Raw genomic sequence first — 57,671 nt, 5'->3', positions numbered from 1 at the left:
AGCAAAAAAAATTACAAAAGCATTTGTGCGTATTTTAAATCGTACGAATGTTTCATTTGCAGTTTTAGGTACTGAAGAGAGTTGTACCGGTGATCCTGCAAAAAGAGCTGGAAATGAATTTTTGTTTCAGATGCAAGCCATGATGAATATCGAGGTTTTAAATGCATACGAAGCAAAAAAAATCGTAACGGCTTGTCCGCATTGTTTTAATACTTTAAAAAATGAATATCCTGAATTAGGTGGAAACTATGAAGTTATTCATCATACTGAATTTTTAAAGTCATTAATTGATGATGGAAGATTGACTGTTGAAGGCGGTCAGTTTAAAGGAAAGAAAATTACTTTTCACGATCCTTGTTATTTAGGAAGAGCGAATAAAGTTTATGAGGCGCCGAGAGAATTAATTCAGAAGTTAGATGTTGAATTAGTCGAAATGAAACGCTCAAAAGCAAACGGTTTGTGCTGTGGCGCTGGTGGAGCACAGATGTTTAAAGATGCTGAGCCAGGAAATAAAGAAGTAAATGTACTGCGTACAGAAGATGCTTTAGAAACGAAACCAGACATTATTGCAGCTGGATGCCCTTTCTGTAATACAATGTTGACAGACGGTATCAAACATCAAGAGAAAGAAGGACAAGTAAAAGTGCTTGATATTGCGGAGTTAATTGCAAATGCGCAAGATCTTTAATAAAGTTGCTAAGGTTCTAAGATTCTAAGTTTTTAGCTTGAAACTTGAAACTTGAAACAAAACAAACAAAATAAACAAAAAGTAAAAATGTATATACCTTTTGAAAATTTACCTGGTGAATCTAGAATTTGGATTTACCAATCGAACAGAAAATTTTCTGAGGAAGAGTTTTCTGAAATCGAAACCGATTTAAAAGCTTTTGTTGAAGAATGGGCAGCACACGGAACAAGCCTAGAGGCTTCGTTTTTGCTGAAATACAACCGTTTTATAATATTAGCTGTAAATCAAGATGTTCAGGCTGCGACGGGTTGTTCTATCGATAGTTCTGTTGAATTTATTCAGAGCTTAGAGAAAAAGTACAATGTTGATTTGCTTGATAAAATGAATGTTACTTTTAAAAATGGTGAACATATTGCTCACAAACCTCTAATTGATTTTAAAAAGATGGTTAAAGATAAATCGGTTTCTGAGAATACGATTGTGTTTAATAATCTTGTAAATAATATAGAAGAATTTAATGAATCGTGGGAAGTTCCTGCTGCTGACAGCTGGCATAGCAGATTCTTCTAGGAGAAAATTATAATAATATTTGAAAGGCATAAAATTTAGATTTTGTGCCTTTTTTTTTTATTGTTTCAGGTTTAAAGTTTCAGGTTTCAGGTTTCGCCAAACTTTGTCAAAGTTTTAAACTTTGACAAAGTTGTCGTAAAGTGTGACTTATGAAAACAAAAACGTCTAGTCTAGCCCCGATGGGAGCGGTATCCTTTTATGGCGGGGTTCGCTATAAAAGATATAGCGGACAGCGGGACGAGTGGTCTTTTGATCGAAGTTGTTCTGCTTCAAGAAAATAGCATATTAATTAGAATTAATCTTATTTTGTCAAAAATCTAACAATTTAAAAGCTTAATTAAACGTGATTTTTGAGTATTTTCGTAGAATTAAATTTAATACATGAAAATAGCAATAGTTTGTTATCCGACGTTTGGCGGTAGTGGGGTAGTAGCCACTGAGTTAGGTCTTGAATTAGCCAGACGAGGACACGAAATACATTTTATAACTTATAGTCAGCCCGTGAGGTTGGCACTTTTGAATGCGAATGTTCATTATCACGAAGTAAACGTTCCTGAATATCCTCTTTTTCATTATCAGCCTTATGAGTTGGCTTTGTCAAGCAAACTGGTTGATATGGTGAAATTGTATAAAATTGAAGTTCTTCACGTGCATTATGCTATTCCACACGCTTATGCGGGGTATATGGCAAAACAAATGCTAAAAAACGAGGGTATTAATCTGCCAATGATTACAACGCTTCACGGAACAGATATTACGCTTGTTGGAAACCACCCTTTTTATAAACCTGCGGTAACTTTTAGTATTAATAAATCAGATTATGTGACTTCGGTTTCGCAGAGTTTGAAAGATGATACTTTGAAATTATTCAAAATCAAGAATAAAATTAGGGTTATTCCGAATTTTATTGAATTGGATAAAGTGGTAAAAGATCCAGATGCGCCTTGTCATCGTTATGTGATGGCGAAGGAAAATGAGCGTATTGTGACGCATATCAGTAACTTTAGAAAGGTGAAAAGAATTCCGGATATTATTAAGATTTTCTATAATATTCAGAAAGAAATGCCTGCTAAATTGATGATGGTGGGTGACGGTCCTGAAAAAGAAAAAGCAGAAGTTTTGTGCATGGAATTGGGAATTTATGACAAAGTAATTTTCTTTGGAAACAGTAATGAGATTGATAAAATCTTATGTATGACCGATTTGTTTTTGCTTCCTTCAGAAACAGAAAGTTTTGGTTTGGCTGCGTTGGAAGCAATGGCGCTTGGAGTTCCTGTGATTTCTAGTAATTCAGGAGGTTTGCCTGAAGTTAATTTTGATGGTGTTTCAGGTTATTTGAGCAATGTTGGGGATGTTGAAGAAATGGCTGCAAATGCAATCAAAATTCTGAAAGATGATGCTACTTTGAACGAATTTAAAAAGAATGCTCTGGAAGTAGCAAAGAAATTTGACATCAAAAACATCCTTCCTAAGTACGAAGCTTTGTACCAAAAGGCTATTGACGATTATAAAGAGTAAAACATTAATTTAAAGTTTAAATGCATGAAAAAAATAATTTCAGTTTTAGCAGTTTTTGTTTTGATCTCTTGTGGGGCAAAAAAAACTTCAAATTCAACAGCACTCTATGAAGTTTTGACCGAGCAGTCGGATGGTGGCGGCAATATCAAATTTTTTGAAATTTTAACCGAACCTAACGAAATTAAAATGCTTGAAAATGATCCGCTTTTAGCCGATAAAATGAAACAGGCTGACATTAGCAATTCGAATTACATAATATTGAATATGGGTGAAAAAAACACCAGCGGTTATTCGATTGGAGTTGAAAAAGTAGAGGAAACGGACAAGAATATTATTATTACTGTAAAAGAAAATAATCCGGCGCCAGATGCAATGGTTATGCAGGTTATTTCATATCCTTATACAGTGGTTAAAGTGCATTCTAAAAAAGAGATTGTTATTAAGTAATTAGTAGTTAGTAATTAGTGAAAAGTTTTGGGCAAATGCCAGGCTGAACGAAGTCGAAGCCTTTACGTGTTCTAAGTCTTTGACTGCGCTCAGGATGACACTCATGTGCCGATTTTAAACATAAAAAAAACCTGTCGCAATAAAACGACAGGTTTTCTTTTACAATTATTTTTTATTTTAATTTAGAATTTGAATTTGATACCTAAACCAACATCAAATCCAAAGTTATCATCATCATAATACCCTGAACCAATTTCAGGTCTTGCGTCTAATGATAAAAGAATTGGCACTTCTTTAAATCCGTATTCAATTCCTATGTCTCCTGCAGCAAAAACGTATGTTCCGCTGTCGTTGTATTTTGTATTGTTGTTGTAATAATCGTGGTCCCAGGCAGCGATTCCGCCGCCAACACCAGCGTACCAGTTAAAACCTCCGTCTATATTCCAAACCCATTGGTAAAGTGCTACTGCTTTAATAGCGTCAACATCACTGCTGTTTCTCCAGCCTAAATCAAATTCAAGTCTGTTTTTTTGATTTAATCCTCTTTGGTAAGATACTTCTCCTCCAAAACCGTTATTGTCTCCTAAACGTAATCCTAAGGCGTTTTTTGCAATTTCTTGTGATTGAGCCGTAAATGCTAATCCGAATAGCATGATGGCAGATAAAATGATTTTTTTCATAAAAATGGTTAAATTTATTTTTCAAATGTATTACGACACTTGAATAGAGAACGTATAAAATTCTTAGAAATTGTTATATAATTCACATTTTAAAACTAAGAGAATATAAGTGCTGCCACTAAAAATGAAACCAAAGAGTAAGTTTTTGGAAATTAGAGCGTTATTTCTTTGTAAGCACTGAGGTCATTAATTGAGTGGTCAGATTATCCTCCATCTCAAATAGATTTTCTTCCTGTTCAGAAAATTTGCTTTTGTCGTACGTATATAATTTCCAGCGTTTTTTATGATATTCTAAAGCAGTTAGATTTTCAACCCAATCACCTGAATTTAAGTACAAAGTAGAACCGTGTTTGTTTTCTATTGTTGCTATTTTTGGTTCATGAATATGACCGCAGATAACGTAGTCATATTTTTTTTCAATAGCCAGATCGGTTGCCGTGGTTTCGAAGTCTGAAATGAATTTCACTGCTTTTTTTACGCTAGCTTTTATTTTTTTTGAGAATGAGTAGGGTTCTCGGCCTAATTTGGTCAGACACCAGTTTGCAAATCGATTAGAAAGGATTAAATAATCGTAACCTAATCCGCCCAGTTTTGCAATCCATTTAGAATGCTGAACCGAAGCATCAAAAACGTCTCCGTGAAAAATCCAGGCTTTTTTATCGTCTAATTCTAAAACTAATTTATCAAGCAAAGAAAAATTTCCCATATTCATATCAGTGAATTTACGGAGAATTTCGTCGTGATTTCCCGTAATGTAATACACTTTAGTTCCTTTTGAAGCCATTCCGATGATGCGCTGAATAACGCGTAAATGTGCTTTTGGGAAATATGATTTTCGAAATTGCCAAGCGTCTATAATATCACCGTTTAAGACTAAAGTTTTTGGTTTAATACTTGATAAATAGTTGTTTAGTTCTTTGGCGTGGCTTCCATAAGTTCCTAAATGGACATCTGAAAGAACTACCAATTCGACGTTTCTCTTTTTCAATTTTTCTTGATTTGAAGTTTAACAAATAAAAGAAACTCATAAGAGAATTATTTTATCAAAAGGTTATCAATTTGTCTTCAATTTTAATAAATTATGATTTTTAAACCGCTTAACGTTTAATTAATAATCACAATTTTATATTTTTTAATTTAATTCATAAAACTTACATTTGCTAAAACAAATAACATGGCAGGAAATAGCTACGGCACATTATATAGAGTTACTACATTTGGCGAATCACACGGCGAGGCTTTAGGTGGGATTATTGATGGCTGTCCATCAGGAATTGCGCTTGATTTTGAAGCAATCGAAGTTGAAATGTCTCGAAGAAAACCGGGACAATCGGCAATTGTAACACAACGAAAAGAACCAGATGCAGTTCAATTTTTATCTGGAATTTTTGAAGGAAAAACAACCGGAACTCCAATAGGTTTTATTATTCCGAATACCAATCAAAAATCAGATGATTATTCACATATAAAAGATAATTACAGACCAAGTCATGCTGATTATGTATATGATCAAAAGTATGGTTTTCGCGATTACCGTGGAGGAGGAAGAAGCTCTGCACGTGAAACGGCAAGCAGAGTAGTTGCTGGTGCAATTGCAAAACAAATGCTTCCGGAAATTAAAATTAATGCTTACGTTTCTTCTGTTGGTCCAATTCATTTAGAGACTCCTTATCAAGATTTAGATTTTTCGAAAACAGAAAGCAATCCTGTTCGTTGTCCAGATGAAAAATCGGCTGCGATTATGGAAGAATATATTCGTGATATCCGCAAACAGGGCGATACTGTTGGAGGTGTTGTTTCGTGTGTAATTCAAAATGTACCAGTTGGTCTTGGCGAACCGGTTTTTGATAAACTGCATGCTGAATTAGGAAAAGCAATGCTTTCTATCAATGCTGTAAAAGGTTTTGAATACGGAAGCGGTTTTGCAGGTTCTGAAATGAAAGGAAGCGAACACAACGATTTATACAATCCAGACGGAACTACAAAAACAAATCTTTCTGGAGGAATTCAGGGCGGCATCAGCAACGGAATGGATATTTACTTTAAAGTAGCTTTCAAACCGGTTGCAACAATTATGCAGACTCAGGATTCATTAGATAATAAAGGAAATATTACACCAATGACAGGAAAAGGCCGTCATGATCCGTGTGTAGTACCTCGTGCAGTGCCAATTGTTGAGGCAATGGCTGCAATTGTTTTGGCTGATTTTTATTTAATCAACAAAACATATTAATAAAAGTTAAGACAGTGAGGGTCTTAATATTTTAACTTAACACAAACAAATTAATGCAAATTACAGAAACTAAAAAAAAATCATTTCTTTCAGGATTAACAGGGCAAATTATTATTGCAATGGTTCTAGGGGCAACTTTAGGAATTATATTGCACAACACAATTTCTCCTGAAGCAGCACAATCTTTCAGCGCTAAAATTAAAATGCTGGCCACTGTTTTTATTCGATTAGTGCAAATGATTATTTCACCTTTGGTATTTACAACTTTAGTTGTGGGAATTGCCAAACTTGGAGACATTAAAACGGTTGGAAGAATTGGAGGTAAAGCTCTAGGATGGTTTTTTACGGCTTCATTCATATCGTTGTTAATTGGTTTATTTTATGTAAATATTCTTGAGCCAGGCGTAGGTTTAAAATTAGACCACGTTGATATGGCTGCTGCGACGGAAGTAACAGCAAAAACTAAAACGCTTTCTGTTGAAAATTTTGTGGAGCATATTGTGCCTAAAAGTATTTTTGAAGCAATGGCAACCAATGAAATCCTTCAGATTGTTATCTTTTCAATCTTTTTTGGATTAGCTGCAGCGTCATTAGGAAGCACTGTAAAACCTGTAATTAATGCTTTAGATAAAGCTTCGCATATTGTTTTAAAGATGGTAAACTATGTAATGAACTTTGCTCCAATTGGAGTTTTTGGTGCCATTGCTGGAGTATTTGCCATTAGAGATGCAGAGGAATTAGTAATTACTTATTTTAAATTTTTCGGCTCATTTTTAGTAGGTATAGGTACTTTATGGGTTGTTTTAATTGCGGTAGGTTATATTTTCTTAAAAGGAAGAATGACCGAGTTGCTGAGACGTATAATCGGACCATTAGCAATTGCATTTGGTACAACAAGCAGTGAAGCTGTTTTTCCAAAACTGACTGAAGAGTTGGAAGATTTTGGTGTAAAAGATAAAATTGTTTCTTTCATGCTGCCGCTGGGCTATTCGTTTAACTTAGACGGAAGTATGATGTATATGACATTTGCCAGTATATTTATTGCCCAATTTTATGGAGTTCATTTAGATATTGGAACACAAATGGTGATGCTTTTAGTTTTAATGCTTACAAGCAAAGGAATTGCAGGTGTGCCAAGAGCAAGTTTAGTTGTTGTAGCGGCAACTTGTGGTATGTTTGATATTCCGGTTGAAGGAATCGCATTAATCTTGCCTATCGATCATTTTTGTGATATGTTTAGAAGTGCAACAAATGTTCTAGGAAACGCTTTGGCTACTTCTGTTGTTGGACAATGGGAAAGTAATAAAGAAGAAAGTTTAAATATCGAGTAAGTGTAAAATTTGCTTCTTATAAAGATAAAAGCCGTGAAAAATAATTTTTTCACGGCTTTCTTTTTAGTAGTAACTGATCTTTTTTTATGCAACAAGAAGCAGTTTCTTGGAATAAATAGTTATGCTACTTTTCCTTTTCTGCCTTCTTCTGGATCTGGTTCTGCTGGAGCATCTCCGCCTTGAATAGTTCTTAATTGTGCTTGAGTCAATTTTTCAGACTCTTCTGATTTTAAAAATTTTTCTAACATTACTTTAAAGTTTAATGCTCCAATCTTATTAATTAAACACTTGGGGCTTGTGTCCGTAAATATTTACTAAAAGTATATATTTATTCCAATAAATCACAATTTCTCATACTTTTTTTGTTATATTTTTATTTGTTTCTTTTGGTATTTTGTTAAATGTGTTTGTTTTGTGTAAAGAAATGATTTGGAATATTTTATATACGACACACTGAATGCACTGTTTTTGCTAAAATAAATTTTGTAAAATATTAGCCCTTTTTTTATGAGGTAATAATGTATATTTGAGGACAATATATATAACTATGCTTAGAGTGCGGATATTTTTAGCGTTTGCTTTATTATTGAATATTCTTTCATTTAATTTAACGGCACAGAATGGTAAAAAAGAAACCTCTTTAAAAGCAGATCAGCTTGTTAAAGAAGCATTAGTTAACTTTAGAGAATCAAACTTCGAGAAATCATTAATTATTTCTAGGGTTGCCCTGAATGCTGCTACAGCAGCAAAAAACAACACCTTAATTTCTCGTTCCTATAATATTATTGCCGCCAATTATAATGAATTGTCAGAGGTAGATAAAGCTATCTTTTTTTATAAGAAAAGCTTGATTTATGCGAATAGAACAGATAATGATTCCATAAAATATAATCTGTATAATAATTTAGGCAATATGTATTGTTTTGAAAAAAAACAATTTGACATAGGAATTTACTATTATAAAAAATCTATTGCATACGGATTAAAAATAAACGACTTAAGTCAGGTGTATTTTACAAATGTAAATATTGCCTGGGCATACTTTGATGTTGGTAAATTTAAGGAAGGATATCCTTATCTGAAATTTGTTTCTAATAATACTGAAAAGTATAGTGATAAATCAACAGAGATTATTGCCAATATGCTTAATGGTATGTATTTAAATTATAAAAATGAAAATGATGCTGCCAATGCTTATTTTTTAAATGCAATTGCTGCAGGAAAAACCAGTGATGAAAGATCTGATTTGTCATATGCGCATTTGGAGTATTCTAAGTTTTTAATGAAAATTAAAAAGTATAAGGAAGCCTATGAAAACCTTAGTTTGTATAATAAGATTACAGAAGAATTATACAATCAGCAAAAGCTGAAAAAAGCTTCAATTGCAGGTTTTAATCTTGAATTAGATGAATACAAAAGACAGATTGATAAAATTGAAAATGAAAAAATTTCTCAGTATCAAAGTCTTAAAAAATCGCGAATTATTGTAATTCTGTTTGTACTGATTTCTCTTATTCTGCTCTTTTTGATTATTACATTAATTAAAAATATCAGGTTTAAAAAGAAACACAATTTAGAGCTTTTAAAAGCTAAAGAAATTGCAGAAGAAGCTTCTTTACTCAAAACCCAATTTATTTCGACTATAAGTCACGAATTGCGTACGCCTCTTTATGGAGTGGTTGGGATTACTAATATGCTTTTGGAAGAACATAAAGAATTATCAAGAAGCCAGCATTTAAGTTCGCTGAAATTCTCTGCCAGATATCTATTGTCATTAGTAAATGACATTTTGCAGATTAATAAAATTGAAGAAAATAAAGTAGTACTGGAAAATCTGACATTCAATATTTCTGATGAAATTATGATGATCAAAAACTCACTTTCTTTTTTATCTCAAAAAAATAACAACAAAATTAATATTTACATCGATCCTTATATTCCGGAATATTTGATTGGAGATAAGCTGAGACTCGCTCAAATTTTGATGAACTTAGTCAGTAATGCCTTGAAATTCACGAAAAATGGAGAAGTTGAAGTGAAAGTTGATCTTTTGAAGACAGAAGGGAAAAATCATTTCTTAGCTTTTCTAATTAAAGATAATGGTATCGGAATTGCAACTGTTGACCAAAATAAGATTTTTGAAAAATTTGTTCAAGTTGGACGAAAAGATGAGGATTATCAAGGAACTGGTTTAGGTTTGAGTATTGTAAAGCGATTATTAGGTTTGTTTGGCAGTACAATTACGCTAGAAAGTGATTTGGGTCAGGGAACTTCTTTTTCGTTTATCATTCCGTTTGAACATGATCCCGAGAAAACTAAAAAAATAATAGCTGAAATTGAAGTTGATTTGACATCAAATGAAGTTCATAAAATTTTAATTGTTGAAGATAATCGGATCAATCAGCTGGTAACCAAGAAAATTATTGAGAAAAATAATTACATCTGCAAAGTTGTTGATGATGGTTTTGGTGCTTTGGAAATTTTAGAAAAAGAAACTTTTGATCTTATTTTAATGGATATCAATATGCCATTAATGAACGGATTTGAAACCAGTAAAAGGATTCGTTTGCAGGATATCAAGACACCAATTGTGGCGCTGACCGCTTTTGATAAAGACGAAATAACTGATGAGGCGATTTCATCTGGGATAAATGATATTATCATTAAGCCGTTTGAGCCTGTAAAACTCTTTAAAATTATTAGTTACTTAATAGAAGAAGCGAAAAACGCTGGTTAATACCAGCGTTTTTTATTTTGTTTAGAAGCATTTGATTTTCTTGATTTGTGAGCACCTCCGCTTCGATTAGAGCTTTTTGGTTTTTCTCCCGCTTCAGGACTTCCAGAATGCCATTGATAAGGATGTTCAGTAATTATTTTGACATCAACTTTTATCAGTTTTTTAATGTCTTTCCAGTACGGTTCTTCATCTTTCCCGCAAAATGAAATTGCAATTCCGCCATTTCCAGCACGTCCTGTACGGCCAATACGATGCACATAGGTTTCAGGAATATTAGGCAAATCAAAATTAATTACATAAGGCAATTGTTCAATGTCAATTCCTCTGGCAGCGATGTCTGTAGCAACCAGAACACCAACTTCTTTGTTTTTAAAAGCATCTAAAACGCGCTGTCTTGCATTTTGCGATTTATCTCCATGAATGGCTTCAGCAGGAATATCTTTTTTGCGAAGTGCTTTTACAACATTATCAGCGCCATGTTTTGTTCTTGAAAAAACAAGCACGTTTGATAAATTTTCTTCTTTAATTAAATGGTAAAGCAAGTTTCTTTTTTCTGTTTTATCAACAAAATAAATACGCTGTTCTACATTTTCGGCAGTTGAAGAAACCGGAGAAACTTCTACTTGTTCTGGATCTTTTAGAAACATTTCGGCCAATTCGCGAATAGCAATCGGCATCGTTGCTGAAAACAATAATGTCTGACGGTTTTTAGGCGTTAATTTTACGATCTTTTTTACATCGTTGATAAAACCCATATCCAGCATCTGATCTGCTTCGTCTAAAACCAAAGTGTGCAAATGATCAAAATCAAGAAAACCTTGTTTGTGCAAATCCAGTAATCTTCCTGGAGTTGCCACCAAAATATCGACACCTTTTTTTAAGGTTTCAACTTGTGGATTTTGCGAAACACCTCCAAAAATGGTTAATTGTGTTAGATTGGTGTATTTGCCATAGGTATCAAAACTTTCTCCAATTTGTACAGCAAGTTCGCGTGTTGGTGTAACTATTAATGCACGAATTTGTTTGGCTTTTTTTGATGAACCTACAATTCGGTGTAATTGATGTATGATTGGGATGGCAAATGCTGCTGTTTTTCCTGTTCCTGTCTGTGCGCACCCAATTAAGTCTCTTCCTGATAAAACGATCGGGATAGATTGTTCCTGAATTGGAGTGGGGTTTAGGTAGCCTTCTTCAAATACGGCTTTTTGTATACTTTTTGAGAGTGATAAATCTTCGAATAACATATCTTAGGTATTAAGAATTTAGTTTTAAACACTAAAATTCTGTGCAAAGATAGGTTTAATCGATCAATCCTTTATTTGAATCTTGTATTATTTGAAAAATGTGTGGTTTTAAGCCCGTTGACCTTCAGTTAGATTTTTCTTTTTCGTTATTTGCTTTTATAAAATCGGTGATCAGATAACCAATCAATTTTCCAATTAAATTATTATTTGGAGAATCAGCTAAATCTGGTGCTCCTTCGCAAATATGCAGATAAGCAGCGTTTTTATTTTGGCCAAAAAAGGAAACAAACTGGCGAAGTTCTTCTACTGAAAATCCGCTTATTGTCATGGCGCTGCTGGCAATATTAGGAATTGCATCTAAATCAATTTCAATTCCAAAAGAGTCCGTTTTAATAAACTCTAAAGCCAAAGCCATTTCTCGGTTAAAATCTTTTTCCTTTCGAATGTTTACACTGTCGTATGTATTATAGCGTACGCGGTCTTCCAATTTTTTGATAATATCCAAAACGCTTTTTGAAGTGTAATTTTCGTGTAATCCGAAGATGAAATATTTTTTAAGGAAACCCTCTTCATAGGCATATGAAAAACCATTTCCACTGTGACGTCCTTCCAAAATTCTGAAATCAGAATGCGCATCAAAGTTGATGGCATTTATAGGTTTTCCTTTGGCAAGAGCCGAACCTTTAATATTTCCGTATGCATTATTATGACCTCCGCCAATGATGATTGGAGTTTTTCCGGCTTTTATAATAGTAAAGATAATATGAGAAACTTCTTTGTCTATTTTTTCAACCAGCTGACTCAATTTTGAGCGGTCATCAATATCGTTAAAATCAAGATTTTCGACATCACGCATTTCCTGCGAAACATTTATTTGCCCTAAAACTATTATCTGACTGCCTTTTGAAAAACGATTGTGCTGAATATTGGCAATGCTTTTTATAGCGCTTTCCCATGCCGATGCAGCACCGGGACGCCCATAATTTGCGCGCACGCCAATATCTTCAGGAATTCCTAAAAGTACATATTTAGCTTCGCTTTCGGTCAAGAATTTTACTTTGTCAGCTTCTTTTGGAATGACAATCATCTTCTCGCCAAATTTTATTTCACCACTTCTGTGATTCGTAACTTTTGCTAAATCATTAATAGTAAAAGGAATTAACTTCTCCATATAAAAAAAATATTGCTCAAAAATAATATAATTGTGTCAACTTACGTTATTACGATATATTAATTCTTAAATTTGTTAATAAAGAAAATTATTAAATATGGAAAACCCAAAGAACAACAACTCAAGTCTAAAGGCAGTAATCGCCGTTTTAGCAGTCCTACTGATTGGTAGTTTAGTGTACATTTTTAAATTGTCTTCTGATACAGAAGTAGTTAAAACTGAGCTTACCACTACAATGACAGAAAAAGAATCTGTTATGAAAGATTTACAAGAATTGAAAGCAACTTATGATGCTGCAATTGCTGAAAATACTTCAATGTCTGATGAATTAATTCAAGAGAGAGATAAAGTAGTAGCTCTTATGGATGATTTGAATAAATCAAAAGGAGACGTTTCTAAATACAGATCTCAAGTTCAGGCGATGCAGGGCAAAATGAAAACTTTAGTTGCTGAAAATGATGAGCTTAAAAAACAAAATGGTGTTTTAACAAATCAGAGAGACAGTACAATTGTAGTTTTAGGTGAATCTAAAAAATACAATGAAGTATTAGTAGGTCAAAACGAAGAATTGGCTAAAACTGTTGAAAAAGGTTCAAAATTATCTGTTTTAAATACTAAAACAATTGCTTACAAAGTGAAAGGTTCTGGTAAACAAGTTGAAACTGATAAAGCAAGCCGTGCTGATGTTTTGAAAGTTAGTTTTACAATTGCTGAAAATTCAATTGCTAAATCTGGTGACAAAACGTATTATGTACAAGTTATTGACAGCAAGAATAACGTTTTAGGCGAGAAAAAAACTGAAAGTTTTGGTGATAACTCTTTGACTTACAGTTTTAAAACTACAGTAAAATACGAAAATAAAACAGTTCAAGTTTCTGAAGATTTAATTGGTAAAGATTTTGAAAAAGGTGCTTATTTTATTAATGTATTTGATAATGATGAATTAGTTTCTAAAACTAGTTTTAACTTAAGATAATATCGTCCAAAGGGATAATAATACCACTAAAATATTAAAGGTCTGTGAGTTTTCACAGACCTTTTCTGTTTTTCCATGTTCCCAAGGTTGAAACCGCGGGCTATATTTTATAGAATTCAATAATTACAAAGGCAACCTTTGCATTCAAGTGTGTCAGTTTTTATTCTAAAAGTCTTCCTTCCAGAAAAACACTTTCTATTAAATTACTGCCGAAAGCGTAAGGAATTTGATAGTAAGAAGAAATTGGTTTTGTAAGGATCAAATTAGCCTTTTTGCCTACAGTGATACTTCCGTGAGTTTCTGAAAGTCCCATTGCGTATGCTCCATTTATTGTAGCAGCATTTATTGCTTCTTCGGGAGTCATTTTCATTTTGATGCAGGCAGTTGCCACCACAAAATTCATATTTCCTGATGGAGTAGAGCCCGGATTGAAATCTGTGGCTAACGCTATAGGTAATCCAGCTTTTATCATTTCGCGTGCAGGTGTGTACGGAATACTTAAAAAATAGGAGCAGGACGGCAGTGCAACAGGCATTGTTTCAGTATTTTTTAAAGCCTCAATATCTTCTGGATTCATAACTTCAAGATGATCGACAGAAAGAGCGTTAAATTTAACGCCAGACTGAATTCCCCCGATAGAATTAAATTGATTTACGTGGATTTTTGGCTTTAAGCCAAATTGAATTCCGGCTTCCATAATTTTTTCCGTTTCTTCAACAGAAAAATAACCAGTTTCACAGAAAACATCGATATAATCGGCTAGTTTGTTTTTTGCAATTTCGGGAAGCATTTTAGCTATAATTTCATCAATATAAGCTGATTTATTTTCTTTGTAATGTGTTGGAAACGCATGTGCACCTAAAAAAGTTGCTTTTATTGCAATTGGATAATTTTCTGCCAGTTTTTTAATGACACGAAGCATTTTTAATTCACCTTCAACGGTTAATCCGTAACCCGATTTAATTTCGACAGCTCCGGTTCCTAACTGCATAACTTCTTCTAAGCGAATTTTAGATTGTTCGTAAATTTCTTCTTCAGAAGTTTCATTAAGTTTTTTAGCCGAATTTAAAATCCCGCCACCGCGATTGGCAATTTCTTCATAAGATAATCCGTTGATTCTGTCGACAAATTCCTGCTCGCGATTTCCTGCATATACAATATGTGTGTGGCTGTCGCACCAAGTTGGCAGAACTACTTTTCCGGTCGCATCTATAATTTTATCTGCTTTGATTTCTGGAAGATTTTCCATCGTTCCAAAATCAGCAATAAGATCATCTTTTATAATTAAGAAAGCGTTTTTTATTGTTGGAAGTACTGCCATTTCTGAACCTGAAACTTTATAAATTGAAGTTTCGCGAACCTGCAATAACTCTTGTATGTTTTTGATTAAAGTGATCATATTTGGTTTGTTATTAAAACACAAATTTCACAAATTTCCACTTAATAAAATGTGAAAACTTGTGAAATTCGTACAATTGTTTTGCGTTTGATTTATTCTGAAACTGTAATTTCAAACATTTTGCTCCAGTTTTTACCGGTAACAAAAATAGTCTTAGTTTTAGGATTGTAAGCAATTCCGTTTAAAACATCGTCTTTAGTGATATCTGGCATAAATTTGCGTAATCCCGACATGTCTAAAATCCCTTCAACTGCTCCAGAAGTTGGATTTACAACGGCAATAGCGTCTTTCAACCAAACATTGGTGTAAATTTTTCCGTTAATCCATTCTAATTCATTAATTGCCTTAATTTTTGAAGCACCAGAATAAACATTGATATAATCAATCATTTTTTGAGTTGCCGGATCCATTTTCCAAATTTTTTCTGTTTTATCTGTTTGGTAAATGTATTTTCCGTCATTTGTCATTCCCCAGCCTTCAATATCTTTGTCGTAGGCAAAAGTTTTTTCAAGTTTTAAAGTATTGGCATCATAAATAAAACCTGTTTTTTCCTGCCAGGTTAATTGGTATAATTTACCATTAAGAAAAGTGATTCCTTCTCCAAAATATTTTTTATCAAGATCAATTTGTTTAAAAACTTTTCCTGTTTTATAATCGTATTTTCTTAAATATGAAGTTCCGTTTTGTCCCGTGCTTTCATATAAAGTATCTTTGTAAAACTCTAAACCTTCTGTAAAAGACTTTTTATCATGTGGGTAAGTATTTACCACTTTATACTTTAATAATTTAGGTTCAACATCCGAAATTAATTCAATTCTTTTGGTTGCATCAGAAGAATCAGATCCAAAATGTACAACAGCTTTTAAGTATTGATAGCCCAGTTTTTGATCTTTTAATTCAAATTTAAATTTTTCAGCACCTTTTGTACTTCCCACTTTTTTGTCATTAATTAAGTAGGTAATACTGTCGATTTCTTTCGATTTTGGGTTTAAAATTCCAATTGAAACAGCTTCTTTTTGCGTAAAATGCGCCGGAAAAGCGGTATCATCAATATTAAATAAAGAATTTTCACCTTTATTTTTATCTCCACATCCAATTAATGTGATTCCTAATAAAATGACAGTTAGGAAGTTATATTTTTTCATAGTTTAAATTTTGAATAAGCCAATATACGACGATATTTTTATAGCAACAAAGCTCTTGCAAAAATATAAAAAGATTGTATATTTGCACCGGCAAGTCCTACACGACCAGCTCCTGCAGACTCCCCCAGGATGGGAACATAGCAAGGGTACGTGGTTGAGCGGTGCGATGTAGGTCGCTTGCCATTTTTTTTTATCCCGATGTTCGGGATTTTTTTTTGGAATTAATTCAAATGTAGTCTTCCTTCGGGAGGATTTTTTTTATTTTGGACGTTTTGGACGCGAAAGGTAATTAGCTATAATTCGATTTCTATATTCTTGTTGTATTTTCAGGCAAAACGTATTGCTATATCGTATTGTGGTTGCATTGCGGTCCAATAGTGAAACGTTGGCTATGTTTTTAATATAGCGGATCAAAAGAAAATCAATTTAAGGCTAATTATATTATTCATTTATAACTGAAATATTTTACATAATGAAGGAGAAATTTTCGAAATTATTTTGGGTTTTTGTCTTTTTTGGATTGATTTATCTTGTTTTTAGAGAAATAAAATACAAAGAGGAAATTAAGGAACATCCTGGGGTAACGATATGTAAATATACCTTATGTGAACCAAATGGTAGAACTAGTACAGCATATGTAAAATATTATGTGGATGATAAATTGTACAGAAATAGTATAGGAGGTTGTCCCGATAGTTCTGAATTCAAATGGAATAAATTTTTTGTGTTAAATTATTCGACTATCGATCCCAATAAAATTTCAGTTGATTTTTCTAAAGAAGTTACAGATTCAATTCAGATAAAAGAATTGCAATCAAAACTTGAATTCAAATATTGGCTTGACCATTAATCATACTACAGATTGTCAAGTATAAAAATAAGCTTTGTTTTGTATATTTGGCTGCTATAAAAAGTGTATAAATTTAAAAACCATAACTAACCTACAAATGAATAAAGTCGTTTTAATTACCGGAGGATCCTCAGGGATTGGAAAATCAATTGGAGAATTTTTGCATAAAAAAGGTTTTGTGGTTTATGGAACCAGCAGAAATCCTGAGAAGGTGCTAAACTCTATTTTCCCCTTAGTGGCTTTAGATGTTCGAAATGCCGATTCTATTAAAACTGCTGTGTCAAAAGTTATTGAGATTTCAGGAAGATTAGATATTGTAATCAATAATGCTGGGGTTGGAATTACTGGACCTTTGGAAGAAATTCCGATGGAAGAAATCAAAAATAATTTTGAAACCAATTTTTTTGGTCCAATTGAAGTAATGAAAGCGGTTTTGCCACAAATGCGCGAGCAAAAATCGGGGTTGATTATCAATATTACTTCAATCGCAGCTTATATGGGATTGCCTTACAGAAGTGTTTATTCGGCTTCAAAAGGAGCTTTGGAGTTGATTACGGAGGCTTTGCGAATGGAAGTAAAGCAATTCGGAATTGAAATTACCAATGTTGCGCCAGGAGATTTTGCTACCAATATCGCATCAGGACGTTATCATGCGCCAGTTTTAAAAGGTTCAGCTTATGAAAAAGTTTACGGTGATACGCTTGCTACAATGAATGAACATGTTGATGCAGGAAGCAATCCAAATGAAATGGCTGAAGCAATTTATAAAATCATTCAAAAAGACAAGCCAAAAGTGCATTATAAAGTTGGCGTTTTCATGCAGAAATTTTCTATTGTTTTGAAACGTACGCTTCCAGATAAAGTTTACGAGAAAATGTTAATGAATCATTATAAATTGTAATAATTACTTAATTAATTTTGTTTTGTAACATATAATTTCAAATTGGTTTTGATTTTGAAATCTTTATTGATATTGATTTTGTAATTTTGCACCAGATTTTTAGACACACAATTATAAATATATAAATTATGAAATTTTTTATTGATACAGCTAATTTAGCTCAAATTAAAGAAGCACAAGCTTTAGGCGTTTTGGATGGTGTAACTACTAATCCATCATTGATGGCAAAAGAGGGAATTACTGGAAAAGATAATATTCTAAAGCATTATGTTGACATTTGTAACCTTGTAGAAGGTGATGTGAGTGCTGAGGTAAATGCATTGGATTTTGATGGAATGATCAAAGAAGGTGAAGAACTAGCTGATTTACATGATCAAATCGTTGTAAAATTGCCAATGACCAAAGAAGGTGTAATGGCTGCAAAATATTTTTCTGATAAAGGAATTAAAACAAATGTAACACTTGTTTTTTCTGCAGGACAAGCTTTATTGGCTGCAAAAGCTGGTGCAACTTATGTTTCTCCGTTTATTGGTCGTTTAGATGATGTTTCAACTGATGGTTTGAATTTGATTCAGGAAATTAGAGAAATCTATGATAACTACGGTTATGAGACTCAAATCTTGGCAGCTTCTGTACGTCACACTATGCATATTGTAAACTGTGCTAAAATTGGTGCTGACGTTATGACTGGACCACTTTCTGCTATATATGGTTTATTAAAACATCCTTTAACTGATATCGGATTAGCTCAGTTTGTAGCTGATTTTCAAAAAGGAAATAAGTAATAATCAGATTCTTATAAATATTAAATCGTCTTTTTTAGTTAAAAAAGACGATTTTTTTTTACTTTTATGTGAACGTAAAAAAGAAATACTTATGAAAATCATCTTAGTTTTAATTTCGTTTTTTGCTGCAACTTTATCGATAAATGCCCAAGCAGCCAAAGTTTTGACAAGTATTAACGAGGCTGGTGATGTTGCTACTTATGAGCTGGATTGCACGACGAAATTCCAGACGCTGGCAAAAGGTCTGCGATACAATATAACGAGGCATGAGTTCAAAGGTCCAGAACTTAAAAATTCATATCGTTTGTTACTGGTAATGGATGGTTTTTATTCGAAAACGCTGAATAAAGAAATGACGATTTCGGCAGTATTGACTGATGGTACTGTGATTGAAGCCAGAAAAATAATTGAAGATGACGGCTTTTTTGACGGAGCCTGCACTTTAAAAATAAAAGATCCAAATGCGCTTTTAAATGCAGATATTGACAGAGTTGTTATACATGCTGATAAAGATGTTGTTTACAAGTTAACAGCACAGAATAAAGCAATTTTCAAAAAGAACTTGAATAATATTATTAATGCTAAATAAGGTTCTAAGGTTTTTCTTGTAGGGATAAAAAAAATCCAAATTCCAGTTTATAATTGGAATTTGGATTTTTTTTTATTTTGTAATTCTAAGTTTCTTAGTGTCCGCCACCTTCGCTTTGTACGTGACTGATTCCTTGTCTTTTTAATATTTTAGGGCAATAGAAGCCGTAAAATCCTAAGTAAGCAAAACCTAATAAAGGAACGATATAAGAGAAGTGTGTCCAAGTCATTCCGAATATTCCGTCTGGACTTGTTGAATCGATATCACAGATGCTTCCTTGAATTAAAGGAATAACTCCTCCTCCAAGAATCATCATAATTAAGAAAGATGAAGCTTTTCCTGTATTTTTTCCTAAACCTGCAATTGCTAAATCGAAAATTGAAGGCCACATGATAGATAAGAATAAACCTCCAGAGATGAAGAAGAATTTAGCAATTTCTGGATTTGGATAAACTAGTCCGGCTACCATCATCAATAAACCTGAGATTCCGAAAAGCATCAAAGTTTTTCCGGCGTTTTTACCTCCTACAAAACTTACTGCAATGAATAATAAAATCCAGATTGGGTAAATGTAGAATGATGAAACGTCATGAGCAGCAAAAATATTAGCTCCAATGATTACTCCAAATGCCAAAGCAGGAACAATGAATTTTAAAGCTGTATTTAATAAGTTAGATGTATTGAAAACATTTACACCGCCATTCCATCTTCCAATCATTAAACTTCCCCAATAAAGAGCGATAAATGGAGCTATAGAATCTTCAAGGATGCTTCCAAATTCACTTGTTTTTAATAAAGCAGGAAGATTACTGATGATGGTAACCTCAGTTCCAACATAAATAAAGATTGCTAACATTCCAAGGTATAATTGAGGATAGTCAAAAATACTGAATTTGCTTTCTTTGCTTTCAAGTATTTCATCTTCTTCTATTTTTGCAGGATCTTCAATTTTAGAAAAATACATAAAAATTGCAACCAAGATAAAGGCAAATCCTAAAACCGTAAAAGGAAATTTTACTAAATGCAATTTAGATTTAACAACCTCAAGTGGCAGTTTAATTTTAGCTACGTCTTTTTCAATAACCTCATATTGAGAAACAAAAGGTTTTACAGGAAGAGAAGGGTTTTTTGAAATTTCAGCCAATTGAGCATCAATTTTGTTAACTTGTTCCGTTAATGCAACAGTTGCAGCTTGAGTTTCTTCTTTTGCATCTATATTGTCAACTGAAATTTCTTTTATGTTTTCGGTAATTTCATTTTTTAGTTTAATGAAATCTTTTTGTACAATTTCAATTGGTTGGAAGTCTTTTTTCTTGTCTTCACTTTTTCCCATTCCAAACAAAGCGATTCCCAGTAAAATAGCACCAATAGTAGTTCCAAAAGAGTTAATTCCTCCTGCTAAGGTTAAACGGTGCGCTCCTGTTGATGGAGCTCCCATTTTAATAGCTAGCGGGTTGGCAACAATTTGCTGAATTGAAAAACCAAGTCCTACGATAAACAATGCTGTTAAAAAGAAAGGGAAGCTGCCTAAAGAAGCAGCAGGTATGAATAAAAATGAACCAACAGCAGAAAGAAGTAATCCCGCAGATAGTGTTTTTTTGTATCCAAATTGTTGTAAAACATCTCTTTTTAGAGATACTAAGAAAAAGATTATTGCACCCACAAAATAGGCAGCATAAAATGCCCATGCTACTAATTGTGACTGTACTTGTGATAAAGTAAATACTTTTTTGAACACTGGTATCAGGATGTCATTGGCAGAACCAACAAAACCCCAAAAGAAGAAGACGATTATCAATGAGATAAACTGCCCCCATTTGGTTTGAACATTTTCTGAACTCATAATGTAATAAGGTTAATTTTTTATTATATTGTTTTTTGAAGACCGTAAATATATTTGTTACGAATAGCAAAAAAAAATAAAAAGACACAAATAATGTTAAATTTAAACAAACAGCATCATTTTTTCAACAATGTGTTAGTTTTAACTTAGTTAGAAAATGGAATATGAGGTAGGAATTATTCTAATATTTTATTTTTTACATCCTTACTGTAGTTTCTGCCAATAGGAATAGTGTAGGATTGTATCTGAATACGGTTTCCTTCGATTGATTTTACCTTATTTAAGGCGATAACGTAGGATTTATGAATGCGTAAAAAGCGTTCAGCGGGTAATTCTTCAGATAAAGAAGTTAAAGATTTATGCGTAATATAGGTCTTGTCTGGAGTGACTACTTTTATGTATTCCTTCATTCCTTCGACAAATAATATTTCTTCAATATTAATTTTCATCATCTTCTTATCGACTTTAATGAAAATATGCGAATCACCTTTTGTGGTTTCAACTTTAATATTGTTTTTAAGGTTGTATTCGGTGGTGATTTTATTGATGCATTTTATAAATCTTGGAAGCGGAATAGGTTTTACTAAATAATCTAAAACATCAAGATCATAACTTTCGGCAGCAAATTCTCTAAAAGCGGTTGTGATAATTACTTTGGTTTTGTTTTCGATAAGGCTAATTAATTCAAATCCTGTCATCATTGGCATATTGATGTCTAAAAACACAGCATCAACAGGTGTGCTGTTTATGAAATCAAGTGCCTCTAAAGAATTATTGAATGTAGCAACAACCTCAAAATCTGTAAAATTAGTAAAGTAATTTTGCAGGACTTTGATAGCTAATGGTTCATCGTCGATCAAAACACATTTAATCTTCATTTTGAATAGGTATTTGCAAACGGATTATATAGTAGTTTAGTTTTGTTAACTGTTTTAAGCTGAAATTATTCTTGTAAATTAACTTTAATCTTTTTTTAGTATTAATCAATCCAATTCCTCCTTTTTGATTTAGATTTTGTGAAATTACAAAATTATTTAGGATTTCAAAATCTAACAATTTATTGTCGATAACTTTACAATTGATTTTGATTTTTAAGTTTCGATTGTTTAAACCGCCGTGTTTAAAGGCGTTTTCTACCAATGAAATGAATATCAACGGGGGTACAACAGTATCTTCAATATTTGATTCTAAATTTATGGTAACTTCTACATTTTCAAAGCGAAGCTTTTCGATTTCGATGTAGTTTTGAATATAATCTATTTCTTTTATGAGTGGAACAAATTTGGTTCCTTTTACATCATATAAAACATACTCCATCAAATTTGACAATTTAATGATAACGTCTGGTACTCTATCTGAAGATTCTAAAGATAAGGCGTATAAATTATTTAAGGTATTAAAAAAGAAATGCGGCTGAATTTGATTTTCAAGATACTTTAGTTTGATTTTGAATTGGTTTTCTCTCAACGATCTGTTTCTTTCACGTTCTCTCAACCAAGTTAGCGTAAGATAAACTGATGAAGCCATAGCCAGTACATAAAGCTCTCCAATACAAACGGCTACAATGTGATTAAGTTCAAAAGGATGATATTCTCGATTCGCTTCTGGCCAGATATTTTCAGATATGATATAATAGGTAAGGGCGGTTTTGCATAAATACATTACAAATAAGCTTGTTAAAAGCAAAAGTGTGTATATAATATATTTTTGTTTGAGGACAAATCTCGGAACTAAAACAAACAAATTGAAATATACTAAAGGTATAACTAATGAAAACTCAATAAGGTTTGATTTGAAGGAATATGGGTAATCATTAAAATACGCACCCCATCTTAAAAAATTTAAAGTAAAATAGATACCCCAAAACCAAATGTGATTTTGAAGCTTGATGTCAAATTTTAATTTTTGAATTTCTTTCAACTTAGTTTTTTGGAGTTTAGCTTTTCGTGGGTATTTATGTAATTATTGTGCAACTTTAAACAATTAGAAGTTAAAACGCAATTCTTTTGAAGAAAAAAATGTAAAAAAAGTGAAATGATGCTTTATTTCTATAGTATAACGTTTTCGTATAACATAATGTTGAATGTTTTATGTCGTTTGTTTAAAGTTTAATGCTGTTTGTATAATTTATTTTTTTTAACAATATCTTAAGAATAATTTTACCTTATAACTAACAAAATAAATAAACATGAAAAAAATTTTCTTAATCTTTATGATTGTTTTTACGGCGCAGGTTTCGCTTGCTCAAGTAAAAAATGTCAAAGGTGTGATTACAGATTCTAATGGAATGCCGTTGCCAGGGGCATCCGTTTTAGTGCAGGGAAGTCAAAAAGGAGCTAGTTCCGATTTTGACGGATTGTACACAATCGAAGCACAAAAAGGGCAGACATTAGTTTTTAGCTATGTAGGTCTTGAAACGCAAACTATAGTTGTAGGAGATGCTACTACAATTAATGTAAAAATGGAGAATGCATCTTCAAATGCTTTAAGCGAAGTTGTTGTAACTTCTTTAGGTATTAAGAAAACTAGAAAATCATTGACTTATGCGGCACAAGAGCTTAAAGGAGATGAATTAGTTCGTGTAAAAGATGCTAACGTTATCAATACAATTGCTGGTAAAATTGCTGGTGTTGCTGTAACTAAAAGTGCTGGTGGTACTGGTGGTTCTACAAAAGTAGTAATTCGTGGTAACTCTTCTGTTTCTAATAGCCAGCCTTTATATGTTATTGATGGTATCCCAATGTTAAATTCTGGTTCTGGACAACCTAATGATACATTTGGTAGTTTAGCTGGAGGTAACCGTGATGGAGGAGATGTTATTTCATTAGTGAATCCTGATGATTACGAAGGAATGACAGTTCTTAAAGGTGCTGCAGCTTCTGTTTTATATGGTTCTCAAGGAGCAAATGGTGTAATTTTACTTTCTTCTAAAAAATCTAAAGAAGGAAAAGCAAATATCGCAGCTTCTTCTGTAACTACTTTTGAAAGTGCTGCTTATCTTCCTAAATTCCAAACAGATTACATTGCTGCAACAGGAGCAGATGAATCTTGGGGAGCAAAACAAACTTCTCCTGATCACGTAAAAGATTTTTTCAATACAGGAGTAACACAAATTACTTCAATAGGATATTCACTTGGTTCTGAAAATTCTACTACTGCATTTTCATATGCTAATACATCTGCTAGTGGTATTACTCCAGGAAATAGCTTAAAGAAAAATAACTTTGGAATTCGTCAAACTGCTAAATTTTTTAATGATAAATTGACTTTTGGTGCTAATGCAAACTATACAAGTCAAACTATTGCAAACAAACCAGTTAACGGATTTTATTTTAACCCATTAACAGGTGTTTATTTAATGCCAAGAGGTTATGACTTTAACGAATACAAAGAAACTTATGAAGTTTTTGATCCAACAAGAAATTTAATGGCGCAAAACTGGATGACTAATAGAGATATTATGCAAAATCCATATTGGGCAATCAACAGAAATAAATCTGAGGACAAAAATGATTACTTCAACGGATCATTATCTTTATCATACAAAGCTAATAACTGGTTAACTCTTGCTTCAAGATACAGTTATAACAGAATTACAAGTCTTTTTGATAAAAGAATATTTGCTACAACTCAAGGGACTCTTTCTAATGTAAATGGTAGATATTATTCTGAGAATTCATTGAGTACACAACGTTATGGTGATTTAATTGCTACAATTAATACAAAAATTGGAGAAGATTTTACTTTCACAGCAAACGTTGGTACAAGTATCACAAATACATTAACAAATCAAAAAACAATTTTAGATTCAGGAATTAGTGCAGGTTTAGTTTATGCTAACTGGTTTACATTAGCTAATTTTGTAAATAATGCAAATAACTATCAGACAATAGATTCTAGAAGAGAAGTACAGTCAGTTTTTGCTGCTACTACTTTTGGTTATAAAGATATGTTGTTCTTAGATCTTTCTGGAAGAAACGATTGGTCTTCAACATTAGCAAATACAGGAACATCAAGCTATTTTTATCCATCTGTAGGGGTTACAGCTCTTATTAGTGAAATGACAACATTGCCAGAGTGGATTAATTATGGAAAAGTACGTGGTACTTATGCACAAGTTGGTAATGATATTTTCCCTTTTATCTCAACTCCAACATACTACTACAGACCTGGTTTTACAGATCCAAAACCAAGTGCAGGACCAAAAAATGGAACTACTTTGAAACCTGAGTTAAAATCAGAATTTGAGTTTGGTACAGAATGGAGAATGTTTAATAACAGATTCAGTTTTGAGGTTTCATATTACAATTCTGAAACTAAAAACCAATATTTACAAGTTGTTGCACCAGTTGGAAACCAAGAAGGTGTTGACTTTTACGGATTTAATGCAGGAAGTATTGAAAATAAAGGTATCGAGCTTGTGTTAAATGCAGGTATTATCAGAGGAGATAAATTCTCTTGGGATACATCTGTTAACTTCTCACAAAACAAAAACAAAGTTAAAGAGCTTCCAGACAATATTGGAAACAGAGTTAATTTAACTGAAGCTGGAGTAAATAGCTACAGATATGCTTTAATCGAAGGAAGACCTTATGGTGTTATTGAAGGTATTAACTTCAAGAAAGATGCACAAGGAAGAATTTTATTAAATGATGACGGAACTTTCCAAAAAACTGATTTTGAAGAAGTAGGTAACTCTAACCCTGATTTCATGTTAGGTTTCTCTAACTCATTCAAATATGGTCCATTCTTCGCAAATGTATTGCTTGATGGTCGTTTTGGAGGTGATGTAATGAGTTTGACTCAAGCTCAAAATGACTCTTTTGGAGTTTCAAAAGCAACTGGAGATGCTAGAAATGCAGGTGGTGTTGCTATTAATGCAGTTAAACCTGACGGAACAGCAGTTACAACAATGGATGCTAAATCTTACTATACACAAGTTGGTGGTAGAGCAGGTATTACTGGCGAATATGTTTATTCAGCAACTAACGTAAGTGTTAGAGAAGTTTCTATAGGGTATAACTTTAATCGTAAAGCATTGCCTTTCCTAAATTCAGCTAGTATTTCATTAATCGCTAGAAACTTATTCTTTATCTACAAAGATGCTCCTTTTGATCCAAATATTGCATTAAGTACAGGTCAAGGTCTTCAAGGAGTTGATATTTATGGTTTGCCATCTACTAGAAGTATCGGTCTTAATTTAAATGTAACTTTCTAAATTTAAAAAAAATGAAACTAAATAAAATAGCAAAAGCAGCTATCTGTATCTCATTACTTACCGCAGTAGGTTGTACAGGTGATTTTGAAGATATAAATACTAATCCAAATGGTTTTACACCAAAGGAGTTAGAGCAGGATTTTAATAGCATTAAAGGAGGTTTCGCTCCAATGTTCAACAATATACAAGTATTAACTCCAGAATGGGTTTATCAATTACAGCAAGGGTTAAGCTGTGATATCTGGTCTGGATATATGGCTACACCAACTGGATTTGCAGGAGGTATTAACAATACTACTTATTCATTAGTTGATGGTTGGAATGTTTACAATTGGGATTATGCTTATAAATATGTAATGTTTAATGCATATGATATTGCTAATAAATCAAAAGGTAAATACGATCAGTTTTATGCACTTTCATTGATTTTGAAAGTTGAAGGAATGCATAGAGTTACAGATACTTGGGGACCAATCATCTATTCTAAATTTGGTTCGCCAGAAACTACTATTCCTTACGATTCTCAAGAAGAGGTTTACAATCAAATGTTTGCAGAATTAGATACAGCTGTTGCTGAATTAACAAAAAGAGTAGATGCTGGAGAGGCTTCAACGTTTGTTAGTACAGACTTGTCAGCTTACGGTGGAGATTACAAAGCTTGGGTAAAATTTGCAAATACTTTACGTTTAAGACTTGCAATGCGCATTGTTAAAGTTAATCCAACTTTAGCTAAAACACAGGCTGAAAAAGCGGTAGCTCAAAAATTCGGAGTATTTACTACAAATGCAGATTTATTTAAAATTGTATCTCCAGTTTATACAAACCCAATTAATACAATCAGTGGTTCTTGGTTAGATATTCGTATGTCAGCTGATATGGAGTCTATTTTAGGTGGTTACCAAGACCCTAGAACGGCTACTTATTTCGATACATCAACTCAATTTCCTGGTCAATACAAAGGTGTACGTACAGGTATTGCAATTAATGGTAAAGGAGATCACCAAGATTTTTCTGGAGTAGGTGCTGTTGTTAGATCTAAAGAAATTGTTTTATTCACAACTGCTGAAGCTTATTTTTTAAGAGCTGAAGGTGCATTAAGAGGATGGAACATGAATGGAACGGCACAAGCACTGTATGAAGCAGGAATTAAAGCTTCATTTGATCAGAGAGGTGCTTCTGGTGCAGCAGCTTATACTGCTGATAATACAAAAACAGCTATTGCTTATGTAGATCCAAACTTCCCAGAAAATAATTCAGCTGCATTGAATAATGTGACTGTTGCTTGGGATGCTGCTGCAACAAATGAAGTTAAATTACAAAAAATCATTACTCAAAAATGGATTGCTGGTTTCCCAGAAGGACAAGAAGCTTGGTCTGACTACAGAAGAACAGGTTATCCTAAACTTTTCCCAGTACTTAAAAACTATAGTGGAGGAACAATTACTACTCAATTTGGTGTTCGAAGAATTAATTATGTTACATCTGAGAAAGCGGCCAATGCAGGTGGAGTTGCTAGCGGAATTGCAAAATTAAATGGACCAGATACTGGAGGAACAAGACTTTGGTGGGATACTACAGGTCCTAATTTCTAAAAATAATTTGTGTTTAAAAGGATTTAAGTTTGGTTAGTAATTGCAAATGGTATAAGTAATGAGAGTTACTTATACCATTTCAATAACCAAAATTTGTACATACCAAAAAAAGAAAAAAAATGAAAAGTGCTTTAGAAATAAAACCTGATATCAGCTATAAAAGCGCCGGTAAATTTGAAGAAACTAGATTTGAGAAAATTCACAATGAAATCTTCAAAAATTCAGCCGAAGCATCAGTAATTGTAGCGCAGGAAATCGCTCAGTTAATCAGATCTAAGCAAGAAAAAAACAAATCTTGTGTATTGGGTTTGGCAACAGGTTCTTCTCCTATTAAAGTATATGAGGAACTAGTGAGAATGCACAAAGAAGAAGGATTAAGTTTTAGCAACGTGATCACTTTTAACTTGGATGAATATTATCCAATGTCAAAAGAAAACAATCAGAGCTATCACTATTTTATGCATCAGCATCTTTTTAATCACATTGATATTAAGCCTGAAAATGTTAATATTCCTGACGGCACAGTTGCAATAGATGAACTAAATCAATACTGCATCGATTACGAAATGAATATTAAACAAGCTGGAGGCCTAGATTTTCAGTTATTAGGAATCGGACGTACAGGACACGTTGGTTTCAATGAGCCTGGATCACACATTAATTCAGGAACAAGAATTATCACATTAGACCATATTACAAGAGTCGATGCTTCATCAGACTTTAATGGAATTGACAATGTACCAAAACGTGCGATCACAATGGGAGTTTCGACCATTATGAGATCAAAGCGAATTGTATTAATGGCATGGGGGCAAAACAAAGCCGATATCATCAAAAGAACTATTCAAGGCGATATCAGTTCTGAGGTTCCCGCTACATTTTTACAGAATCATGCTAATGCAACTTTCGTTTTAGATCAGTCTGCAGCTTCAGAATTGACGCGTTTCAAAACGCCTTGGCTGGTTGGAGAATGCATCTGGACACAGGAATTAAAAAGTAAAGCGATTGTTTGGTTATGCCAAAAAACAAAACAATCGATATTAAAATTGACTGACCGTGATTACAATAATAACGGAATGTCGGATCTTTTGGCGCAGGAAGGTTCTGCTTACGATTTGAATATTAATATGTTCAACGTTTTGCAGCACACTATTACAGGCTGGCCGGGTGGAAAGCCAAATACAGACGATTCACATCGTCCGGAAAGAGCCAATCCTGCTAAAAAAAGAGTAATCCTTTTCAGTCCGCATCCAGATGATGACGTGATTTCGATGGGGGGAACTTTCTCAAAATTGATTAAACAAGGACATGATGTACATGTAGTATATCAAACCTCAGGAAATATTGCCGTTACAGATGACGAAGCATTGAAATTTGCTGAAGTATGTAACGATTTTGTAGGTGCCGATTTACCAAAAGATATCAATTTTAAATCGGTAATTAAATTTCTAAACAGCAAATCTGAAAATCAGATTGATTCTTTAGAAGTTCGAAAATTAAAAGGATTAATTAGAAGAAGGGAATCTTACGCAGCAACAAGATACATTGGACTTAAAGATGAAAACACACACTTTTTAGATCTTCCGTTTTATGAAACCGGACAAGTTAAAAAGAATCCATTAGGCCCAGAAGATATTGAAATTGTTAAAGATATTATTGCCAAAATAAAACCGCATCAAGTATTTGCAGCAGGAGATTTAGCAGATCCGCACGGAACGCATGAAGTGTGTCTAAATGCGATTTTTGCAGCCTTGAAAGCCCTGAAACCTGAAAAATATATGGATGACTGCTGGTTATGGCTTTACAGAGGAGCTTGGCAAGAATGGGATATTAACGAAATTGATATGGCAGTGCCGCTTTCTCCATCAGAAGTATTGTTGAAACGTCATGCAATCTTGTATCATCAGTCTCAAAAAGACCGAGTTATGTTCCAAGGAAATGATTCTCGTGAATTTTGGGTTAGAGCCGAAGACCGAAATAAAAATACCGCAATTCTGTATGATGAATTAGGTTTGGCAGAATATGAAGCAATCGAAGCCTTTAAGCGTTTTGATTACTAAAATAAAAATTTAAGATTCGTATTTAAAGCGAGTCAAATTACAAAATTCAGATTGGTTTCATAGCGATTAGTGAGGTTCAATAGCAATCATTCTGAGTTTTGTTTCTTTTATACATTATTAATGTTTCCTCAGGGTAACATCATTTCAAAAAAATTAAAATGAAGTATTTATTAGTCCTACTATTTGCGGGTTTAACATCTAATGCTCAAATTCAAAAAGAGCAGCTAAATCTTATGCCTTGGCCTCAAAGTGTTGTTTTAAACGACGGGAATTTTGCCTTAACTAAAAATTTTAAAGTAAACATTACCGGAAATCCAAATCCAAGAGTTTTTGGCGGAGTAACTCGTTTTTTGCGTCGCTTAGATGGCAGGACTGGTTTATTTTTTCAACAAGGTTTTATTACAAAATTAAATGAAGTTCCAACAGCTGAACTTCAGATAAACTGTACCAAAAGCGGAAAAATTGGTTTGTATGAAGATGAAAGTTATCACTTAGATGTCAAACAAAATAAGATTACAATAAATGCAACAAGTGATTTAGGCGCACTTCATGGTCTTGAAACTTTATTGCAGTTATTGCAAAACAATAATAATTCATTTTATTTTCCGAACACTCAAATTTCAGATTTTCCGAGATTCACTTGGAGAGGCTTAATGATTGATGCCTCAAGACATTTTCAGCCGGTTGACGTTATCAAAAGAAATATCGACGGATTGGCAGCAATGAAAATGAACGTTTTTCACTGGCATTTAGTTGATGATCAAGGCTGGAGAATCGAAATGAAAAAACATCCAAAACTTATTGAAGTTGCTTCGGATGGATTGTATTATACACAAGAGGAAATTAAAAATATCGTAAAATATGCTGATGAGCGCGGTATTTTGATAGTTCCAGAAATAGATGTTCCAGGTCACGGATCTGCGATTTTAACGGCTTATCCAGAAATTGGAAGCAAAGTGATTACGCTGACAGGAGGAACTTCTGAAAAAAATATTCAGGGAACAGCAATTGCGACCTATGGAATTGAAAGAAATGCGGGTATTTTTTCACCAACATTAGATCCTTCAAATCCTAAAACATATCAAATTTTAAGTGAACTTTTTGATGAGGTTTGCCCATTATTTCCCGGAGCTTATTTTCATATTGGGGGAGATGAAAATGAGGGGAAAGACTGGGATGCAAATCCAAAAATTCAAGAGTTTAAGAAGAAACATAATTTAAAAACGAATCACGAATTACAAACGTATTTCACTATGCAATTGGCTCCAATGCTTAAAAAACATGGAAAACAATTAATGGGATGGGAAGAAATCTTGACTAAAGACCTTTCAAAAGAAGCAATTGTTCATTCTTGGAGAGGTACAAATGAAGGAATGGCAGCAGGACAATCTTTAGTTGATGCTGTAAAAAAAGGATACAAAACAGTATTGTCAAATGGTTATTATATTGATTTAATGTATCCGGTAGAAAGTCATTATTTAAATGACCCAATGCCAAAAGGTGCCGTATTGACTGCAGAAGAAAAAGCAAGAATTTTAGGTGGTGAAGCTACAATGTGGACAGAACTTGCTTCTGAAACTACTATAGATTCAAGAGTTTGGCCAAGAACTGCTGCAATTGCAGAAAGACTTTGGTCAGCAGAAGATATTACAGATGTTTCAAATATGCGTAAACGTCTCGATGTTGTTTCCTTCAGACTTGAAGAATTAGGATTGACTCATATTCGCAACAAAGCGGTAATCTTAAGAAATATTGCAAACAATCAAAATATCAGTTTGTTAGATGAGTTTTCAAATGTTTGTGAGCCGTTAAAGGGATATACGCGTAATAAAGGCGGAACGGAATATCAAATGTATTCACCGCTGACACTTTTTGCAGATGCATGTACACCTGATGCTAAAGATGCTTTAAGTTTTAATGAAGCTGTAACGCAATACCTAGCAAATAAAACGCCTGAAAATAAAGCTAAAGTAGCGTCATTTTTAACCAAATGGATTGCTGTTAACAAAGGATTAAATGAATTAAGTGCCAATGCACCATTAGTACAGCCATTTCTTCCTTTAGCAAAAAAATTGAGTGATGCATCAGAACAAGTTTTACTGGTTTTAGACAATAAATCGACTTTAAAATCAGAAGATTTGAAGAAATTAATCGAAGACTGTAATACAAAAGATTACGCAGATGTTGAGCTGGCAGTTTATGCAGGCTTAAAGAAATTAATATAAAAATTTGGTTTGAATTAGTAGTGTTTAGTAAAGTTTGTTACCATGATTATGTAGTAATTTAATTTATCTCTGCTGGAGATTTTCAGCAGAGATATTTTTCAAACAACAGCTATTAATTCCTTAAAATCAAAACAAAAAAATAACCACTAAAGGAGTATTAACATTTAAAAACCAAATAAAAAGAGTAAAATTTAAAACATGACAAAACGAGTTAAAATTGATGAGTAGTCCCAAGTTTATCAGTTGTATTTAATAGTAATTTTTAAAAAATTATAAATAAATATCAATCACTACTATTTGCTAATGATTATCAAGAATCAGTAATAGTAATATTTATCTATAGAATTTAATTTGAGTTTATTTCCAATCGATGCAGCCTTCCAAACTGCGTTGAGCGAAACCCAGCAGTAAAACTGCTTCGGCCCAATTACTTATTTTCTATTAACCAATATTAATAACTATGAAACATTATTACAGATTGCTTTTTTTGTTTTTGTTGTTTCCCTTACTTGCGTTAGCCCAACCAGCTCACGGTAAAAAAGTAGTAGGGTATTATGCGCAATGGTCTATTTATGCCCGGGATTTTAATGTCCCGCAGATAGACGGAAGCAAATTGACGCATTTAAATTATTCTTTTTATGGAACAACGTATGATCCGGCACATCCGGAGAATACAAAGTTGTTATGTTTAGACTCTTATGCTGATTTTGAACATATGGAAGGAGGAATTCCTTGGGACGCTCCTGTAAAAGGGAATTTTTATGATTTAATGAAGCTTAAGCAAAAGTATCCCCATCTAAAAATCTTAATTTCAGTTGGAGGATGGACTAAAGGCCAGGATCTTTCTCCAATTGCTGCAAGTCCAGTGGCAAGAGCTGCTTTGGCTGCAGATATGGCCAACTTTATTACTACTTATCCATTTATTGACGGATTTGATATTGACTGGGAATACCCTCTTTCTGGAGGAACAGATGGTACCGAAGTAATTAATGGAGCTCCAATTCCTGCACAAAAGTACAGTCCGGACGACAACAAAAATTTAGTTTATTTATTAAAAGCAATGCGTCAGGCAATGCCAAATAAATTAATTTCAATTGCTGCCGGAAATAATGTTCGAAATGTTGCCAAACAATATCTGGGACCACTTAACCGAGCACAGTACGGAATGTCAGAAGATATTTCTACTTACTGTGATTATATCACTTATTTTGGATATGATTTTGGTGGAAACTGGTACGATAAAACCTGCTACAATGCTCCTTTATATGCAAGTGGAAACACAAATGATCCATTATACGGCGCAACTCAATCAGAATCGCTTGACGAATTAACGAACCAATATTTGAATGTAGTTGGTTTTCCTGCGAATAAATTAATCATGGGATTGCCTTTTTACGGCAAAAAATTCGATCATGTTGCTAATAACGGAACGAACCCAAATTTACCTGGATTATTCGTTTCGGCTCCAAGAGATATCGTTTCAGGATGTACAAATCCTCAAAATCCAACGGGAACTTGGGATGGACCTGCAGCTTGCGAAAAATCAGGAAGTATTGAAATTTGTGATTTAGTCGGAAATCCAGTTACAAATTCACATGCGTGTTTAGATCCAAATACAATGTTGGTGACATCAGCTGCAGCTTCGGCCGGATGGGTACGTTATTTTGATAATACAACAAAAGTTCCTTATTTATATAATGCTACTTTAAAACAGTTTATTTCTTATGAAGATAAACAATCAATGGATTTAAAAGTACAATATATTAAATCGAAAAATCTTGCAGGAGGTATGGTTTGGGAATTATCTCAAGATACTAGAGGCGCTGTCCCAAATGCATTGTTAAAACAAGTTGATACTTCATTTGGAAGCATCGTTGCAGGAACAGTAAGTATTGCAGGTTCTGTAAAAAATGGTTCTGCTTTAGTACCCGATGTTACAGTTGAATTACGTGATGCAAGCAATGTGGTATTGCAAACGGTAGTTTCTACTGCAGGTAATTTTATATTTAATAATTTGGCTTCAGGACAAAATTATACGCTTACCGCTTTAAAAGCAACTTATACTTTTACACCCGTAACGCTAACAAATGTTACTGTAAATCAAACGGGTGTTGTTATTAATGGAACACAGCCTACCTATACAGTTAGCGGAACAGTTTTAGACGGATCGACTCCAGTATCTGGAGTTACGGTTACAGCTACTTCTGGTGCCACAGTGTTGACTGCCGTTTCGAATGCAAGCGGCGTTTACAATATTGCAGGATTAACTGCTGGTCTTAATTTTACAGTTACAGCTGCAAAAACCGGATTTTCCTATACGCCAGCTTCAACAGTTTACAATGCTATTGATGCAAATAAAACGTTGAATTTTACACAAAGCGCCCCAATTGTTTATTATACCGTAAGTGGTACTATTTTAAACAATACAACTCCGGTTTCAGGTGTAACAGTTACAGCAACTTCGTCAGGTGGAAATTTTACAGCAGTTACAAATGCCAGCGGTGTGTATTCACTTAGTTTGCCTTCTGCAGGAAATTATACCGTTACAGCTGCTTTAGCTGGACAAACGTATACGCCAGCTTCAACGGTTTATACTAATTTAACAGCCAACAAAACATTGAATTTTTCTCAAGATGTTATTGTTGTTGGTGCAAGTAAAATTAGCGGAACAGTTAAAAATGGAACAATTCCGGTGTCAGGTGCAAAAGTAGAATTGATTTTGCCTTGGACAGATAACACACATCCTTATTTAAGCAAACTTGCGGTTACAGATGCACAAGGAAAATACAGTTTTGATAATGCGATATTGACTGGGTACACTACTATTTCAAGTTTAAAATTAAATACTTGGGAAAACGGAGAAGTAGTTTATTTACCAAACAATTTGACAAACTTTGCTGTTCCTGCAAATCCAACAGTTTACGATTTTAATACAGGTGCTGTGACGACAACTTATACGGTTAGCGGAACGGTTCTTAACGGAGCAACTCCAGTTTCAGGCGCAACAATTTCAGCAGTTACAGGAACTACAACTTTAACCGCAACTTCTGATGCTTCTGGAAATTACAGCATTGCTAATTTGGTTTCTGGATCAAATTATACAGTAACAATTGCTAAAACAGGATTAACTTTTACGCCGGCTTCAACGGTTTATAATGCTATTAATTCAAATAAAACATTGAATTTTACGCAAGTGGTAACTCCTGTTTATTATACAGTAAGCGGAAGCATTCTTAACGGAGCAACTCCAGTTTCAGGTGCAACAATTTCAGCAGTTACAGGAACTACAACTTTAACAGCAACATCTGATGCTTCAGGAAATTATAGTGTTGCCAATTTGGTAGCGGGTTCAGATTATACCGTAACGATTGCTAAAACAGGATTGACTTTCACGCCTGCTTCAACGGTTTATGCAGCTATTAATGCAAATAAAACATTGAATTTCACGCAAGTGGTAACTCCGGTTTATTATACAGTAAGCGGAACTGTGAAAAACGGAACAACAGCTGTTTCAGGTGCTACAGTTTCTGCTATTTCTGGAACTACAACTTTAACAGCAACTTCTGATGCTTCAGGAAATTATAGCGTTGCCAATTTAGTTGCAGGTTCAGATTACACAGTAACCGCTGCAAAAACAGGTTTAAGTTTTAGTCCGGCTTCAACAATTTATACCGCTATTAATGCCAATAAAACGCTGAATTTTACTCAAAATGTAACAAGTGGCAACTTAATCAGCGGAACAGTTAAAAATGGTTCAACTCCTGTTTCTGGTGCCAAAGTAGAATTAATTTTGCCTTGGACAGATAGTACTCATGGTTATGTAAGTATTATTGCAATTACAGATGGTTCAGGAAATTTCAGCTATAACAATTCGGTTTTAGCAGGATATTCAATCATCACAAGTTTAAAATTGAATTCATGGGAAAATGGTGAAGTAGCTTATTTTCCAAATAATTTGACAAACTTCGCAGTGCCAACAACGCCTCAGGTTTATAACTTCAATACAAACACAGTTACACCACCACAGGTTACTATTACGGCTCCTTCAGCTGCAACGGTAGCGATCGCTCCGGGAACAGCTATTCAGCTTAAAGCAACTGCAAGTGTTGATGCCAGCTTAACTATTTCGTCAGTAGTATTCAATATCAACGGACAAAATATTGCAGCAGCACTTTCAGGAACAGAATATGTAGCAAACTGGACACCAGCTGCAGCAGATTTCAACAAAAATTATACGTTGAAAGCAACAGTAACGGCTTCAAGCGGTACAACTGCCGAAAACACAAAAACGTTCGCTTTACAATGCTCAGGAACAACTTGTCCTAATGCATTGCCGGCAATTACTTGGAATTCACCATCGAATACTACTGTATACCAAAATTCTTTCCAGGTTGTGCCAATTTCGGTTACAGCTCTTGACAGTGACGGATCGGTTTCAGGTGTTAGTATTACAATAAATGGAGGCACATTTAATATGACAGCGGGTACAAACAATACCTATACATATAATTTTACACCAACTGCTTATCAGGATTATCCAGTTGTAATCAAAGCAACCGATAATCAATCGGGTATAACGACATTAAACAATACCATTAAAATTGCTACAGTGATCGGTAATAGATTCATTCCGCTTCCTTCTAAAATTATTTTAGGATATGCACATTCTTGGGAAAATACTTCTGCACCATTTTTATATTTTTCTCAAATGGTGGGAAGTAAGTTTAACGTAGTTGATTATTCTTTCGTAGAAACAGTTAATCGTGATGGTTATACACCAATATTAACTACAAATGACACTAGATATTTGACCAATGGTGTTTTCAATAAGCAATTGTTGAAAAATGATATAAAATCCTTAAGAGACAGCGGCGTTCCTGTTATTGTTTCTATTGGAGGTCAAAATGGGCATGTTGTTTTGGACAATGTAACGCAAAAAAATATTTTTGTTAATGCTCTAAAAGCAATCATCGATGAGTATCAATTTGATGGAGTTGATTTGGATTTTGAAGGCGGATCGATGAATTTTAATGCAGGAGGTTTAAGAGATATTTCTTATGCGGGTATTTCTGCTTATCCAAGATTAAAAAATATAGTAGATGCCTGTAAAGAACTAAAAGCTTACTATGGCCCTGGATTTTTATTAACTGCCGCTCCGGAAACACAATACGTTCAAGGAGGATATTCTACCTATACGGATACTTTTGGTTCCTTCCTGCCAATCATTCAAAACTTGCGTAATGAATTGGATTTGTTAGCGGTACAATTGTATAATACAGGAGGAGAAAACGGATTAGATGGTCAATATTATGGTACAGCTAAGAAAGCAAACATGGTAACAGCCCTAACAGATATGGTGATAAAAGGCTATAACATTGGTACAACAGGAATGCATTTCGATGGTTTACCGGCCTCAAAAGTTCTTATTGCATTACCAGCTTGCCCAAGTGCAGCAGGCAGCGGTTATTTAACGCCGGCAGAAGGAATTAGTGCTATGAATTATTTAAGAACGGGAACCACTTTTTCGGGAAGAACGTACACTATGCAGCCAGGCGGACCATATCCTTCTTTAAGAGGTTTAATGACTTGGTCTGTAAACTGGGACGCATCTTCTTGTGGAAATTCATCTGAATTATCTAATGCTTATGCTGCTTATTTTGCTTCGCAATCAGCCGCAAAAACATTGGCACTTGGTGATATTTCGGTAAAAAATAATGTTACGACAGCGTACTTTAAAAATGATGCCTTATCAGTTTCCAATGAAACAGAAGATATTGCTCAGGTTGATGTTTTCAACTTGATTGGACAAAATGTAGCAAGCCGAAAAAATGTTCAAAATAATAAAGAAGTGTTGCTGCAAAGCCAGAGTTTCTCGACAAAACAATTGTTTTTGGTAATAGTGACAGACAAAGCAGGAAATAAAAAATCATTCAAAGTAATGAATTTTTTAAACTAGAATAAAGAATTGAAAATTTCGAAATAAAAAATTGGGACGGTTAAAATTGAGTTTGGTTATTTATTTTTTAATCTAATTTTTATTTCAAATAAATGCTGTGAATTGAGGAGATTTGTTATTTGGTTTTCTCCTTGACGAGCGCATTATGAACCTGGCAAATCTCTATTGCCAGGTTTTTTATTTTAGGTAAAAAAAAACAGAATTTTAGGAGTTGCATTTCTTTTAATAGTATTTTGCATTAAAATTAATTATTAGAGTAAAAATGAAAAGTAGCATTTCTATTATGAAGTATATTTTCTGTATAATTGGTTTGGTGCTATTGGCACTAGCCTTTTCTAACTACCAAGAAAAAATGGCTTTTATAGAAAAAGCAACTGTTGGACAAGGTAAAATTGAAGTAATAGTGTCAGATGATACGTCTATAGTGTCGTTCACGACAAAAAAAGGTAAGAAGATCCAATTTACTTCTTATAATAGTATTAATCCGCTAAGTAGTGACGAAGACAAGAATGTTGAAGTTTTGTATGACCCAGTAAATCCCAATAAAGCTAAAGTTAATAATTTTGGTTCTTTGTATCTTGCATCATCAGTTTTAGCACTCGCAGGAACTGTTTTCTTTTTGACAGGTTTCTCATTTTTTAGGTCAGACTATTTCAAACAAAAAAAGATTTATTCTTTGCAGCAAAACGGTAAGCGTATTGCAACAAAGTTTAAAGGATTACAGCTTAATATGCATGTAACAGTAAATGGTTCTCATCCTTATTTTATATGCAGTAAGTGGTTGGATTTAACGACTAATAAAACTTATTTGTTTGAAAGTGACGATATTTGGCTAGATCCTACAGAATTTTCGATAACAGATGAAATTATAGTTTTGATTGATCCAAAAGATCCCAATAGATATCATATGGATATTTCATTTTTAAAGAAATAAAACTTTTAAGTACTTTTGAAGTCAAATACAATGTTTCAGAATCAATGCATAAATTTATCAGCTTAATTGCACTTCTTTTTATTTTTAACATAAGTACAGCCCAAATCAAAGCAGGAAACCCAGAAGTTGATCCAATCCAGGTTCAGAAGACTTTCGAAACTTGGTCAGCTTATCAAAGCAAAAATATTATGCTTTCAAGAGATTTTAAAGCGCTGGATGTTACTTCAAAAGAAATTTCCAAAGAATTTTTTTTAGATCAATTAGCGAACGGAAATTTTATCCCAATCCGATTAAAATCAGAAGGAAATGAATATGCTTATAAACTTTTCAAAATTCTGCCAAAAACAGATACAAGTATAAAAGCAACAATAAACCAAATAGGTTTTGACGCTTTTAAAAACTTCAAAATGGAAGGGACTGCTTTTCCTCAATTTTCATTTAAAGATTTAAACGGAAATTTGGTTACAAACGAAACCATGAAAGGGAAAATAATTGTGATAAAATGCTGGTACATTCACTGTACGCCATGTATCAGAGAATTTCCGCAAGTCAATAAACTGGTAGAAGAATATAAAAACCGAAAAGATATTCTTTTTATAAGTCTTGCCGAAGATTCGCCTGAACAATTAAAAATATTCTTAGCCAGAAAACCTCTTTCGTATTCAGTAATTCCAGATATGAAAGTGTATATGAATGAGAGTTTACAACTGAATTCTTTTCCAACACATTTTATTCTGAATAAAGAAGGTTTGATTGCTAAAGTCTTGCCGAATTTTGAAAGCTTAGAAGTGGCTTTGGCGAAGGAAAGTAAATTGTAATTATTGTATGAAAGACTTTCTTGATACTTTAGATTATATTAAAACACCCATGACAATTTGTTTTATAATTTTAGTATGTTTTGCTTTTTATTTCATAAAAAATTCTAAATCAATCGATTTTCAGCTTAAAATTATATTTATTGTAATTTTAATCCTAGTTGTCATGACCCTTTATTTTAAAGCTAATGGACAAAAAAATGTTTCCTTTCTAAAAAAAGATTTTTCATTAACATCAGGTCATATAGAAGAATATTTTGTAGCATTTAGCTCAAAAAATACTAACAAAGTAACATATATCTATCGTATAGGTAATAAGTTTATTGAGAACTCTTATAGTCAAAATTCATATGTAGCAATACCAGATTATAAACCTGATTTGAGTATTCTGTATTTAGTTATTTACGAAAAGAAAAATCCTCAGAACAGTTTTATACTTTTAAATTATCCAATCAATACGTCAGAGGATTTTAGAAATTATAAAAAGATGTTTGAGAATAAAATTCCTGCTAACGCTATTTATGAAGATTAAAATTTGATCTGGAAATAGAAAGTGGATTGCAATCGAATTAATCTCGCAAAGTCGCGAAGTCGCAAAGTTTTTTAATCAATAATTAAAGATCAAGTTTGTCATTTCGAGGAACGAGACCCGAGCGATAGCGAATAGGCGAAGCAAATCTCCGCAAGTAGCTCCGCAGTCAGAATTTATCTCTGTTTTGATGAACGTATAAAAATGATTCTTTTAAACTCTTGACTTTTATCTAAATAACAATATAAAGTAATTTCATTATTGTCATCACAGCAAATTGAGATTTTATCTTTTGTGCCATTTTGATTTAATAAAAGAATGTTGACAACAAGTCCATTTTCATCTAGTAGCCAATTTCCATTTTGATCTAAAAACGGAAGTTTTTTTGAAAACTCATATGTTCCATTTTTATCTAGAGTTAATGTTAAATCTCTTATTGATTGTATATCTTTTGCTTCTGAAGTATAGGGATTAATTGTATAAAATCCAGCAGTTCTATCACCATAACCGTTAGGATCATTGATTAGATAATATACTAAGTAACTTATAAAGATTATTAAAATTGATAATATCAATAAAAAGGCCTTTTTGGTTTTTGCTTTTCTCATTATTTAAGTTAGTAGCATTTATAATGCAATATAACCAAAAGAAGTATTATTAAAATTAATTTTATTGGTCGAAAATTTTCATAAGCAAATAAAAAACTTAGTCCCTTTGTCCCTTTGCAACTCTGAACCTTTTTCACTACTTTTGCACCAAATTAATTAAAAAGACATTCATGTTAACAGTCAATAATTTATCAGTTCAATTTGGCAAACGAATTTTGTTTGACGAAGTAAATACTACATTCACTCACGGAAATATTTACGGCGTTATTGGAGCCAATGGTGCTGGAAAATCTACATTTCTTAAAATTATTTCGGGCGATATGGACCCAACTTCTGGGCACATTCATTTAGAGCCAGGAAAACGTATGTCGGTTTTGAACCAAAATCACAACATGTTCGATGAGCATACTGTTTTGGAAACCGTTTTAATGGGAAATAAAGTTTTGTACGCTGTTAAAAAAGAAATGGATGAACTTTATTTAGACTACAATGATAAAAACGCAGACAGAATAGGGGAGCTTCAGGTTCAATTTGAAGAAATGAACGGCTGGAACGCTGATTCTGATGCGGCATCAATGTTATCTAACTTAGGAATCAACGAAGAGCATCATTATACCTTAATGGGCGATATGGAAGGAAAAATGAAAGTTCGTGTGCTTTTGGCGCAGGCGCTTTTCGGAAATCCTGATGTATTGATCATGGATGAGCCTACCAACGATTTGGATTTCGAGACAATCGCTTGGTTAGAAAACTTCTTGGCAAACTATGAAAATACTGTAATTGTAGTATCGCACGACCGTCACTTTTTAGATGCGGTTTGTACACATATTTCTGATATTGATTTCGGAAAAATCAATCACTATTCAGGAAACTATACATTCTGGTACGAGTCTAGTCAATTAGCGGCGAAACAGCGTGCACAGCAAAACAAAAAAGCAGAAGAGAAGAAACAAGAATTGGAAGAATTTATTCGTCGTTTTAGTGCAAACGTTGCGAAATCGAAACAAGCAACTTCTCGTAAAAAAATGATTTCGAAGTTGAATATTTCTGAAATTAAACCTTCAAGCCGTCGTTATCCTGCCATTATTTTTGATCAGGATCGTGAAGCTGGAGATCAGATTTTGAATGTAGAAAACTTATCTGCTTCTGTAGATGGAGAAGTTTTATTTAAAGATATTAACTTGAATATGGCGAAAGGCGACAAAATCGTTCTTTTCTCTAAAGATTCACGTGCTACAACTGCTTTCTATGAAATCTTAAACAACGAACAAAAAGCAGATTCTGGAACTTTTGATTGGGGAATCACAACAAACCAAGCGTATCTTCCTGCTGAAAACCATAAATATTTTGAAAACGATTTGAGTTTAGTGGATTGGCTTCGTCAATACGCTAAAACAGAAGAAGAGCGTGATGAGGTATTTATTAGAGGTTTCCTTGGGAAAATGATTTTCTCAGGAGAAGAAGCTTTGAAAACTTCAAGAGTTTTATCTGGAGGAGAAAAAGTACGTTGTATGTTGTCTAGAATGATGATGGAGCGCGCTAATATCTTAATGCTTGATGAGCCAACAAATCACTTAGATTTGGAATCGATTACCGCTTTCAACAACTCATTGAAAAACTTTAAAGGTTCTGTAATTTTCACAACGCATGACCACGAATTTGCACAAACTGTTGGTAACAGAATCGTAGAATTAACACCAAACGGCGTAATCGACCGTTACATGACATTTGACGAATATCTTGATGATGAAAAGATTCAGGAACAAAGAAAAAAGATGTACAATCTTTAATCTATAAATAACAATATTAAAAATCCCAAATTCCTAATTAAACCTTGGAGTTTGGGATTTTTTAATTATTGCTATTTACTGCCGAACATTTTTGCAAAAATCCAGATAATAATCGCAACCACAAAAATTACGATAAAGATCCCGAATCCCATTCCGGCTTTAAAAATGTCTCCAATAACTTCGCAACTTGTAAATGAAAACAGTATAACCAATACCATTAACATTCTAGTAATTTTATTTTGCATGATTCTGAGTTTTTAAATTGTTTATTAAAATTACTTCAGGAATCAGGAGAATGTGTTATAGAATTTTTTGGAAATGTTTTAGGATTTTAGGATTGAATGATTTGATCTTTTGTAATAATGAATTTATAAAGTCTACTAGTATTGTCTTTCCATATATCTTCTATTTTTTCAGTCAGGATTTCAACTATATCATTTTTTGAATCTTTAAAAAGATTATAAATTTCCATTTGTTCGTTCGCACTATTATTTATTGCTTGCAAAGCAGCAATTATATTTTCATCATTAAAACCAGATTGTTTTAAATGCTTTTCTAGATTTTCCTTATTAGTAATAATGTTTATATAATTTTTAGAACTTGCTCTAACGCTTTTAGTAGAATTCGCATCAAGAACAAAAACTTCTGTTTTTAAACTTTGAAAGTTTTCAATATCATTTTCCCATTTGAGTTCAGATTTATTAATTAAATCGGTTTGCTTTATAGTTATGCTACCATTACTATCTGTTTTAAAATATGATGTTGTATAATAATCATCTTCACTTTCAAAAATTCTAAAACCAAAAACTACATTTTCAATAGAATTGTCATATCCTAATTTATCAGTAATTTGAATTATTATTTCTTCTGGGATTTTCATATACTAGTAATCTTTATATCTTATTTTTTTAAAGTGTTTATAGTATTAATTTAATTTTCAATAATACAATTCCTGCAGCAATTATGATTTCGTCCATACTCATTTTTTATATCTATTAATTGTAATTCCATACAATCATCTAAAGTTAGAAAATGAATTGATTTAGTATTTTTTCCAAGTTTATATTCGTTTAATAAATCTTTCCATATCGTAGGATAAAATATACCTAAAGAAAAGAAGATTAAACAAGGAAAAGTAAAGTTGCCATTTCCAATTAAATAAGCTTGCATTCTGATTTCATCTTTCATTGTCATTTCATATTCTAAGATGATATGTTTTAGATCATGATTTTCAAATTTAGGAATTAATCTATATTGTTTACTGTCGAGCATTTCTGCAACTTCACGCCCAACAGTTCCATGTTCTAAGGATCTTAAATGATTTAGTTTAGGGGCTAAATAATCTTTTCCATGAATGAGTTCTAAAAGCCAAATAATTCCTCCGGTGATTTTTAGATTTTTTAATTGTTGAATTATGTTGATCATTTAAAGTTATTATAGATAGCGGATACAGAAAGAATTTTTGTGATATCGTTTATATAATTGGTTTTTGAATTGATTGCTCAATTTTTTTTGCAATTATTATAGTATGAATTTCCACATCTTCAGCTTTTGGGTAATTTACATTGAATAGTTTAATAACTTCAAAATTATTTATTACAAGTTGATTACTTATATCTTCTAAAGTATGATAATAAAAATACGTGCGATCGCCAGTGCTTCCCGAAATAAAACCAGATTCAGAAGGTTTTCCCTCAAGAAAGCTTAAATATAAAATCCCATCGTTTAAAAGTATTTTTCCCGAGTCATTTATTAATTTAGAACAATCTTCTTCGGATAAATAAGGCAAACAGAATCCACACATAATGGCATCAAATTTTTGATTTAAGGAACTAAGTTCTCTTGTGTCCATTACTTCAAAATTGGCAGAAGGGTTATTTGTTTTTGCCAATTCAATCATTTTTGGAGCAATATCAATACCTGTAATTTTTAAATTGGGATTTTTGGATAATAAATATTTTGTAATGTTTCCTGGTCCACAGCCAATTTCAAATATGTTTATTTGCTCCTGTTTTAGAATGTTACAAAAGAAGTCGTAAGTCTCATCGTACAAGCTTAAATTCATAAACTTATCTTGATAGAGATTGGCAATTTTATTCCACGTTTCAAAAGTTTCTTGATATTTATCCATAGATTCTATTACTGTTTTTTTGTTTACACTTGTCCTCTTCTTGGAGGTTCAGGTTTCCAAGGAGGGACAATAACTTGTTTCTGAAATTCTATATATGTTTTTTTAGAATGCAGTTTTACTTTGACGAGGTATTCTTGTGGGCCTAAATCGATAGTGTCAATTTTCATTTCAAAGTTTCCGTTTAAAGCTTTTTCTTTTGAAGATAATATTATACAATTCTTGCCCTTGTTGTCTTTTTTTATAGTAAATCCTGCACTTGTTTCTATATCAAATGTTGAAATATCTATAGAGTTGCTCCAATTGCTTATTAGAATTTGATTTGCACCTTCAAAATCATTTAAAACATTATCTGTCATAAAGTTTTTGCCATCAATAATAACTTTAGTTGGCGTCCAATTGCCTTCTAAATTAATTTGCTTAGAGTTCCATACAATAAAGTAAATGCCAAAACCAAAAAAAATACTTATAATAATAAATTTGATAATCTTCGGTTTTCGCTTAGTGTTTGGCTGATCTATAGAAACAGATTTACCAGTAGATTTCTTTCGAGGCATTATTACTAAATAAGATTTAAAAATTTCGTTAGCTAAAATATGGTATTTAGTTAAATATGATTTTTAAAAGCGAGATTTGTTTTCTAAAAAAATATTTCCCATCCCAACACCCCAACAAATAAATTCTGATTTCGTATATTTGCCCAACCAAACATTACAATCACTTATGAGTCAAAAAGTATTACTTAATTCTAAAGAAGTTACTATCATACTCCATCGTTTGGCTTGTCAGTTAATCGAAAAACATCTTGATTTCTCTGATACTATTTTAGTGGGAATTCAGCCAAGAGGTGTCTTTTTAGCTGAACGTTTAAAACAAATATTAGAAAACGAATATAAGGTTCCTGAAATTTCTTTAGGATACTTGGACATCACTTTTTTTAGAGATGATTTCCGTCGTACTGATAAACCGCTTGAAGCCAATAAAACCCAAATCAATTTTATAGTCGAAGACAAAAAAGTCATTTTTATCGATGACGTATTGTTTACCGGAAGAAGCATTCGTTCTGCCTTAACTGCCATTCAGTCTTTTGGAAGACCTTCAGAAATTGAATTATTGGTTTTGATTGACAGACGTTTCAGCCGTAATTTGCCAATTCAGCCCGATTACAGAGGCCGTCAGGTAGATGCTATTAATGGCGAAAAAGTAAAAGTGAGCTGGATAGAAAATGATGGTGAAGATGTTGTTCACTTAGTGACAAATTAGAATAGGTTAATCGTTTAATCGGTTAATTGTTTAATCGATAACTCGTGAACCGTTAATCCGTTTAACTGTTTAATCGAAAGGAAAACGATTAAACGATTCAACAAATAAACAATTAAACAGTAAAGATGAAAGAATTAAGCGTAAATCATTTATTAGGAATTAAATATATCAACGAGAATGATATTAACCTGATTTTTGAAACGGCAGATCATTTTAAAGAAGTCATTAACCGACCAATTAAAAAAGTTCCTTCATTACGAGATATTACTATTGCCAATATTTTCTTCGAAAACAGTACCAGAACCAAACTCTCTTTTGAATTAGCGCAGAAACGTTTATCTGCTGATGTGATCAGTTTTTCTGCAGCGCAGTCATCGGTTAAAAAAGGAGAGACCCTGATTGATACTGTAAATAATATCCTTTCGATGAAAGTGGATATGGTTGTAATGCGCCACTCCAATCCCGGAGCGACTTATTTTTTATCTAAAAATGTCAAAGCCAGTATCGTAAACGCCGGAGACGGAGCGCACGAACATCCAACGCAGGCTTTGTTAGACAGTTATTCTATCAGAGAAAAATTGGGCGATGTTGCCGGAAAAAAAGTAGTTATTGTAGGCGATATTCTGCATTCGCGAGTTGCCTTATCCAACATATATGCTTTGCAGATGCAAGGCGCAGAAGTAAAAGTTTGCGGACCAAAAACCTTGATTCCGAGATACATCGAATCACTTGGGGTTACGGTCGAGCCGAATTTAAGAAAAGCATTAGAATGGTGCGACGTTGCCAATATGCTTCGTGTACAAAACGAACGTATGGATGTGAATTTCTTCCCATCTACACGCGAGTACGCACAACAATACGGAGTTGATAAACCGCTTTTGGATTCTCTTGGAAAAGAAATTGTAATCATGCACCCTGGGCCAATCAATAGAGGAGTAGAGATTACTTCTGAAGTGGCTGATTCTGATCATTCTGTGATTTTGAATCAGGTAGAAAATGGAGTTGCAATTAGAATGGCAGTTATTTATTTGCTGGCTTCTAAGATTCAATAGCATTAGTATTCAGTCTCGGTCTCAGTTTTCAGTATTTAAAACTTTGACATTTGTCAGGCTGAGCGAAGTCGAAGTCCACGTTTGCAAATCATGTTTCATTTTTTTAAAGTACTTCTCCCGAAGTCTCGGGACGCTCAGGGTGACACTTGTTTAAAAACTGAAAACTGAGACCGCGACTGAAAACTCTACAAAAAAACTTCGTATCTTAGCTGTCAGAAAAATCAATTTTTATATAAGCCCCACAAATTATAAAATGAAAGTAGATCAAAAAGGACATACCGTTACAATTAAGGATACACAAGGAGATGTAAATTCTTTCTTGGAAAAAGTAACGCAACAGTTTAAAACCTTTGAAAAACACAATGTTATAATCGATTTGTCATCGGATGCAAATTTGTCTGAAAATGATTTGAAACTATTTTTACCATTGGCAAAGTCTCAGAAGAAAATAAAAAAATCGTTTGTTATTGTGGCTTCAGATCTTGATTTTAATGCTATTTCAGATAAATTAGTTGTTGTTCCTTCTCTTTTGGAAGCACACGATATTATCGAAATGGAAGAAATTGAGAGAGATCTCGGATTTTAAGATTGGTTTAATCGTTTAAATGTTTATTTGTTTAACTGATTTTACTTTTCATAATTAGGTGATTAAACGATTTACCAAATAAACGAATAAACATAAAATTGAAGCTTACTATACTTGGCTGTTATGCCGCAACTCCCAGAACAATTACCAATCCGACTTCGCAGGTTTTAGAGATTAAAAACCGATTATTTTTAATTGACTGCGGTGAGGGAACTCAGGTCCAGCTTCGGAAAAATAAGATTAAGTTCTCAAAAATTAATCACATTTTTATTTCGCATCTTCATGGCGATCATCTTTATGGATTGATTGGAACCATTTCGACTTTTTCTCTTTTAGGAAGAACTACCGATTTACATATTTACGGACCAAAAGGAATCAAGGAACTTATTCTGCTTCAATTAAAATTGACAGAATCCTGGACAACATATAATTTGTTTTTCCATGAACTGGAGTCGAAAGAAAGTGAAGTGATTTTTGAAGACAAACGCGTTATTGTAAAAACGATTCCGTTAAAACATCGTGTGTACACCAATGGTTATCTTTTTGAAGAAAAACCAGATGAGAGAAAACTAAATGTTGAAGCAGTTCAAAAATATGATATTCACGTTGCTTATTATCAGAAAATAAAAAACGGAAGTGATATTACACTTGACAACGGAACGGTAATAGAAAATGAGAAACTTACTTTTGATCCTGCTCCGACAATGAAATATGCTTTTTGCTCGGATACAGTTTATCATGAAGCTGTTATTCCGATAATAAAAGATGCAGATGTTTTGTATCATGAATCTACTTTTTTAGAATCTGAAGCTTCATTGGCGCAAAAAACATTGCATTCGACTGCAAAAGAAGCTGCACGAATTGCTTTAAAAGCAAATGTAAAACAATTGGTTTTAGGTCATTATTCGACACGATATGACGGAATTGAGCGTTTTAAAGAAGAAGCTCAAGAAGTTTTCCAAAATGTGCTTTTAGCAGATGATGGAGTTTCATTTGAGTTTTAATTTTAAAGATACTAAGGTTCTGAGATACTAAGATGCTAAGTTTTGGAACGTGAACATACGAATGTCACCTTGAGCGAAGTCGAAGGGCTTTTGTATTGAGACGTCTTTTGTAAATGAGGGGCTTCGACTTCGCTCAGCCTGACAAACTGGAGACAAAAAATCTAAAATCTAAAATCAACAATCTAAAATAATAAATCATGAACGATTTAAGCAATTATAGAAAGTCTTACGAGAAAAGCGAATTATTGGAAACCAATATTCCTGAAGATCCAATTAATCTATTTAATAGATGGTTTTATGAAGTGGAAGATTTTGGCGGAAGCGGAGAAGTGAATGCTATGACGGTTTCTACAATCGGTTTGGATGGTTTTCCGAAATCGAGAGTGGTTTTGCTGAAGAAATTTTCTGAAGAAGGATTTATTTTTTATACCAATTATGATTCAGAAAAAGGAAAAGCGATTGAAGCAAACCCAAATGTTTGTTTGTCCTTTTTTTGGCAGGAAATGGAACGTCAGGTAATTATAAAGGGAATTGCACAAAAAACTTCTGAAAATATTTCTGACAACTATTTTGATTCAAGACCAGACGGAAGCAAGCTGGGCGCTATCGTTTCGCATCAAAGTGAAGTGATTCCGTCGAGAAGTTTTTTAGAAGAAAATCTAAAGAAATTAGAAGCTCAATTTGAAGGAAAAGCAATTCCGAGACCTGAAAATTGGGGAGGCTATTTAGTAACTCCCTTACAAGTAGAATTTTGGCAGGGAAGACCCAATCGACTGCATGACAGAATTCGATATACAAGTCAATCTGATTTTTCATGGAAGATTGAGCGATTATCTTCTTAGATGTAAGAAAAATATATCATAAAATAAAAATATGATGCATTTCATCGATTAATTTTGTAGTTTAACGACAATTTGAATATGTTTGGCGTAAGAAAAATGAAACAATTTATTCAAATTATAAAAAGTTAAAGGATTTGCCCCAACATTTACTTTAAGCATTAAACTACTGTATGACTATGAAGAAGATAATGCGCATCATGACGTTCATTGCAATACTTTTTGCAATGAACGCATGTTCTGCCGACACTGCAGAGGGAACTGAAAACAGTACTTCAACTGAGATTCTGATTACGAACTATTCGTACAACGATTCAGAATTAGAAACCATGAAATTGATTAACGATTACCGTGTTAGTATTGGTCTAAATGCTTTAGAACCAATTAATCATATTTCGGCCAAATGTGAAGAACATAACAAATATATGATCGAAAAAAATGTTGTTGATCATAATGATTTTGTAGCGCGTTCTGAAAATCTTGAAAAAGTTCTCGGTGCAAAAAAAGTAGGCGAGAATGTTGCTTACAATTATAAAACTTCTGAAGCTGCTTTAAAAGCGTGGTTGGAAAGTCCAGGACATAAAGAAAACATCGAAGGAAATTATACTCATTTTGGAATTGCAATTACAATTGATGCCAAAACGGGTAAAAAATATTACACTAACATTTTTGTTAGAATATAGGATTAATTAAAAACTGGTTGGTTTTTACGATCGTTGCAGTTTTTTAAACTGCGGCGATTTTTTTTTATGTAAAAAAAGCTGTCAGTTTCAGACAGCTTTTTTTCCAAAATATGATAACCTAAACTAATAACTAAAGTGCTGTAATAATAAATTCGCTTCGTCTGTTCATTTGGTGTTCTTCTTCAGTACAAGGAACTCCATCTGAACATCTATTAACAAGCTGTGTTTCACCGTATCCTTTTCCGGTTAAACGATCGGCTTTGATGCCGTTTTTGATCAACCATTGAATAGTAGATTTTGCTCTTCTGTCAGATAAGGCTTCATTATATTGATGCGTTGCACGGCTGTCTGTATGTGAACGAATGTCGAGTTTCATTGCTGGATAGTCGTTTAATACGGCAAGTATTTTTTCTAAATCCAGTGCGGCTTCAGGTCTGATGTTTGATTTATCCAAATCGAAATAAATCATTTTGATGCCAAAGCATTTTCCTAAATCGTCTCCAACAGTAACACGGCACATACGTTTGTTTAAAGCAATCGGCAAGTCGGTTTTTCCGCTTACTTTGTCGATTGTTATGCTGACTTCTTTAGTGTCATAATCTTGTTTTTCAGCACGAACATTGTAGGTTTTTTTACACTCAACAGGAAGTTTATATAATCCTGTGTCATCAGCCGTTGTGGTAGCTTTAATAACTTGATTTTCGTATAAAGTAACTTTTGCTCCAGGCAAGATTTCTTTTGTTTCAATGTCAGTAACAATACCGCTTAGTTCCTGAATACATTTCAGTCTTCTTGTTTCTAAAAATTTATAGATGTCATCTGATCCTTCACCGCCGTCTTTATTGGAACTAAAATACCCAAGTCTGCTGACCGGATCTATAAAGTAGGCAAAATCATCTTTTGGAGAATTGACATCGGCACCTACATTCTGAATATTGCTTACCGTGCCGTCATTGTCAATATCTCCCGCAAAAACATCTAGTCCGCCCAGTCCGGGATGACCATCTGAGGCGAAATAAATCTCGTTGTCATCGGTAATATACGGGAATGTTTCTTTTCCTTCTGTATTAATGGTTTTTCCTAAATTCTCTGGAATTCCGTAGCTTCCGTCATCATTTATACTTACTTTATAAATGTCAGACTGACCTATAGTTCCGGGCATATCAGATGCAAAATACAATGTTTTTCCGTCAGGACTAAGTGCCGGATGCGCTGTGCTGTAATTATCACTTGTAAAAGAGAGCGGTGCAATATTGGTCCATTGTTCTTTACTGTCAAGTGTGGCTTTATATAATTTAACTAAAGTAACTTTATTGGCATCTTTTCCTTTTTTTCCATCTACAAAATTGTTTCTTGTAAAGTATGCTGTTTTTCCATCTTTAGAAAAAACAGGAGTTGCTTCGTTGAACTTGCTGTTTAAAGCATTTTTAAATTTATTGACTTTACCTGCACTGTAAGTTGCAGAATCGACATCAGCATCATAAATATTGGTAAAATATTCGCCTGTCCATTTGTGCTTTCTCTGAGAAAAATTTCCAGTATCTCTGGCCGAAGCAAAATATAATTTGTTGTTATAAACGAAAGATCCATAATCAGAATATTTGCTGTTGATTCCGGCATTTTCGATTTTATATCGGCCTGAATTTGCTTTGATCTGGTCGAGATAATTTACATCTTCTTTATACAGTTTTGCTCTGTTGTCGTTTTTGTTTTTAGCATCAAATTCATCTAAAATTTTATTTGCTTTGGCAGTTTCTCCTATTGATTTTAAAGATTGGGCATATCTGTAATAATATTCAGGCTCTATATTTGAATTCATTGCAAATAACTCGCCATACCACTTAGCAGCACCGTCAAAATCTGAATTAAAGTAATAAGAATTACCAAGTTTCTTGAACATTTCTTCAGATTTATATCCTTTATCTGCTACTCTTTCATACGTCTTTATTGCATCAACATAAGCGTAATTATTGTATTTTTTATCACCAGAATTTAGTTTTGACTGCTGTGAATAACTGTCCAATGAAAAAACGCTTACAAATGTTAGGCAAAGGAAAATATAATTTTTCATAGTACTAATTTTTAGAAGAAACGAGGAGTTGTTATTTTACCATTTTTAGTAAAGAATTCATAACGCAGGAATATCTCATGTGATCCTGAATTATAATTATTCAGGTTTGTAGTTTCACGATCGTAACCATAACCTAAATAAAGACCATCTGTAATTTGGAACCCAACCATAGCACTTAATGAAGCACTCCAACGATAAGCAGCACCAATCATGAATCTGTCATAGAACAGAAAATTTGCAGAAAGGTCAACTTGAAGCGGCGCACCTTCAACCATTTTGGTAAGTAGAGCTGGCTTGAACTTGATGTATTGATATTTGTCAAGATCGAATACATAACCGGCCATTAAATAATAGTTGATTTTGTCTTTGAAAATGGCAATATCATTATCATCGTAACGATTTGTTTCAATAAAATTTGGAACAGAAAGACCAACATAAGCTTTGTCTGAGTGCCAATAAACTCCGGCTCCTACGTTAGGAGTAAATTTATTATCCAGATCCTGAAATTGTGGATCTCCTGAAATATCAGGATTCAGTTTGCTCACATCCAAATTGAATATATTGGCTGTTCCTTTAATACCAAATGAAAGTTTCCAATTAGCCGATGTTTGAATTGTGTATGAAACGTCAACCGAAATGTTATTTTCATTTGTTGGGCCAATTTTATCATTAACAACCGAACCTCCAATTCCGAGATTGCTGTTATTTATTGGCGTGTTTATTGAGAAACTGCTTGTTTCAGGAGCACCATCCAAACCAACCCATTGTGTACGGTACAGACCAAAAATGCTTAAGGCTCCACGAGAACCTGCATAGGCAGGATTTATGTTTATAGTATTGTACATGTATTGCGTATATTGAGAATCTTGCTGCGCGTGACCTGCAATAGTTACAAACAGAATGACGAAGTAAAATAATTTTGTTCTCATAGTAGATATTTATTATTTCAATTTTACTATTGATTATTAATGAAATCCCCTAAAAAAATCCACGATATAATTCTTTTCAATCCCCGGATTTTTAATGTTCTCTGCTGTATAAGGCTGATACAGTATTTATATCAGCCTTTGCAGCCTGGATTTATTTTGAAAGATATAGGTATCCGTCTTTTTTGTTATATTGAATTACATTATTTCCGTCTAGAGATTTGTAAGTCACGATGTAGAAGTAGGTTCCTGTTGGCAGACCGTCTGATTGTTTTACAGTCGTTCTTCCTCTCGAAGTTCCATCAAACGCATTCGTTGTATTATTATAGTCCGTTGTTTCAAAGACTAATATTCCCCAACGATTATAGATCTCTACTGTATTGCCTGGATAACAAGTTAAGTCGCCAATTCCATCAATTACAAACACATCATTTATACCGTCTCCGTTTGGAGAGAAAGCATTGTGTACAAGTATGTTTTCACATGGTAATACTTTACAGTCGTCATTGATTTCCATGCTTAGTACTATGCTTCGAGGACAAAGCTGATCGGCTATTTTGTATTCAAATACATAAGTGCCAAGTGCCAGACCAAATGCATTTAAAACACTTCCTTGCAATGCTCTAGTGTTATTTGTATCCACCCAAGTTCCGTTTCTTGGAGTTTCTGCTGGAAGCAGTGAAAGCAAGTCAACTAATGTTGAATCATCATTACAAGCACTACTTGACAGATTTGTAACTCCATTTGGAATAACAGTGATGGTTATAGTTCCGGTATCACAATTATTTGGATTTAATTTTTCACAAATTTGATACGTGTAAGTATAAGTACCAGCAGCTGTTGCACTTCCTACGGTTAAATTGCCCGAAGTATCTACTGTTATATTTGGATCAGATTTTACATCTGTGCCTTGCGGTACTAAGCTGAAGTTTACTAGCTGCAGTGTCACTGGCAGGCCGTTTAGTAAATCATTACTTAGTAAATTTCCAACCACTCCAAATCGGTTACAGCCTATGTTCGTGTAGCTGTCATCATTCGCCACAATTGGTGAAGAAGAAACGGTAACGGTTACAATTGCTGTATCACAGTTTCCAAAATCAGCGATTTCACAAATCTGATACGTTAGAGTATATGTTCCAGCCGGAGTATTTGGTGCGACAGTAATTGTTCCGTCAGGGTTTAGTGTTAATACACCTTTTGGATCTGGCGTTACTGTTGTCAAAGTAACATCGCTTGGGTTTACCGGTGAACCATTTAAAGTATCATTAGTATAAACGTTGATTACATTTGTTCCTCCAGTTGTACCGTTTATAGGTCCTGCTGTATCATCATTAGCAACAATTGCAAATGTTGGTCTTGCGATACAGTAAGGATCGGCTGGCGGATAGTTTACAACAATCGTTTCGCTTGGGTTAACAGAGATTGTAACAGTAGCTGTTGGACGAAGATTTTCAAATCCGTCTGGAGCCTGGATCCATTTATTATCTTGGAAAACCCATCCTGGCCAGTCAATTCCGTTTCCAGCTTGATCTACTACAGCTCCAGGCCATAATACTCTGCCGCTAAGCGGTAAGTTGGTCATTGTTGTAACGACATTGTTATTGCTGTCAGCCCAGGTAATTGTTACGCCATTTACAGGTGTAAAGTTTACAGGTGTTGCTGAATAATCAAGGTACGGAACATCGTTCACACAAATTGATGTTGCAGTAACGGTCATTACTGGAGCTTCAATTGTAATAGTTACAGTTGCAGTATCACAATTTGAAGTTTGATCGGCTTCACAAATTTGATATACCATTGTTAATGTACCTGCAGGTGCATTTGGTAAAATATCTACAGAACCGTCAGGATTCAATTGCAAGAATTCATTTGGTGTTACAGTTGTTATAATAACATCTGATGCCGTTATCGGTTGACCTTCCAACGTATCATTTGTCAATACATTCAACACATTTGGTGTTGTGGTGTTAACTCCAGGGAACGGACCTCCATTATCATCATTAGCAACAATGTCTTGGTACTCTTTACAATTTACTCCAAAGTCAATATCTAAGTGAACTAGATCTTCTGGGGTTACATTTACAACGTAGCCATCAGCGCTAGTAGTGGTACAAACGGTGTGCATTTGTATTTTGCTAGTTTTCGATGTAACTTTTTTATTCGTAGTAGATGTTGATGAAGGCAATACTTTCACTAATCCTGTTGCTCCTAAAGCTGCAGCAACAGCATCTAGGTTTGCATCTTTAACAAGTTTTACTTTGTATTCGCCATATGGATTTGCACTTTCTGGTCTGTTTCTCCAGAAACCTTGAATTCCAACAATTACATCATCGTGATATCCATTTGGACCATCAATAATAACGTTCGCACTTTGAGCATTTCCAAATCCGGCGGCATTTAACTCACCAGCATTTTGAGGGCCAACATAGCTTCCGTCTCCATTAAAATCAATCCATTCCCATAAGCTATAGTCAATAGCGCCATCACTGTCTGGAATATTTTTAGTTACAACGCCATCATTGTTAGCATCATACCATTCATCTTGAATTCCGTTGCTGTTAACATCATACCAAACATAATCTCCTAAAACTGGAAGATCTGATTTTCCATATAAGAAATCATGAACTTGGAATTTACATTCTTCAAGTGTCGTAAAGAACAAACTTGAATCTACAGGATACAATTGATACGCGCTATTTAAATTAGCATCTTGAACTTGAACTAGATAACTTCCGGCTACCATTCCAGCAAATGTATATTCACCATTAGCATTAGTGATTCTTATTAAAATAGGACCAGGAGTTGTGCCTTGTGGTATTAATGTAACAGGTACATTCGCAATTGGAGTGTTAGTGTCTACATTAATAACTTGTCCAGATATTTTAACTTTATAATTAGGCTGTGTAATTGTTACCGTAGCCGTTGCAGTACAAACTTGCCCTTCACCATTTACAGGAGCCGTTGCAGTAAGTGTATAAGTTCCTGCCGGTAAATTAGTATTTCCAACCACTTCATTGTTTGCATTTGTAATCACAACCGTTGCGCCTGGACTGCTGGTCACCGCGATCGAACCATCAGTTCCATCAAGACAGCTTACGTTAGTAGGAACACCAGATACAGAAACTTTATTTTCAACAGTAAAGGTTTGAACTAATTCGGTTTTGTTGCCAGCACAGTCTGTTAAAGTGTAAGTTCTTGTCAAGATGTACGCATTTCCATCGCAGCCATTCGCTCCATTGTTAGAATCGCTTACAGTAACCGTTACATTTCCGCCGCAATTATCAGCTTCATCCGTAATATCACTTGGGCTTCCAGCTGGAATATCTGTAGCATTTTGTAAACCTGCTACGTCTGCCGGAGCTGTTCCTGTTGGTGGAGTTGTGTCACGAACAGTTATAATTTGAGTAAATGAAGCAGTGTTTCCTGAACAGTCACTTGTTGTCCATTTGCGAGTCAAAGTATATTCTGTACCGCATTCGTTTTTAATATCGGTTTTAGTTTCAGCCAATACAATTGGTAAATCTCCACTGCAATTATCTGAAGCCTGAACATTAGCCGGTTCTGGAACTGCGTCACATGAAACTGTAATGTCAGTTGGAAGCTCACCGCTAAATATTGGAGCAGTAGTATCTTGAATTGTAATTACTTGAGTGAATGTGTCAGAAGTATTTCCGCAATCATCTTTTACTGTCCAAGTATTAGTGTAAGTTCCAGCATTTGAACATCCTTCAGAAGCTTCAAACTGACCGCTTACTTTTACTATATTTTTAAGATCAGTATCGCATAAATCTGTCGCCACAGGGAATAAGGCTTGCGCCGATGCCAAAGCTTGTTCGTCACTGCACTCAATAGTTTTGTTTAAAGAAGCAGTTTGTGTAGTCCAAGTTGGAGCAGTAGTATCTTGAATTGTAATCACTTGAGTGAAAGGTTCAGAAGTATTACCGCAGGCATCTTTTACAGTCCAAGTATTAGTGTAAGTTCCAGCATTTGAACATCCTTCAGAAGCTATAAACTGACCGCTTACTTTTACAATATTTGAAACATCAGTATCACAAGCATCAGTTGCTGTTGGGAATAAGGCTTGCGCCGATGTCAAAGCTTCTTGATTGCTGCATTCGATAGTTTTGTTTAATGATGCAGTTAGAGTAGTCCAAGTTGGAGCAGTAGTATCTTGAATTGTAATCACCTGAGTGAAAGTTTCAGAAGTATTACCGCAGGCATCTTTTACAGTCCAAGTATTAGTGTAAGTTCCAGCATTTGAACATCCTTCAGAAGCTATAAACTG

General features: G+C 33.6%; 46 protein-coding genes and 1 other RNA gene (1 of these 47 running past the window's edge). 28 read left to right on the top strand and 19 right to left on the bottom strand.

The genetic code is table 11. The features are described from left to right. From GKZ88_RS07270 to GKZ88_RS07255, 4 genes are all read left to right on the top strand, one after another. Positions 1–688: the 3' portion of a (Fe-S)-binding protein gene (locus GKZ88_RS07270; RefSeq protein ID WP_155101722.1), read on the top strand. It extends 104 nt beyond the left edge of the window; only the last 688 of its 792 coding nucleotides appear in the window; its start codon lies beyond the left edge, outside the window; its stop codon occupies positions 686–688. A gap of 87 nt (positions 689–775) precedes the next feature. Continuing rightward, a complete protein-coding gene (locus GKZ88_RS07265; protein ID WP_155101721.1) occupies positions 776–1,258 on the top strand; it encodes an ABC transporter ATPase in 483 nt (160 codons plus the stop codon). Between the two features lie 381 nt (positions 1,259–1,639). Next, positions 1,640–2,776 carry an N-acetyl-alpha-D-glucosaminyl L-malate synthase BshA gene (gene bshA, locus GKZ88_RS07260; RefSeq protein ID WP_155101720.1) on the top strand — a complete coding sequence of 379 codons (1,137 nt, stop codon included), beginning with the start codon at positions 1,640–1,642 and terminating at the stop codon, positions 2,774–2,776. Between the two features lie 24 nt (positions 2,777–2,800). Next, positions 2,801–3,223: a protease complex subunit PrcB family protein gene (locus tag GKZ88_RS07255; protein ID WP_155101719.1), complete on the top strand. Its 423-nt coding sequence runs from the start codon at positions 2,801–2,803 to the stop codon at positions 3,221–3,223. A 182-nt stretch (positions 3,224–3,405) separates the two neighbouring features. On the opposite strand, the gene GKZ88_RS07250 is transcribed toward GKZ88_RS07255, so the two are convergent. Together GKZ88_RS07250 and GKZ88_RS07245 are read right to left on the bottom strand one after the other, a co-directional pair. Further along, complete coding sequence (locus tag GKZ88_RS07250) at positions 3,406–3,903, bottom strand: hypothetical protein (protein ID WP_155101718.1); 498 nt, start codon at positions 3,901–3,903, stop codon at positions 3,406–3,408. A 160-nt stretch (positions 3,904–4,063) separates the two neighbouring features. Continuing rightward, complete coding sequence (locus tag GKZ88_RS07245; protein WP_155101717.1) at positions 4,064–4,891, bottom strand: UDP-2,3-diacylglucosamine diphosphatase; 828 nt, start codon at positions 4,889–4,891, stop codon at positions 4,064–4,066. Positions 4,892–5,077: 186 nt separating this feature from the next. Here GKZ88_RS07245 and aroC point away from each other — a divergent pair, with 186 nt between their 5' ends. Both aroC and GKZ88_RS07235 read left to right on the top strand, forming a co-directional pair. Next, positions 5,078–6,136: a chorismate synthase gene (gene aroC / locus GKZ88_RS07240; protein ID WP_155101716.1), complete on the top strand. Its 1,059-nt coding sequence runs from the start codon at positions 5,078–5,080 to the stop codon at positions 6,134–6,136. Positions 6,137–6,189: 53 nt separating this feature from the next. Further along, positions 6,190–7,467 (top strand): dicarboxylate/amino acid:cation symporter, encoded by a 1,278-nt coding sequence (locus GKZ88_RS07235; protein WP_155101715.1) that lies wholly within the window; start codon positions 6,190–6,192, stop codon positions 7,465–7,467. Between the two features lie 119 nt (positions 7,468–7,586). Here GKZ88_RS07235 and GKZ88_RS22575 read toward each other — a convergent pair whose 3' ends face one another. Then, the gene (locus GKZ88_RS22575) at positions 7,587–7,715 is read right to left on the bottom strand and encodes a hypothetical protein (protein ID WP_255474700.1); all 129 of its coding nucleotides are present in this window, start codon (positions 7,713–7,715) and stop codon (positions 7,587–7,589) included. A 299-nt stretch (positions 7,716–8,014) separates the two neighbouring features. Here GKZ88_RS22575 and GKZ88_RS07230 point away from each other — a divergent pair, with 299 nt between their 5' ends. Next, positions 8,015–10,204 (top strand): response regulator, encoded by a 2,190-nt coding sequence (locus GKZ88_RS07230; protein ID WP_155101714.1) that lies wholly within the window; start codon positions 8,015–8,017, stop codon positions 10,202–10,204. On the opposite strand, the gene GKZ88_RS07225 is transcribed toward GKZ88_RS07230, so the two are convergent. Both GKZ88_RS07225 and GKZ88_RS07220 read right to left on the bottom strand, forming a co-directional pair. After that, complete coding sequence (locus GKZ88_RS07225) at positions 10,201–11,448, bottom strand: DEAD/DEAH box helicase (protein WP_155101713.1); 1,248 nt, start codon at positions 11,446–11,448, stop codon at positions 10,201–10,203. The two genes, GKZ88_RS07230 and GKZ88_RS07225, sit on opposite strands and share 4 nt — an antisense overlap. A gap of 124 nt (positions 11,449–11,572) precedes the next feature. Beyond that, positions 11,573–12,619 (bottom strand): formimidoylglutamase, encoded by a 1,047-nt coding sequence (locus GKZ88_RS07220; protein ID WP_155101712.1) that lies wholly within the window; start codon positions 12,617–12,619, stop codon positions 11,573–11,575. A gap of 97 nt (positions 12,620–12,716) precedes the next feature. Here GKZ88_RS07220 and GKZ88_RS07215 point away from each other — a divergent pair, with 97 nt between their 5' ends. Beyond that, a complete protein-coding gene (locus GKZ88_RS07215) occupies positions 12,717–13,595 on the top strand; it encodes a hypothetical protein (protein WP_155101711.1) in 879 nt (292 codons plus the stop codon). A 160-nt stretch (positions 13,596–13,755) separates the two neighbouring features. Here GKZ88_RS07215 and hutI read toward each other — a convergent pair whose 3' ends face one another. Beyond that, the gene (hutI, locus tag GKZ88_RS07210) at positions 13,756–14,994 is read right to left on the bottom strand and encodes an imidazolonepropionase (protein WP_155101710.1); all 1,239 of its coding nucleotides are present in this window, start codon (positions 14,992–14,994) and stop codon (positions 13,756–13,758) included. Between the two features lie 92 nt (positions 14,995–15,086). Next, entirely contained in the window at positions 15,087–16,139 is a 1,053-nt protein-coding gene (locus tag GKZ88_RS07205; protein WP_155101709.1) for a glutaminyl-peptide cyclotransferase, read from the bottom strand. A gap of 88 nt (positions 16,140–16,227) precedes the next feature. Here GKZ88_RS07205 and ffs point away from each other — a divergent pair. From ffs to GKZ88_RS07180, 5 genes are all read left to right on the top strand, one after another. Then, an RNA gene (gene ffs, locus GKZ88_RS07200) (signal recognition particle sRNA small type) lies at positions 16,228–16,325 on the top strand. Positions 16,326–16,611: 286 nt separating this feature from the next. Further along, entirely contained in the window at positions 16,612–16,989 is a 378-nt protein-coding gene (locus tag GKZ88_RS07195) for a hypothetical protein (protein WP_155101708.1), read from the top strand. A gap of 97 nt (positions 16,990–17,086) precedes the next feature. Next, positions 17,087–17,890, top strand: a complete 804-nt coding sequence (locus GKZ88_RS07190) for an SDR family oxidoreductase (RefSeq protein ID WP_155101707.1) — start codon at positions 17,087–17,089, stop codon at positions 17,888–17,890. Positions 17,891–18,018: 128 nt separating this feature from the next. Beyond that, positions 18,019–18,675: a fructose-6-phosphate aldolase gene (fsa, locus tag GKZ88_RS07185; protein ID WP_155101706.1), complete on the top strand. Its 657-nt coding sequence runs from the start codon at positions 18,019–18,021 to the stop codon at positions 18,673–18,675. 91 nt (positions 18,676–18,766) lie between these two features. Next, complete coding sequence (locus tag GKZ88_RS07180) at positions 18,767–19,264, top strand: hypothetical protein (protein WP_155101705.1); 498 nt, start codon at positions 18,767–18,769, stop codon at positions 19,262–19,264. A gap of 94 nt (positions 19,265–19,358) precedes the next feature. Here GKZ88_RS07180 and GKZ88_RS22445 read toward each other — a convergent pair whose 3' ends face one another. The 3 genes from GKZ88_RS22445 to GKZ88_RS07160 form a co-directional block, all read right to left on the bottom strand. Beyond that, positions 19,359–21,107 (bottom strand): MFS transporter, encoded by a 1,749-nt coding sequence (locus GKZ88_RS22445; RefSeq protein ID WP_230392477.1) that lies wholly within the window; start codon positions 21,105–21,107, stop codon positions 19,359–19,361. Between the two features lie 176 nt (positions 21,108–21,283). Then, positions 21,284–21,985 carry a LytTR family DNA-binding domain-containing protein gene (locus tag GKZ88_RS07165; protein WP_155101704.1) on the bottom strand — a complete coding sequence of 234 codons (702 nt, stop codon included), beginning with the start codon at positions 21,983–21,985 and terminating at the stop codon, positions 21,284–21,286. Beyond that, on the bottom strand, positions 21,975–22,769 hold the full coding sequence (locus GKZ88_RS07160; RefSeq protein WP_230392476.1) for a histidine kinase: 795 nt from the start codon (positions 22,767–22,769) through the stop codon (positions 21,975–21,977). The genes GKZ88_RS07165 and GKZ88_RS07160 overlap by 11 nt, the downstream gene beginning before the upstream one ends. Before the next feature lie 526 nt (positions 22,770–23,295). Between GKZ88_RS07160 and GKZ88_RS07155 the strand changes: the two genes are divergently transcribed. The 8 genes from GKZ88_RS07155 (at position 23,296) to GKZ88_RS07120 (ending at position 40,439) form a co-directional block, all read left to right on the top strand. After that, positions 23,296–26,325 carry a SusC/RagA family TonB-linked outer membrane protein gene (locus GKZ88_RS07155; protein WP_155101702.1) on the top strand — a complete coding sequence of 1,010 codons (3,030 nt, stop codon included), beginning with the start codon at positions 23,296–23,298 and terminating at the stop codon, positions 26,323–26,325. 11 nt (positions 26,326–26,336) lie between these two features. Continuing rightward, positions 26,337–27,917, top strand: a complete 1,581-nt coding sequence (locus GKZ88_RS07150; protein ID WP_155101701.1) for a RagB/SusD family nutrient uptake outer membrane protein — start codon at positions 26,337–26,339, stop codon at positions 27,915–27,917. 119 nt (positions 27,918–28,036) lie between these two features. Next, complete coding sequence (gene nagB / locus GKZ88_RS07145; protein WP_155101700.1) at positions 28,037–29,977, top strand: glucosamine-6-phosphate deaminase; 1,941 nt, start codon at positions 28,037–28,039, stop codon at positions 29,975–29,977. Between the two features lie 158 nt (positions 29,978–30,135). After that, positions 30,136–32,202: a family 20 glycosylhydrolase gene (locus GKZ88_RS07140; RefSeq protein WP_155101699.1), complete on the top strand. Its 2,067-nt coding sequence runs from the start codon at positions 30,136–30,138 to the stop codon at positions 32,200–32,202. Between the two features lie 460 nt (positions 32,203–32,662). Then, complete coding sequence (locus GKZ88_RS07135; protein WP_155101698.1) at positions 32,663–38,158, top strand: glycosyl hydrolase family 18 protein; 5,496 nt, start codon at positions 32,663–32,665, stop codon at positions 38,156–38,158. Positions 38,159–38,420: 262 nt separating this feature from the next. Next, positions 38,421–39,092 carry a DUF3592 domain-containing protein gene (locus GKZ88_RS07130; protein WP_155101697.1) on the top strand — a complete coding sequence of 224 codons (672 nt, stop codon included), beginning with the start codon at positions 38,421–38,423 and terminating at the stop codon, positions 39,090–39,092. A gap of 44 nt (positions 39,093–39,136) precedes the next feature. Next, complete coding sequence (locus GKZ88_RS07125) at positions 39,137–39,910, top strand: TlpA disulfide reductase family protein (protein ID WP_155101696.1); 774 nt, start codon at positions 39,137–39,139, stop codon at positions 39,908–39,910. Positions 39,911–39,917: 7 nt separating this feature from the next. Next, the gene (locus tag GKZ88_RS07120; protein ID WP_155101695.1) at positions 39,918–40,439 is read left to right on the top strand and encodes a hypothetical protein; all 522 of its coding nucleotides are present in this window, start codon (positions 39,918–39,920) and stop codon (positions 40,437–40,439) included. Positions 40,440–40,612: 173 nt separating this feature from the next. Here GKZ88_RS07120 and GKZ88_RS07115 read toward each other — a convergent pair whose 3' ends face one another. Then, a complete protein-coding gene (locus GKZ88_RS07115) occupies positions 40,613–41,044 on the bottom strand; it encodes a hypothetical protein (RefSeq protein WP_155101694.1) in 432 nt (143 codons plus the stop codon). 170 nt (positions 41,045–41,214) lie between these two features. On the opposite strand from GKZ88_RS07115, the gene GKZ88_RS07110 reads away from it, so the two are divergent. Beyond that, positions 41,215–42,834: an ATP-binding cassette domain-containing protein gene (locus GKZ88_RS07110; RefSeq protein WP_155101693.1), complete on the top strand. Its 1,620-nt coding sequence runs from the start codon at positions 41,215–41,217 to the stop codon at positions 42,832–42,834. Between the two features lie 71 nt (positions 42,835–42,905). On the opposite strand, the gene GKZ88_RS22300 is transcribed toward GKZ88_RS07110, so the two are convergent. The 5 genes from GKZ88_RS22300 to GKZ88_RS07090 form a co-directional block, all read right to left on the bottom strand. Then, positions 42,906–43,079, bottom strand: a complete 174-nt coding sequence (locus GKZ88_RS22300; protein WP_196216453.1) for a hypothetical protein — start codon at positions 43,077–43,079, stop codon at positions 42,906–42,908. A gap of 86 nt (positions 43,080–43,165) precedes the next feature. Continuing rightward, a complete protein-coding gene (locus GKZ88_RS07105; RefSeq protein ID WP_155101692.1) occupies positions 43,166–43,714 on the bottom strand; it encodes a hypothetical protein in 549 nt (182 codons plus the stop codon). 50 nt (positions 43,715–43,764) lie between these two features. Continuing rightward, positions 43,765–44,259 (bottom strand): hypothetical protein, encoded by a 495-nt coding sequence (locus tag GKZ88_RS07100; protein WP_155101691.1) that lies wholly within the window; start codon positions 44,257–44,259, stop codon positions 43,765–43,767. Between the two features lie 49 nt (positions 44,260–44,308). After that, positions 44,309–44,965, bottom strand: coding sequence for a class I SAM-dependent methyltransferase (locus GKZ88_RS07095; RefSeq protein ID WP_155101690.1), 657 nt, complete (start codon positions 44,963–44,965; stop codon positions 44,309–44,311). A gap of 23 nt (positions 44,966–44,988) precedes the next feature. After that, positions 44,989–45,519 (bottom strand): hypothetical protein, encoded by a 531-nt coding sequence (locus tag GKZ88_RS07090; protein WP_155101689.1) that lies wholly within the window; start codon positions 45,517–45,519, stop codon positions 44,989–44,991. Positions 45,520–45,685: 166 nt separating this feature from the next. Between GKZ88_RS07090 and pyrR the strand changes: the two genes are divergently transcribed. The 6 genes from pyrR (at position 45,686) to GKZ88_RS07060 (ending at position 50,389) form a co-directional block, all read left to right on the top strand. Next, positions 45,686–46,225 (top strand): bifunctional pyr operon transcriptional regulator/uracil phosphoribosyltransferase PyrR, encoded by a 540-nt coding sequence (gene pyrR, locus GKZ88_RS07085; protein WP_155101688.1) that lies wholly within the window; start codon positions 45,686–45,688, stop codon positions 46,223–46,225. A 125-nt stretch (positions 46,226–46,350) separates the two neighbouring features. Then, the gene (locus GKZ88_RS07080) at positions 46,351–47,277 is read left to right on the top strand and encodes an aspartate carbamoyltransferase catalytic subunit (RefSeq protein ID WP_155101687.1); all 927 of its coding nucleotides are present in this window, start codon (positions 46,351–46,353) and stop codon (positions 47,275–47,277) included. 253 nt (positions 47,278–47,530) lie between these two features. After that, positions 47,531–47,863, top strand: a complete 333-nt coding sequence (locus GKZ88_RS07075) for a ribonuclease Z (protein ID WP_155101686.1) — start codon at positions 47,531–47,533, stop codon at positions 47,861–47,863. A gap of 98 nt (positions 47,864–47,961) precedes the next feature. Next, the gene (locus GKZ88_RS07070; protein ID WP_155101685.1) at positions 47,962–48,867 is read left to right on the top strand and encodes a ribonuclease Z; all 906 of its coding nucleotides are present in this window, start codon (positions 47,962–47,964) and stop codon (positions 48,865–48,867) included. A 197-nt stretch (positions 48,868–49,064) separates the two neighbouring features. After that, complete coding sequence (pdxH, locus tag GKZ88_RS07065; RefSeq protein ID WP_155101684.1) at positions 49,065–49,709, top strand: pyridoxamine 5'-phosphate oxidase; 645 nt, start codon at positions 49,065–49,067, stop codon at positions 49,707–49,709. A gap of 176 nt (positions 49,710–49,885) precedes the next feature. Further along, positions 49,886–50,389 carry a CAP domain-containing protein gene (locus GKZ88_RS07060; RefSeq protein ID WP_155101683.1) on the top strand — a complete coding sequence of 168 codons (504 nt, stop codon included), beginning with the start codon at positions 49,886–49,888 and terminating at the stop codon, positions 50,387–50,389. A 130-nt stretch (positions 50,390–50,519) separates the two neighbouring features. On the opposite strand, the gene GKZ88_RS07055 is transcribed toward GKZ88_RS07060, so the two are convergent. The 3 genes from GKZ88_RS07055 to GKZ88_RS07045 form a co-directional block, all read right to left on the bottom strand. Continuing rightward, positions 50,520–52,460, bottom strand: a complete 1,941-nt coding sequence (locus GKZ88_RS07055; protein WP_155101682.1) for an OmpA family protein — start codon at positions 52,458–52,460, stop codon at positions 50,520–50,522. Between the two features lie 11 nt (positions 52,461–52,471). After that, entirely contained in the window at positions 52,472–53,389 is a 918-nt protein-coding gene (locus tag GKZ88_RS07050) for a type IX secretion system membrane protein PorP/SprF (RefSeq protein ID WP_155101681.1), read from the bottom strand. 151 nt (positions 53,390–53,540) lie between these two features. After that, positions 53,541–57,671: gliding motility-associated C-terminal domain-containing protein (locus tag GKZ88_RS07045; RefSeq protein WP_155101680.1), on the bottom strand; the 4,131-nt coding region annotated here is incomplete at its 5' end.

The organism is Flavobacterium sp. LC2016-01, from assembly GCF_009711135.1.
Lineage (GTDB): Bacteria > Bacteroidota > Bacteroidia > Flavobacteriales > Flavobacteriaceae > Flavobacterium.
This window is presented reverse-complemented; position numbering and strand designations above follow the sequence as displayed.

What these genes read in the sequence shown, in the direction of transcription:
- GKZ88_RS07125 (WP_155101696.1), top strand. Translation starts at nt 39,137, where the DNA reads ATGCATAAATTTATCAGCTTAATTGCACTTCTTTTTATTTTTAACATA.
- GKZ88_RS22300 (WP_196216453.1), bottom strand. Translation starts at nt 43,079, where the DNA reads ATGCAAAATAAAATTACTAGAATGTTAATGGTATTGGTTATACTGTTT.
- pdxH (WP_155101684.1), top strand. Translation starts at nt 49,065, where the DNA reads ATGAACGATTTAAGCAATTATAGAAAGTCTTACGAGAAAAGCGAATTA.
- GKZ88_RS07135 (WP_155101698.1), top strand. Translation starts at nt 32,663, where the DNA reads ATGAAACATTATTACAGATTGCTTTTTTTGTTTTTGTTGTTTCCCTTA.
- GKZ88_RS07265 (WP_155101721.1), top strand. Translation starts at nt 776, where the DNA reads ATGTATATACCTTTTGAAAATTTACCTGGTGAATCTAGAATTTGGATT.
- hutI (WP_155101710.1), bottom strand. Translation starts at nt 14,994, where the DNA reads ATGATCACTTTAATCAAAAACATACAAGAGTTATTGCAGGTTCGCGAA.
- bshA (WP_155101720.1), top strand. Translation starts at nt 1,640, where the DNA reads ATGAAAATAGCAATAGTTTGTTATCCGACGTTTGGCGGTAGTGGGGTA.
- pyrR (WP_155101688.1), top strand. Translation starts at nt 45,686, where the DNA reads ATGAGTCAAAAAGTATTACTTAATTCTAAAGAAGTTACTATCATACTC.
- GKZ88_RS07150 (WP_155101701.1), top strand. Translation starts at nt 26,337, where the DNA reads ATGAAACTAAATAAAATAGCAAAAGCAGCTATCTGTATCTCATTACTT.
- GKZ88_RS07180 (WP_155101705.1), top strand. Translation starts at nt 18,767, where the DNA reads ATGAAAATCATCTTAGTTTTAATTTCGTTTTTTGCTGCAACTTTATCG.
- GKZ88_RS07195 (WP_155101708.1), top strand. Translation starts at nt 16,612, where the DNA reads ATGAAGGAGAAATTTTCGAAATTATTTTGGGTTTTTGTCTTTTTTGGA.
- GKZ88_RS07250 (WP_155101718.1), bottom strand. Translation starts at nt 3,903, where the DNA reads ATGAAAAAAATCATTTTATCTGCCATCATGCTATTCGGATTAGCATTT.
- GKZ88_RS07130 (WP_155101697.1), top strand. Translation starts at nt 38,421, where the DNA reads ATGAAAAGTAGCATTTCTATTATGAAGTATATTTTCTGTATAATTGGT.
- GKZ88_RS07115 (WP_155101694.1), bottom strand. Translation starts at nt 41,044, where the DNA reads ATGAGAAAAGCAAAAACCAAAAAGGCCTTTTTATTGATATTATCAATT.
- GKZ88_RS07095 (WP_155101690.1), bottom strand. Translation starts at nt 44,965, where the DNA reads ATGGATAAATATCAAGAAACTTTTGAAACGTGGAATAAAATTGCCAAT.
- GKZ88_RS07235 (WP_155101715.1), top strand. Translation starts at nt 6,190, where the DNA reads ATGCAAATTACAGAAACTAAAAAAAAATCATTTCTTTCAGGATTAACA.
- GKZ88_RS07080 (WP_155101687.1), top strand. Translation starts at nt 46,351, where the DNA reads ATGAAAGAATTAAGCGTAAATCATTTATTAGGAATTAAATATATCAAC.
- GKZ88_RS07230 (WP_155101714.1), top strand. Translation starts at nt 8,015, where the DNA reads ATGCTTAGAGTGCGGATATTTTTAGCGTTTGCTTTATTATTGAATATT.
- GKZ88_RS07105 (WP_155101692.1), bottom strand. Translation starts at nt 43,714, where the DNA reads ATGAAAATCCCAGAAGAAATAATAATTCAAATTACTGATAAATTAGGA.
- GKZ88_RS07190 (WP_155101707.1), top strand. Translation starts at nt 17,087, where the DNA reads ATGAATAAAGTCGTTTTAATTACCGGAGGATCCTCAGGGATTGGAAAA.
- GKZ88_RS07110 (WP_155101693.1), top strand. Translation starts at nt 41,215, where the DNA reads ATGTTAACAGTCAATAATTTATCAGTTCAATTTGGCAAACGAATTTTG.
- GKZ88_RS22445 (WP_230392477.1), bottom strand. Translation starts at nt 21,107, where the DNA reads ATGAGTTCAGAAAATGTTCAAACCAAATGGGGGCAGTTTATCTCATTG.
- GKZ88_RS07215 (WP_155101711.1), top strand. Translation starts at nt 12,717, where the DNA reads ATGGAAAACCCAAAGAACAACAACTCAAGTCTAAAGGCAGTAATCGCC.
- GKZ88_RS07140 (WP_155101699.1), top strand. Translation starts at nt 30,136, where the DNA reads ATGAAGTATTTATTAGTCCTACTATTTGCGGGTTTAACATCTAATGCT.
- nagB (WP_155101700.1), top strand. Translation starts at nt 28,037, where the DNA reads ATGAAAAGTGCTTTAGAAATAAAACCTGATATCAGCTATAAAAGCGCC.
- GKZ88_RS07155 (WP_155101702.1), top strand. Translation starts at nt 23,296, where the DNA reads ATGAAAAAAATTTTCTTAATCTTTATGATTGTTTTTACGGCGCAGGTT.
- aroC (WP_155101716.1), top strand. Translation starts at nt 5,078, where the DNA reads ATGGCAGGAAATAGCTACGGCACATTATATAGAGTTACTACATTTGGC.
- GKZ88_RS07205 (WP_155101709.1), bottom strand. Translation starts at nt 16,139, where the DNA reads ATGAAAAAATATAACTTCCTAACTGTCATTTTATTAGGAATCACATTA.
- GKZ88_RS07060 (WP_155101683.1), top strand. Translation starts at nt 49,886, where the DNA reads ATGAAGAAGATAATGCGCATCATGACGTTCATTGCAATACTTTTTGCA.
- GKZ88_RS07255 (WP_155101719.1), top strand. Translation starts at nt 2,801, where the DNA reads ATGAAAAAAATAATTTCAGTTTTAGCAGTTTTTGTTTTGATCTCTTGT.
- GKZ88_RS07050 (WP_155101681.1), bottom strand. Translation starts at nt 53,389, where the DNA reads ATGAGAACAAAATTATTTTACTTCGTCATTCTGTTTGTAACTATTGCA.
- GKZ88_RS07160 (WP_230392476.1), bottom strand. Translation starts at nt 22,769, where the DNA reads ATGTATTTATGCAAAACCGCCCTTACCTATTATATCATATCTGAAAAT.
- GKZ88_RS07100 (WP_155101691.1), bottom strand. Translation starts at nt 44,259, where the DNA reads ATGATCAACATAATTCAACAATTAAAAAATCTAAAAATCACCGGAGGA.
- GKZ88_RS07075 (WP_155101686.1), top strand. Translation starts at nt 47,531, where the DNA reads ATGAAAGTAGATCAAAAAGGACATACCGTTACAATTAAGGATACACAA.
- GKZ88_RS07090 (WP_155101689.1), bottom strand. Translation starts at nt 45,519, where the DNA reads ATGCCTCGAAAGAAATCTACTGGTAAATCTGTTTCTATAGATCAGCCA.
- fsa (WP_155101706.1), top strand. Translation starts at nt 18,019, where the DNA reads ATGAAATTTTTTATTGATACAGCTAATTTAGCTCAAATTAAAGAAGCA.
- GKZ88_RS07055 (WP_155101682.1), bottom strand. Translation starts at nt 52,460, where the DNA reads ATGAAAAATTATATTTTCCTTTGCCTAACATTTGTAAGCGTTTTTTCA.
- GKZ88_RS07120 (WP_155101695.1), top strand. Translation starts at nt 39,918, where the DNA reads ATGAAAGACTTTCTTGATACTTTAGATTATATTAAAACACCCATGACA.
- GKZ88_RS07225 (WP_155101713.1), bottom strand. Translation starts at nt 11,448, where the DNA reads ATGTTATTCGAAGATTTATCACTCTCAAAAAGTATACAAAAAGCCGTA.
- GKZ88_RS07165 (WP_155101704.1), bottom strand. Translation starts at nt 21,985, where the DNA reads ATGAAGATTAAATGTGTTTTGATCGACGATGAACCATTAGCTATCAAA.
- GKZ88_RS22575 (WP_255474700.1), bottom strand. Translation starts at nt 7,715, where the DNA reads ATGTTAGAAAAATTTTTAAAATCAGAAGAGTCTGAAAAATTGACTCAA.
- GKZ88_RS07220 (WP_155101712.1), bottom strand. Translation starts at nt 12,619, where the DNA reads ATGGAGAAGTTAATTCCTTTTACTATTAATGATTTAGCAAAAGTTACG.